This window comes from Paracerasibacillus soli (assembly GCF_042432965.1).
Lineage (GTDB): Bacteria > Bacillota > Bacilli > Bacillales > Amphibacillaceae > Paracerasibacillus > Paracerasibacillus soli.
On record NZ_JBHLWL010000001.1, the window covers coordinates 1 to 57,671 of the forward strand.

Below are 57,671 nucleotides of genomic sequence, written 5' to 3' on the forward strand. Positions count from 1 at the left end.
CTCATCCCCCTTTTTTTATTCAAACAATAAACCGAACTGTAAAATTATTACATGTCTTACATAAGGTTACATTCGTGCAAGGCCTATGGGTCAGACCCCTCCTCCAAAGTAATTACTATTTGCATTGATTGGGCGGCGGGGATTCAGTTCCATACTATCAGGTCAAGGTGAAGGAACTGATTCCCCAATGCCATTTAAATAAAACAGTGAATAATATGAATATGACCCTAAAAAATTAGCTCGTTATGTAGTAGCTAATTTATGGCATGAATGCAGGATCATCGTTTATGAAACAATTGAATTAGTATGAAGTACGAAAACCATCCCCATGTTCGAAGGATTGATGAAACACGAGAACCGTCCCCATGTTTCACCCATGTTTCATAGTTTTATTCGTTCGCTGTACATATCGATTAGTTTTTGGTTGTGTCCGTCGGCGCCTTCGATGTTTCCGCTTAAGAAAACTGGGGGTTCGAAGTCGTTCTCTGCCATTTGCTTGATAGATTCTGCCAATATAGCATTTAAAATTGTAGCGCCAATTACAGTCGAGCTAGGTGAAAAATTAACATTGACCTTTTCATGGGACAAGAGTGCATCCCCAACTGGAGCATGATTGTTTATAACAAGATCCACTGCATCAAATAAGTGCTCTCCACTTGTATGGCGAGATGGTTGGCTAGATGAATATGCAATTGAGGTAATACCTATCACATACGCACCTTTCTTTTTAGCAAAATGTGCGACATCAACTGGAACTGGGTTTCTTCCTGATGTTGAAATAACAATGAAGACATCATCTTTACGAATATCCTGTTCTTCCATAAAGTTTTTCGCATAATCATTTTTTCTTTCTAAAGTTGATGAACGAACGGCACCTTCATGAAGCATTAGTGGTTCATGTAAAATAGGATGAATAGGAACTAGTCCACCTGCACGATAATAGACTTCCTCTGTCAAAATATGCGAATGTCCACAACCAAACAAATGAATAACTCCACCAGCTTGAATAACATCGGCAACCTTTTTAGCAGCTTTACTCATTACTGCCTGTTCTTCTTTTTCAACTATAGATAGTAAGTCTGTAATTTTATTAAAGTATTGATGAATCATGATAAATCCTCCACTTCGGAAATAATTTCGCGTACTTTACTTGGAATTGTCTTTCCAGTTAATTTATCAATCGTTGAACCAAATATATGTGGCATAAAGAATGCAATATCAATGTCTTTCACGCCGTTTATTATTTCCTTAATATTACTTGCATCAATTCCACCAGCAGGTTCCACGCCACGAATGCCTTTAGCGGCTGCTATTTGAGTTAAGTAGATTAATTCTTCTAAATGCTGTGTCCCTTTTACCGGCATCATTTTAATACTTTCAATGCCAAGGCTTACCGCAACTTCAATGAAATCCTCAACAAGTAGAATTTTACTAGAATTGGCTAATTTAATTTTTCCTACTTCACCTGTTGGTTGCACAAGTGCATTAACCAATTGTTTGGGGATACCTTTTCCGTCTACATATCCTTTTGCATATGTTGCAGTTTCAAATGGTTGGTTGATATGACCCGGGTTAGATGCAACAGCTATATCTAGTACTTTCTTCCAATTAGCTGTATTTCCCCCACCACCAAGGCCAATGCTCACCATGTCCGTTACGGATTTTAATTCTGCTACTTTTTCCGCGGCTGTTTCAATGGAATCAAACTTATCGGATACAATTCCGGGAACGACATAACCAGAACCAGCTTCCATCACTGCCGCTGCATTGTCGCGATCACTTGCTAAAAAGTTAAATAAAAATTTATCATAAAGTTTTTCCCTCACAACGAGTCACACCCTTATATTTTTAGTGCCTGTTCAAAAAAGTAAAAAGGATCAAGAAAAAGTCCCTGGGGGGTCTGACCCCCTATTCTTCTATCATTTTCACCATATTTTCTAAGGCGATATCGATAATATATTTTCCTTTTTCTTCTGTTGCAAGACTGGCGTCACCTAACACGGCTGTTTTTGTAAACTCTTCCCACGGTGTTGGTGTTGAATCAGCATGCAACGGGATATCTGGAATATCCGTAAGCGCCCGATCCATCGCAACATGCTCCGGTGCCAAGTACAACATATAAGATGTTTCAATTTCACAAGCATGAAAATATGTGCTATGTGCTGAAGTTTTCTCCCGTACTTCAGCTGCAGCCTGATTCATACCTGGATAGAAGAAATAGAACACGCGCATTTCTGGACATGACTCATACAGTACACGTGCCGCTTCTTTTAAAGCCGTCTGATTTCCTAAATGTCCGTTTACCATTGCAAATACTCTAAAACCTTGCTTATAAAGACTTTCCCCAATATCAACAAGAAAGCTAATAAGCGCGTTATTACTAATATTTATACTGCCAGGAAAGTTACGTAGACTCCACACTTGCCCATAAGGTAAAGTCGGTAGCACAAAACCATTCACTCGCTCTGCCAATTTTTCCGATAAGCGCTCAGCTAGTAAATTATCCGTTCCAAGTGGTAAGTGAGGACCATGCGCCTCAACTGCACCGATTGGTAATATCGCAATTTTTGATTGGTTGATTTTTTCCTTTACGTCAAAGGAATTTTCATATTGGAATTCCATGCTGTCTTCACCGTCCGATTCAATATAATTATTTTTTAAATGCAAAGCATCTTGCTGGGTTTTGAATGAAAAACTTATTGATTAATTTCTCACCATCAAAGCCTTTTCTATTTGCTTCGTCAATAAAACGCGGTACCCATTTCCCAATAATGTTTTCTAAACCTAAACCATAGTCATAGTGTTTGTAATAGGATTTTCTTGCTGTATCTCCACTAACGAGTATTTGATCCTCATAACCTTTATTCACAAGGTCTAAAATACATTGAATACGTGTGCTTTCTGGAGCATATTTAATTTTTGAGATACCATCAAAAGAAAGTAAAGCACCAGTTTGTGCAATTTGCTCATGGTAATATGGATCTGGATTACGGTCCATATGGCCAAAACTAATATATTCTAAATTGACACCTTCACTTTTCAATAGTTCAATTTGTTCTAGGCCCATCGTACCCGCCTCAGTATGGGAATGCAGCGGTGCTTTTGTCTCATGATGAGCTCTTGCTACTGCACGCAATGTTTTTTCCTCTAACGGTGTTATTCTGTTATAACCAGTACCAAATTTTACTTGGCCACCACGAATATTCGTACCTTCTAGCCCTTCTTCAATTTCACGAATGACGAAATCCGCTAATTCATTAATTGATTTTGCATCAATCCATTCATAATAGGTGTCATAATTACCAACAACTTTTTTTACATGTTCGGGAATATGTGCATCCCATAGGAAACTTTTATTAAATCCTGCGGTACCAACTATCGTCACACCTGTTTCTTCGGCAATTTCCTTCACTGCTTGCACATCACGTCCATAGTCAACCGCAGTTGCATCAACAATTGCTTGGCCACCGAGATTTTTAAAATCTTGCACATCTTGCTTCGACTTTTCTTTATCGTCAAGAAGTAAATCATCTGCATGGTGCTCTACCCAATATGGGGGACGGCATACAATATGTTCATGAGAATATGTGAAACCTAATTGAGATGGATCGATATCGCCATGAAATGTTCTAATAAAACTCATTTCAATCACTCCTGATGTAAATTTTTAAATCGTCTCTGTGGAAATATCTTCTGTCCCGCAGATTAAAAGTTTAATAAAATCGAGCTTGGTTGAAAGGGTAATTCCCCTATATTTCTATCTGAAATTATCTCGACCTCGCTATTTTGGAAGAAACTTCCATTCATATTCAACCTTGCATTTCCATTCTTTTTGTTGCTCCCCTTTTATCATGCGTAAGACCCTTATTTAAAAAGGAAGCAACATATATCTAGTAAATAAATGGAAAAACGGGGAAGTACATCCCCATTTTAGTTGAAATTAGAAAAATAATTGTGATAAGAACCGAATGATTGGCCCTAAAACGAACATATCTGAATCCGCTGCCCACATTGCAGTATCCGGAACCGTACCAGGTAAAAGCATTTTTACCATAATAAATTGTCCCCATGCAACAACAGTCGCGGTAATGAAACCACCCATGATTGCACCTCTTACACCACCAGTAGCATTACCGAATACCCCAGCAGTTGCAGAGTGGAAGAATAATACAATCATCGTTGGAACAAATACATAACTAACTGTATTTCCTAAAACAACCAACCAGATTAGCGCACCGACAAAAGATCCCAAAAATCCTAAAATTACAGCGTTTGGAGCAAACGGGAACACAACTGGGCTATCTAGTGCTGGTTTCGCACCAGGTACGATTTTTGTAGCGATTCCTTTAAATGCTGGAACCATTTCACCGATAAACATACGCACCCCTAGTAAAACCACTGCAATACCTGCTGCAAAAGTGAACGACTGAATGATTGCGTATACGATAAAGTTCTGATCCCCAGCAGCTTCAACTAATGCTTGCGCTCCAGGGGTATCTTTAAAGGAAATAATAATCGCACCAACTAAAAATAGTAATCCCATTGTTAATGCGGTAATAACGTTAGAGTCTCTTAGAAATTCTAACCCTTTTGGTAGTTTAATTTTTTCAGAGTCATTCTCTTTATTACCTAAATATTTACCAGCTAAAGCACTTAATAATGAAACGGAAGCTGATGTATGACCAAGGGCGATATTGTCATTCCCCATAATCTTCCGCATAAATGGTTGTGTTAATGCAGGCTGAATTGTCCAATATAATCCCATAAATACAGCTAAAAAGATCACGAGTTTACCGAACGAAACATCACCAGCCGTTTGAACAACAATTCCTGCAAAAATAGTTGTCGTCCAGAACATCATGTGACCAGTTAAATAAATAAATTTAAATCTAGTAAACCTAGCTAATATTACGTTAATCACAAATCCTAATGTCATTGCTAGCGTAACTGCACTACCATATTTTGCGTTAAATGCCTCTTGCCCCATAAAGTTTCCAAGTGGCTCCGCAGATAAATTAAATACTTCTTTCCATAACGGTTCAAAAACTGTTAACGCATCTGTAATGACACCTGAACCAGCACTAATAATTAAAAATCCAATAACAGCTTTAAATGTTCCGCTAATTACTTGACTTGTACTTTTTTTCTGAAGTAGCAATCCTAAAAGAACAATAAATCCTAGTAAAATAGCTGCTTGTCCAAAGATATTTGTAGCAATCCAAAATATAGTATCCATTCGCATTTCCTCCTATGTCTACTTAACTCACAACGTTTTCATCAATTGCTTTGTTAATTTCGTCCATATCAAAGTAATTATTTACAATAAACACTTTTGCACTGTGACCTACAAGACTTTCTGCTAGTTCATTGCTCGTTATAATATAATCTGCTTGCATACTTGAAGCTGTAGAAACATCCGTATGCTCAACATCTGCACTAATCCCTTTATCCGCCAATGCTTGTTCCACATTCATTTTCAAAATCAAACTTGTTCCCTGACCTAATCCACAAACTGTCAAAACTTTCATCATATTTATCGCTCCATTTCTAAAATGTTTTTTATATCTTCATAACTTGTTGCCGCTATTAGCTTTTCTACGTTCTCCGAATCATTAAGAAGTGACGTTAATTTCCGAAGTAATGTTAAATGCTCATCACTTGATGATGCACCTAAACCAAAGACAAGACGTACCGGATCATTGGAAGCATGTCCAAATTCAACCGGCTCTTTTAACTGCACAAACGATACGGAAGCCTCGTTCACTCCATCTTCAGGTCTGGCATGCGGAATCGCAATGCTCGGTGCGAGTACAAAATAAGGACCGTTATTTCGATACGAATGTTTCATCGCTTCAATATAAGAACTTTCTACAAGCCCCGCTTGCGTGAGTAAGTTCCCTGCAGCCTCAATAGCCTCTTCCGCATTTGCTACTTCCACACCAACCTTCACAATACTTTTTTCTAAAAATTTCATAAGTCACACTCACCCTATCCTTTGCTGTTAATCTCTCGCTGCAGAATATGCTTGAATCAATTCAACAATCCGATTTTTATCTGTAATGTTAATTATTTTTTCTCTGTTCTCTTTGTCAGAAAATAGCTTCGTTAGTTGCGATAATGCTCTTAAATGCTGTTCATTATCCCGAGATGCTAAAACGACAATGACATTCACATCTTTTCCCAATATGTCCACCGGGTTTTTCAAATGTAACATGCTCATCCCTGTCTTCATGACACCATCATCTGGGTTAGCATGCGGAAGTGCAAAATGATCGGATATCACAATATATGGACCAATCTTGATAACATTTTCAATCATTTTCGAAACATAACTTTTACGGATATACCCTTGTTTCAACAATGGCTCAGCAGCAACTTTAATTGCACTTTCCCAACTTCCAACTTGTTTTTTCAACACAATTCGATCAGGTGATAAAAGCTCATATAGATTCGGCTTCATCACTTCACTTTCAACATTAATTGGTGCATGAAAGTATCGTCTTAGTTCCTGTGATAACACTTCATCATCTTCTACCACAGCATACCTTTTAATAATATCCATCACTGTTTCAACAGAATAAACTTGTTTTTTTGTAGAGTGTTCAAACAAACTGTTAACTTTTTTCAACAACTGCTCTTTGTCCTCATTATCTAAAACAGGATTGACGACAAAGACTGGAATCCCCCGGTCTGTTAATGGAATGGTGGAAACAATAAAATCAACATTTAAATCCATCTTTTCATATTCCCTTAATGACGTTACACCGATCGTTTGTACATCTGAGAATAATCCTTCAAGTTGACTTTCCAATAATCGCGAAGTACCTAGTCCATTCGTGCAAACGACGAGCATCTTTTTACGAGTTTGTTCGAGCATCACACCCTCTTTGCGAAGCCATCCACCAAAATGCATCGCAATAAATGCAACTTCATTTTCAGTAATGGACTGACCAATTAAATCTTCAAAATAATGGACGACCTTTTTCGTTAAATGAAATACTTCAGGATAATTTTGTATCACTGAATCTCGCAAAGCATTTTCTACTTCAATCCCGTATTTAATTCGATAGTAAGCAGGCTTTAAATGAAGCAATAAGTTTTGAATCATTTGCTCAGGTTCTCGAAATTCTATCGCTGCATACAATTGAAAATCAACAACCATTTTCTCCACTACATGCAGTAATGCTTTCATTTCTTCACTTTGTAATTGTGGACTGAAGTTATAATTCACTTTGGCACTTAGTAAATACTTAGCAAAATAATATATTTCGTCATTTGGAATCGTAATATCTAATGTTTCGGAAACGTGATGACATAACGTCTTTACTCCTACATATTCTTCCGTCGTTTTAATAACTTCCTTTTCAATTGCATCCACTTCAACAAACGCTTGTTTTTTTATACGTTTGATAAAAAAGTGCAACCAAACAACAATGTTATATAGAACGTCATCGGTAAACTCAATCTTAAAATCTTCTTCATAATCATGTAATAACCGAATGAATAAATTCATCAATGGAACGTCAAAAATCAAATAAGGTCGTATGGATTGATCATCACTGCTTATAGAAGGCTTTTGAAAATTAGATAAGAAAATGTACCAACCCTCTTTCGGAATGACGAACGATAAGTAATGAATCATCAACCTCCTAATGTCGTTTTCATTCCCTTGAATAAAATATCCAGATTTTCGTTCTGAATAAACATACATATTATAAGGCTTTAATTCTTCTTTTAGTTTTTTGATATCGTCAAGTATTGTATTTCTACTTACTTGAAAAAGCTCGCGAATATCTTCTAGAAAATAAGCTTTTTCCTGACCTACAATGTGAATATAAATCCACGCTTTTCTTTCTGTGGGGGAAAATTCATAGTACGTCATTCCAGACAAGGAATAATTAGTCAGCATTTCCTTTTTAGTTAGCTCATCAATATATAAGCCTTGTCCTCTTACTTGTTTAATTTCAGTAAAATGATGTTCCTTCAACCAATCATTTACTTTATCAAGATCACTGTAAATCGTGCGTCGCGACACGTTTAATAAAGCAGCAAGTTCTTGAACATTTATATATGAATCCTGTTTCAATAGTTGATTTAAAACTGCCATACTACGCTGATCCATCTTTTTCCCCCTAACTCTATAGTTCATAAGTAGTATGTCCTATATTTGTATTATATTGTGGTTTACCACGCCTGATAAGACCAAATGAACCACATGAATTTGTGCAAAATTGTACTGAAGGTATATTGGAGACTTCATACAATATCAAATCACTGAACATCCGATTACTTTTGTTAGTTTCACTTTCCTAATTACAGAATTGCATGATGTTTTAACTATTTTTGCCAAAAAATTTAGTCCTAATTGCGAAAGATGTAGCTGCAATTTGTCTAACTCATATTTTTTTATTAAAAATGGAATAAATAAAAACCCGGAGCTTGTCCGAGTTTTCCATCTTCATACCGTTATGAAACTATTGATATGTAATGAATAAGTAATATTACTTTTAAAATTTTTATCCCCTTAGCATAAATCCGTAAATCAATAAAGTGAAGTATTAGGTTTTACTTGACGGTATTCCTTTTTACAGCGTTCACGAACGATATTGCTTTATTGTAACCTACGATATTATAATCCTCTTGGTGCGGTGGCTCTGCAAAGGCAAATGAAACATTCCCAATTGTTGTTGGGTCCTTTCGCCAAGTTTTACAAGAACTGTGATACTGTTGAATGCCAGTTTTATTCTTAATATGAGCGCAGTTCGCAGCATCAATTCCACCACCTGCTAATATTTCAATGCGATCACCATATTTCCCCTGTAACTCGGCTAATAATGGAACCCCATCTACCGCACTTGGTTGTAGTCCACTTGTTAAAACCCTTTTCACCCCTAAATCAATCAACAGCTCTATGGATTGATATGGATCCTTTACGGCATCAAACGCCCGGTGAAAAATAGCATCTTTATTATGTTTATGAATAATATCTATTATTTCCTGATTCTTTTTTACATCTATATTCCCAGCTTCATCTAAACATCCAAAAGCAACGCCTTCAATGTCATACGCAAGCATCGATTCAACATCTTTACGTATCGTGTCAAATTCATATTCATTATAATGAAATCCACCTGGGCGTGGTCGAGCCATTGCGACAATAGGGATATGACAATATTCAACTACCAACTCGATTGTTCCTAAAGAAGGTGTTAATCCATATAAATACATGGCATTATTTAATTCGATACGGTCGGCACCCGCCTTTTGTGCGTTTAATGAATCTTCTAAACTACCACAACATATTTCAGCAACGCTATTCAATAATATTCCTCTCCTTTTTTATGCTATGCTTTTTAATATAACAAATACATTTACATCATAAAAAGGTGTTTCTTCTTCATCCTTTTTTATTTTATACGTTTCGCTATATTTTTCCATAAATTGAAACTTTAATCAACCGGAATCTTACAACCCGTTAAGCTCTCTCAGTAGATTCAAATTACACGTAAAAGCCCGTTGCAATAAAAACGCCCCCTGTTGTTAGCTATTTTCCCGCTAACGTCGGGGGCGCTCCCTTCTCAGCTCACACAATATTACTTAACTTAAATGAGATACTTCTAATCTTACTTTTTCATTCAACCACTTACTTTTCTCCGCTTCGTGAATATCCATATACCAAATAAGATAGCAATGAATCCACTTAATATTAACAATCTCCCAAATTGTCCTCATGATTACCGCTCTTCCCATCATTCTTAATGATGAAACACGAGAACCGTCCCCATGTTTCACCCTTGATAATCGTATGCATTTTGTGTACAATTAACTTAGTTAAATTAATTAATTAATATACAACAGCATGGGAGGTATACGATGTCACATCAACATTTGTATGAAGCATTTTATAATCAGTTTAACACAACGACGACACCTCGCCTTTTTTTCGCACCTGGTCGAATTAATTTAATTGGCGAGCACACAGACTATAATGGTGGTCATGTGTTTCCCGCTTCCATTTCTTTTGGAACGTATGCTTTAGCAACTAAACGCACAGATAACAAATTACGTTTTTATTCTATGAACTTTCCTGATATAGGTATTGTAGAATGTGAACTCACGCAACTAGACTATCAGCCAGAGCACAATTGGGCTAACTTTCCTAAAGGTATGATTAAATTCATAAAAGAAAGCGGATACAACATTTATTCGGGCATGGATATTCTTTTTTACGGAGATATTCCAAATAGCGCAGGCCTCTCCTCTTCCGCTTCTATTGAAATGGTGACAGGCGTAATTTTAGAAGGTTTATTTCAGTTGAAGATAGACCGTGTTGATATGATCAAGCTTGGGCAAATGGTAGAAAATGACTATATTGGTGTTAATAGTGGGATTATGGACCAATTTGCGATTGGTATGGGAAAAAGTGGTCATGCGATACATTTAAATACAAGTACGCTTGCATACACGTATGCACCCATTCAATTACCGAACCATGCCATCATGATTATTCATACAAATAAAAGTAGAGCACTTGCTGATTCAAAGTATAATGAGCGACGCACACAATGCGAAGAAGCACTTGCTGATTTACAATGTGAACTACAAATTGAAAGTCTTGGCGAGCTAAGTCCAGAACAATTTGAAAAACATAAACATCTCATCCGTAACAACACGAATCGAAAACGTGCAAAACACGCTGTTTATGAAAATGCTAGAACACGAGACGCATTAAAGAGATTAGCAGAAAATGATCTGCATGGTTTTGGGAAATTAATGAATGAATCTCATCTTTCCCTACAGCATGATTATGAAGTAACCGGGATAGAACTTGATACCATCGTGGAAACCGCATGGAAACAGCCAGGTGTTATCGGCGCCCGCATGACTGGAGCTGGATTTGGAGGATGTGCCATTGCCATTGTAGAAAATGATGATATAAAAGCGTTTAAACAAAACGTAAATCGTATCTACGAAGAAACTATCGGTTATCAAGCTACATTTTACACAGCCGCCATTGGGGACGGTGCGAGAGAAATAATTGGAGAGGTGATATAAATGAGTATTCTCGTTTTAGGTGGAGCAGGTTATATTGGATCCCATGCTGTTTATCAGCTCATAGAAAACAAGCAAGATGTCGTTGTCATTGATAGTTTAGAAACTGGTCATAAACAAGCAGTTCATCCGAAAGCGACCTTTTATGAAGGAGATATTAGAAATATAAACTTCCTTCGCGATGTTTTTAAGCGAGAAAAAATTGACGCAGTTATTCATTTCGCGGCTAACTCGCTTGTCGGAGAATCAATGGAAAAGCCACTGCAATACTTCGATAATAATGTGTATGGTACACAAGTTTTACTACAGGTCATGACTGAATTTCAAGTTAAATCAATCGTATTTTCATCTACCGCAGCAACATATGGAGAACCAGAATCAGTTCCGATTACAGAAAACATGCCTACAAACCCTACAAGTACGTACGGCGAAACAAAATTGACAATGGAAAAATTAATGAAATGGACAGAACAAGCTCATGGCATAAAATTTGTTTCCTTGCGATATTTTAATGTAGCAGGCGCTCATGAATCAGCAGTCATTGGAGAAGACCATCAACCAGAAACACATCTCATTCCGATTATTTTACAAGTCGCCTTAGGTCAACGGGAATTTATTTCTATTTTCGGTGATGACTATGATACACCAGATGGAACATGTATCCGCGATTATATTCATGTGCAAGATTTAATTAACGCCCATATCCTTGCTCTTCATTATTTGCAACAAGGTGGGCAAAGTAATATTTTCAACTTAGGTAGTAGTCAAGGATTTTCAGTTAAGGAAATGATTGATGCAACAAAAGAAGTAACGAAAAAAGATATTCCATCTCAATTAGGTGCGCGACGTCCTGGAGATCCAGCTATACTCATCGCAAGTTCGCAAAAGGCAAAAGATATTTTAGGATGGCAACCGACTCGTACATCCATTAAAAAAATTATTCAAGATGCATGGCAGTGGCACTCAAAACATCCAAATGGGTATGAGGGGGAATGAAGAGAGATGACAATATTTGAAGATGTGGCAGGTCTAATTCAACAAGCAAAAGAAGTACACTTAATAGAGACACAAGACGAAGTTTATGTAAGAAACCAAGTGTTACACCTGTTGCAAATTGCATCATTTCCAAAAGAAATAACGACTGTCACAAGTGATACCATTCCTAATTTACTCGAAAAAATAATAGATTACGCAATCCAAAATCATGTCATTGAAGATATCTTTGACGACAAGGAAATACTTTCTGCTAAAATCATGAATTGTTTTATTCCGCATCCATCTGTTTTACATGATAAATTTTATCATAAATATAAAGAATCGCCACAAGCTGCAACAGACTTTTTTTACGAACTGAGTAAGAACAGCAATTATATTCAAATGAACCGAATTGCCAAAAATGTTCATTTCAAAGCAGATACCGCTTATGGCGAGCTTGATATTACGATTAATTTATCTAAGCCCGAAAAGGACCCGGAACAGATCAAACGTGAACGAGAAATGAAGCAAACATTAGATTATCCACAGTGTGTTTTATGCCGTGAGAATGAAGGTTATGTTGGGCGCATTGGCTATCCGGCTCGAGCAAACCATCGCGTCATGCAAGTACCCTTATTAAATGAAAACTGGTATTTACAATATTCACCATATGTTTACTATAACGAGCATAGTATCGTCTTTTCTGAAGAACATCGCGACATGAAAATTAATAAAAATGCGTTTGAGCGACTACTTACATTCGTTGATAAATTTCCGCATTATTTCATCGGGTCAAATGCAGATTTGCCAATTGTCGGTGGCTCCATTTTAAGTCATGATCATTACCAAGCTGGTCGTTATGAGTTTGCGATGACAAATGCAAAAGATGCATTTAACTTCGAATTGAAGCAATTTCCGGACGTATCTGCTGCTGTTTTAAATTGGCCAATGTCCGTAATTCGACTACGCGGCAAACATAAGGAGCATATTGTTCACGCTGCCGACCACATCTTTCACACTTGGAAGCAGTACACCGATGAGCGTGTAGATATTATCCCATTTACAGATCAAACGCCACATAATACGGTAACACCGATTGCGCGTTTTCGAAATGGGGAATTTGAACTTGACCTCGTTCTGAGAAATAACCGGACGACAGCAGAATTTCCAATGGGAATTTTCCACCCTCATGCGGATGTGCATCATATCAAGAAAGAAAATATCGGATTAATTGAAGTAATGGGATTAGCAGTTTTACCTGCTAGATTAAAAGAAGAACTTCAAGAAATTAAAAACTATTTAGTTGGATCCACTCATTCTGTTGCTGACTATCACCTTGAGTGGGCCGAACAATTAAAGAGTCATTATGGCATACTTACAAATTTAGAACAAGCTGAATTCATTTTGCAAAAGGAATTAGGTTTGAAGTTTGCAAAGGTACTAGCTTATGCTGGTGTATTTAAACAAACAACTGCAGGAAGAGATGCTTTTAGACGATTTATTCGTACACTGAACTAGGAATGATAACATGAAGATTACCTCTGAAAAGGTCTTAAATAAATGGGTAGAAACTACCTTAACAAATAATAATGGCATGCAAGTTCGTTTTTTAAACTTTGGTGGGATTATTACAGAGATAATTGTCCCAAATCGTGATGGAGTATTAGAAAATGTCGTACTTGGCTATCGGCAGTACGAAGAGTATGAACAAAATCCCAACTACTTTGGAGCGATTATCGGTAGAGTAGCTGGACGTATCCAAGATGCTTCATTTCATCTCGACGGAAAAAGGTATGAACTAGAAAATAATGAGGAAACTCGCCATCTACACGGTGGCTCTGGCGGGTTTCATCAAGTTATGTGGGAAACATCACCTTTTCAAACAAATAATCAGATTGGGGTACAGCTTTCACATACTAGCCCTGATGGGGAAGGTGGTTATCCTGGTCGCGTAAACGTTACGGTCACTTACACTTTAACAAATAAAAATGAGTTTTTTATCGATTATCAAGCTATATCCGATAAAAAAACAATTCTCACGTTAACGAATCATACGTATTTTAATTTAACAGGGCAACAAAAAGAAACAGTTGGAAACCACTTCGTTAACATGAACAGCGACCAATTTATTGAATTAAATCAAAACCTTCTCCCGACAGGAAAGCTAATCGATGTGACACATACACCATTTGACTTTCGTAAAGGAAAAAGACTCATAGAAGGTTTAAAGGCAACACATCCACAAAATATAACGGTTGGGCATGGATATGATCACTATTTTCTCTTCAATAAAGATGCGGAGCCTTCTATAATTGTAAAGGAAGATACGAGTGGGAGAATATTAGAGATAAATACGGATCAGCCAGGTGTCGTTATGTATACAGGGAATGGATTGGATAATCAGTTACAATTACGTGAAGGCATGTCTAAAAAATACTTAGGTGTCTGTTTTGAAACGCAAGGTCCTCCCGCTTCCTTACATCAACAAGGATTACCATCCATCCTTTTAGAAGCAAATGAACCTTACAAAAAACAAACTAGATTTGCCTTTCATCGTTATTAATTTTTTCAAATCAAAAAGCTACTCTTTTAAAGGGTCTATCCCTGCAATAAAAGAGTAGCTTTTTTTATCTCATATTCTTTATCTAAGTGCAATCATTCTACATATTGCGTCAGCTAAAAAGACGGGAAGGTTACGTCGTTCGTCTAGAAAGAAAAAGAGACACCAACTTTTGTCTTCCATAAGTTGATATCCGCCGTTTGGCCAGGTTTTTCTAAAATTGGTTTAGTGTGCGCATGAGAACTATCCCCGCATTGCACGGCGGACGCTGAAACACGATAAACCTCTCCGCATTGCACAAGGTGGGTGCTGAAACACGAGAACCGTCCCTGCGTTGCACGGCGGGGGCACTGAAACACGAGAAACCTCTCCGCATTGCACGGCGGGGGCGCTGAAACATGAGAAACCCCTCCGCATTGCACGGGCGGACGCTGAAACATCAGAACCGTCCCCGCGTTGCACGGGCGGACGCTGAAACACGAGAACCGTCCCCATGTTTCACCGTTTTACAGATGCTGCCATTCTAACGTATGTGTGTCGTCTTCCTCTGATTGCGATGGAATATGTCATGATGTTTTCTGGTACTGCTATTCCGTAAAATCCTGTATCTCCAGTATGGAAAATATCAGCGCCTGCCATTTTGCTATTTAATGCAATTTGGCGGATGGTCGCTTCATCAGCTCCCTCTTGGCTTGTCCCAATGGTAAGCATCACTAATGCTCCTTTAGCGTGTACAAAACGAACATATTTTTCCACTGTATCTAATGTAATTCCTGGTACTGTTCCCGGAGCCGGCATTAAAATAATATCAGCACCTGCCTCAATAAAACTGGCTAGATCCGCTTCTGAAATAATGCCGCTACCCGTTTCATTTGCCACACCAGCACCATGCATTTTTCCAGCTATAATTAATCCTTCCTCCCCAAAAATCTCACGCGCCTTCCTAATCGCAACGATTGTTTCATCATTTGTCACACCAGTTTTCGGATTCCCTGTTAAACATACGAAGTCAAACCCTAAGTTTTTTGCTTCTTTTAAGGATTCTTCTGTAGCTAATCTTCCGCGTGATATTTCGTCCAACTGTTCAATTTGTTCAGCATGTAAATCCACTGGTTCTAAATTTAGACCAACTGGACGGCCGGTTAATTCCTTCATTTTTTGAACGACAGACTCATGCGCCTCACACGCACATCCTGTAACGGAAGGTTGAAACACATCAAATAAATTCAATAATAATAAATCAGCACCAAAAGCAGCTGCTAATTCCGCATTTGTCACACCTGGATATAATGGTGCTGCAGAAGCCATCGTTTCAGAAAGCATAACCCTTCCTTCACTAGCTCGAATGGATTGTTTTAAGTCTTGGCCATTCATCTTTTGAAAATCAGAAGCTGTACAATCTAATAATCTTTTCATGTAAAATTCTCCTTTTCTAGATGCTTATATTTGTATATTATCAATGCCTGTTCTTTTCTATAAATTGTAAAAACATATCAAACTTGTGTATAATATGTAAGATAAAGCATAAAACAAAAATTGACAAAATGCTACTAACACCTTATTTACATGCTCATAAATAACCGCTAGTTATTTGAAGTGGATGTTGTTTAGAGGAAGGTATTACGCTATATTTCCTTTAGAGCATAGACTGGCTATTTTTTCTAATAAGCATCGTTCGTTGTTATTATTTCTATCGCGGTAGTATAAAATGCCTCCGCTTTTATTTGAAATATTTTTGGAAAAATTTACACGCAGGAATAGGTGACATCTTGGATGACGCCAACATGCTAAAAATAAATGAATAAGTCCATTAGTTAGAAAAACTGAATGAAAAAGGGGCAAATAAGCAAATGCACAAACTTCATATTGCACATTTAGATACGCCTATTGAAAAGCTAGAAAAACTTAGTCAGGAACTAGGCAAAAATATTTATATAAAACGTGATGACTTTACTGGAACTGAAATATCTGGTAATAAGGTAAGAAAATTAGAGTACTCCATTCAATATGCACGAGAAAATGGGTATGATACCGTCATTACTACTGGCGCGATTCAATCAAACCACGCAAGGGCAACCGCTGCTGTTTGCGCCATGGTAGATTTAGATTGTCATCTTGTGCTAAGGGGTGACGTAAAAGAATTCGAAGGGAACTTTTTCCTAGACCATATGCTTGGTGCAAATGTACACATTATCTCCCCAGGTGCGTCCCGTGAAGATGCAATGGAGGAGCTAAAAAATACACTAGCTGCCCAAGGTAAAAGGGTATTTTTAATTCCTGTTGGTGCATCAGATGCACTCGGTTCCCACGGCTATATTAATTGTTATAACGAAATCGTAAAGCAAGAAAAACAGATGAACATTCATTTTGATTCTATTAACCTTGCTATTGGTTCTGGCGGCACATATGCAGGACTGTGGTATGGAAATGAACAAGCAAGATTTAACAAGAAAATTATCGGCTATTCTGTTGACAATACAGCGGAAGAATTCAAAGAAGAAGTAACAAAAATCGTGCTGGACATTGATGAAGCGGATGAGTCAAGTAAGTCAGCCCATAACTTCGACACCATCTTCATCAATGATAACTATGTTGGAGAAGGTTACGGTCTAGCAACAGATGAAGAACTTGCATTTTATATTGATTTCGCGAGAAGCTCCGGCATTATTCTTGATCCTGCATACACAGGAAAGGCCTTCCGTGGATTAATCACTGAAATAAAGCAAGGAAAGTACGATGATCAAGAAAACATTCTTTTTATCCATACAGGCGGACTGCAAGGTTATACAAAAGAAATGCGGGAGAGAATAAAAGATATGCTTGGTAAGTAGTATTGCATTAAGTAGTTTAAAACTAAAATAGTTGTTACCAGGTGCTCGTGGATGATAACTCACTTTGATTCATGAAGCACCTCTACTATTTGATGAAACATGAGAACCGTCCCCATGTTTCGCCCGCAATAAAGGACAAGGTCGATATAAAATGACCTTGTCCTTTTTTAACGGGTGTAAGCTCCTTTTCATGAAACAGGAGAACCGTCCCTATGTTTCACTATCATTCTACTCCGACTGAGTTGTATGCGTGTTTGACTGCTTCTACTTCTGCTGAGTTGCTTCCGTATAGGTCTGTTGCGGATTGGATGGCTGCTTGTTTCATCATAGAAAAGCTGGAATTTGCTGTTAAGTAGTAGCTCAGTGCGTGATAGTAAATTTGCTCTGTTGCCTCTCTGCCGACACCGTTTACAGTGACACCGTAATGTTCGCCACCTTCTGCAATTAAATAGGCGGCTTTGTTATTGATACTACTATTGATATGAACACCACCGTTATCCAGGTTACCTTCATAGCGTAAATCCCAATGATCTGGGTATGATCTTTCCGTTCTACTTTCAATCAAAGAAGTTGGATCTTGCATATCCCGTAATGCATGATTGCCATCCGCCATGATTGCTTCTCCGATGAGCCAATTATCCCGATCAACCATTGCTCCAAAAATATCTGCAAAAGACTCATTTAATGCACCTGATTCATTGCGATAAATTAAGCCTGCTGTATGTTGTACGACACCATGTGTCATTTCATGTGCAGCAACATCTAAACCAGCACTTAATGGATGAAATCGGATGCCGTCTCCATCACCGTACGACATTTGCCTTCCATTCCACGATGCATTATTCCAATTATCCCCAACATGCACAGCCGATATTAATTGCTGACCATTATTATCAACAGAGTCTCTTCCAAATGTATCCATATAATAGTCATAAGTTAATTGTGCATTTCTGTGGGCATCCACTGCGGCACCATCTTTAAACATTTTATTTACACTCGTCACGTCAACATTTGTATTTGTTGTTTGATCATACGTTACGACGCCTTTACCACGTGTTTCATCATATAACCTGAATAGACCATCAATTGCTTGCGCTTCAAATTTCCTCTTCTCACCAAAAACCCCTGTACCAAAAGCAGTGACTTCATGTGCAGCATTAAACTGATCCACTACATCCCCACTAACCGCATCAATGAAATAATGCCAATAACCAACCTTTGGATTAACGGTCGATGCCGTTACAAGATACGTATAGTAGAAGTTATCATCATACTCATAAATATACTCTTTGACCTCTACTCCTTCGTAATCTCCTACTTCACCTATTCTTTTTTCCAAGGCTTGCTTAAATATTGATACAGCCTGTCCTTTCGTAACTTTTGCTTCTGTCTTTAAATTTTTATTATCCAAATTGGGAATGACTTGGCCAAAGTACGCCTTCACTTGATTGTCATGATCCAAGGCCACTGTTTGATCCGCCCCAAAAACAGGTATACCATCAAAATATTGCTTGACCCTGAAATGAGAAGTGTCTGTTTCTTTGTCCGTTGTTTCCTCTAAAACTTTAAAACTCGTCAATGTATTATTCGATAGTTTAAATGACTTACTTTTACTATCTAAATAAGCCAAAACGATATCTACTTTGCTCAATCCTTTAGGAGCTTCCCATTGCTCAATCATATATGAAGGCGTTTGATATGCTTCGTGATACGCGATACGGACCTCTTCCGCTGACACCGGTTTTCCACCAATTAAAAATCCGCTAAGGGTTAAAGACAATGCTAAGGTGGAGGAAATAATTTTCTTATTCATTTTCATTGGCCTCATCCTTTTCATCATATTATAGGTCCTCACCACTTGTTTGCGTTGCATGAAACTTCCATTCTAGCAACAGACTATCTCCTTGAAACATATTCTGATCTTCTCCATTATCAATAAAACTGAACTCTACCCAAAACTCATGATTTTCCCCAACATCAAGTCCGCCTTTTTGCTCCCATAATGGATCCCATACATCGCGTTTTACAACATCTGGATCCATATTTTTCAGCTCATATAAGGTTGTTTCAAAAATAGGTTCACTTTCTTGATTCCAATTCCATAGGAAGTTTACTTGAATATGTTTACCAAAATCATCTACGTTGTTACCTTCTAAATCTATAATTCGATAATCTGTTTCCAATAAAACACTTTGGATTTTTAAAGTCCCTTCATTCGTTAAGTCAAATTCCCGTAACATATTATCTCCGGGCTTCATGTTACTAATATCAATTAAAACTTCTGGATTTAACGATAAATCTAAAGTTCCCGCCGTAAACGTATTTTGCGCCACCGCTGTATCACTAAAGTAAGCAAATGTTCCTCCACTTATTAAAGTAAGCCCTAATGCTGCACTTGCGATACTTAAACCAAACTTTTTGTTTGTACTCATCTCTCTTTTCCCCTTTCTATTTTTATAAAAAAAATCCTTTTCCACTACCCTCCTTATCATTTCGTTGCTGTAATAGATTGATATGATAATCTTGCAGTTAATCTATCATATTTTTGATGCCTAATCAACTGTATATTGCAAATTTTCAAATAAATAATCGTAATCACCTATTATTTCGAGTTAGCAACCAAAAATGGTAGGTGTTTAGTCCCTGCTTGATCAAGCGAACAAGAACCAATGGTAAATAATAAGTGATGACGTATAAATCTCATGAACACCTGTCCTTGTCACGATTTTCTATTAGCTAATTTTGTTCCCAATGTTCATGTAATCTTTTCGCCTCGAGCGTCAAAACAATGTACGCTTGTTTCGCAATCAATCCTTGCTCATACTTTTGTTCCAGAAGAATTTCAAATCCACTCAAATGTTTCAGCGCTTTATCATCCAGACCACGTTGCTCAAAATGCGCAAGAGATGTTAAATGAGTAGAGAAAGAACGTTTCGTATCTTCTGTTGCAAAAACATCAAGTTCACCAAATTGCGCTACATAGTTTATTAGCGTTGTAGCACTCAAGTCTGCATTTGCACAATCACCAACGTTAAATGCGGATACTCGATTAGGTGCGCCAAAATCTGCAATATCAGAACGATTCTCATAACAACCTTGTACACCATGAATCGTATTTCCAACTAAAACAGGTCCATATTCGTCATATTGCGCATTTGCTGATACTTGCTCATTGTCACGCAAAATTAGCCACCCATTAAATGTATTACCTACTAACGTCGTGTCATGGATCGTTTGTGAAATATAAGTTTGACCATTTACTTCTGCCCCAAACATTTGGATTGTATGTGCTTCCTCAGCTTCTATATCTCCATTAATCGTACTATTTGAAATCACCAATGACGCACCTTTTTGTACGAAAACATCACCCGTTACGGTTATATTTTCAAGACAAGTCACGCCTTCTGTCACATGTAAATCGCCTTGGTAATCTTCTGTAATCGCATGTGTACATGTCGCTTGTTCTCCCGGAATGACTGTAGCGTAATATTCCTCTGCATTTCCAATATTACCGGCGGCATCAATGGCGCGATGTTCAATAAAATGCGTGTCAAAACCTGGCACAAATTTTTCACCCGGGTCTTCTTCCGTGTAAGATTTTTCATACGTTACAATGGATAGTCCACCTGTTCCAAGGTTGCCATATGTGAGCTCTTTAATATCTGTTCCAGAGTATGAAAATGTAAATGGCTCCCCTTCCGGTTCTTCAGGAAATCCAAAATAGTTATACCAACCACTTTTATTTAATCGAATTTCCCCGACAACAAAACCTGTTTGATCATCTTGCGGTTCAAGTTTCATATCAAACTTATTAAAATACACATGATGCTCCACCTCACCTGGTAGTGTCGCGATTGGTTCTGTTAATTTTCTTGGAGCTGTTGGAAGTTGATTGTCAACTATCCATGAAATTGTTTCCGAATCTGAACGAGTTTGCTGAGGGTCCGTAACCGTTGCACTTAATGTTAACTCTCCCTGTGGTAAATCAATTTCATTTAAATCAAGGAAACGGCTATTTTGTGCATCCGCTAGAACCTCGCCATTTAATTTCCAAGTAACATTTAACAAGCGGTCTGTCGGATTAGGTGTTTCAACAAATACAATCTCATCTAATGCTAAAGCATGAGCAGTTGTGGAATGATTTGTAAATACCACATCTACTTCCGTAACATTTTGTGGACTACCTATCGTCCATTCTCGTGTCTGTGTCATTCGTGGTCCATCTAAATAATTAGGATCTCGGACAAATTGCGTCTTGTCCTGAATCGTAACTTTGACGATATCATCCTGCTTTACATCATATTTACTTAAATCAAGATGCCGCGCATTATTCGTATTTGCAACGATTTCCCCATTAATTGCCCATGTGACATCCAACAAATGAAATCTTGGGTACATCGTCTCAACCGAGAGAATCTCATCTTTGCCGATTTCTCCTTCAGGTGTAGAAGTTAATGGCATCTCCTCCGCGTTACGCATCCCCGTTATTCGCTGCGTCATTTGTTCTCTACTAACTTGATCAAAGTAAAATCCAGTATGTCGCATCATGGAATGTTTACTAGGACGCCAAATATTTGAGCTACTGTACTGACCACTTTCATACCCATCTGGATCAGCAGCTTTAATCAGGCCACCAGACTCACTTTCTTCACCTAGCCAACGCCACCACTTCGCTTGTTTTTCAATCATTTCTTCAGAAGTCATTCGCGTATGATGAATAGAATTTGGTTCTTGATCTGGATGTGGACCACCAGGCACACCGCGATCATAATAAGAATACTCATCTTGTAGGTTGCCTAATGAATGTCCTAATTCATGCAATGAAACGAGTGGACCTTGTGGACTACCACCAGTCGTTGTAGCATGAACGCCACCAATACCGCCATACGTAAATGTATTCCCAATTGTTAACGTTTGAATGTTTTGGTCATTTTCAGATATACCTAACGCTGGGGCAATATATTCCCTCATAATCTTATTTCTCGCTTCGGCCCCACCGGTACCAAATGTTACACCACGTGCAAGCTCATCAGCTGGACATCGATTTGCGTATTGTAAATGAAACACCGTGTCACGCCTTACGTTCCCATCATCCGGGTCACAGCTAATCCCTGAATCTACCGAGGGGGTTTCTACCATATACACATTAAAGTAATTACGGTAACTACGGAAAGGCTCCACACTCCACTGAACATTTTGGTTGCGATCTACATCTTCACGAAACTTATCCATTTCATCTGCTGTATATCCATCACCAAAAATAATCAGGTTTAATCGATCTTCGGCTGGACCTGTAACTTGTAGTGGCACAATATTGACATCCCCTAATTCTAATTTCTGGTTATCAGCAGAGACAGATTGTGCATGTGATACATCTATTTTTCCAAAAGACAATACAAGTAAAGGAATCATCAGAACGAAGATACACAGTTTCCGAAAAATACGATTTCCCAATTTAACCATCCCTTCCCATTTACACTAGTAAAAAATGACTTTTTTGCGCTTTGATCGTTTTCTTAATGGATAAAAGCTTCTACATGAAACATGAGAACCGTCCCTACGAGTCACGATTCAGTTCGGTCGTGCTGCGCCGTGCCGTGCCGTGAAACGCGAGAACCGTCCCCATGTTTCACTATTTGATTAATAAATCTGTATAGTCATGCAGTGCTTTTGATGCTTTATTCGTTAATAGTTCATTCTCTGTAAACTGGTTAATGAGTAGCTTGAATCCTTCCATATGTTTCGCTACTTTATCTTGTGCTCCTTGTTGTTCAAAACGTTCAACAGCTATTAAATGTGTCGTGAATGGTCGGATGGCGGCTTGGTCAATGTCTCCTAATTCAGCAAAAATTCCCACTAATGCTTGCATACTTTTTGCATTCACATCGCTTAATAGCACATCGACATCCGAAGAGACTTGTCCCAAATCTGTTTCTGATGTTGCTGTAAATGTAAGTTGCGCAGGCTGTTGTTCCCCTGCAGGTACTTTTACATACACCGGAACTTCGACTGTTTCACCAGCTTCCACCTCTATCACATTGTGATGAATCATCGTTTCCCAACCTGTATCGATTTCAGCTTGAATACGCACTAAATCAGTTGCTTCCCCTGTATTCGTCACGCTAAATGTATGTGTAGCTATTTTTCCTGAAACTGCTCGTTCAGCCGCGTGCGCAACTGCTTCAACACCGCGTTCAAAATCTCCAGCACCATCCAAATGGCGCACAGATACGCGATATGAAAGTGCCCCAACTTCATCATAAAATTTATCTAAAATATAAAAATGTAGACGGTTATGTTCATCGACATACTCACTCACAACACCTTCATCTGTACCCGCTTTGAAGAGCGCGTCTGCGAGTTGTCGATAATCCCCAAGTGAGTACATCGCTTCAGTTCCATCTGGTCGAATAAAATCTACCTGTGCAATATCTTCATCGTGCGCATCAATAACCCAAATATTAGGTGGTGCTTCAGCATTTTTTGTTTTTGCCATGAGCACACCAGTATCCGGAGTAAATGAGTCAAACCCTATCTGGTCAACTACCTCGATCGTATAATTATCGTACCATTTTGCCCCACGTTGCATATCTGCTCGCCAATCATCCTCTAATGAGTTTGGAGGCGTTAAATCTTCCATCTCAATATTAATACCGTATAGGCCTGTCTTACCAAATTCATCACCTGTCGGTACAGCTCTGGCAATAATATCAGCAAATATTGGACCAGATTCAGCTAACTCATCACGATTGACATTAATGTACTGTTCCTCAGATAAAAAACCTTGTTTAATTTTGTTACGTAACATATGGTGCGGTGGGGTTGATCCACCCATCGTAGGTAGAACCTTCCATTGTGTGTGAGGGCCCCCTGGACCATTAAATGTACCACGACTCATTAGCTCCCATGGTCCTGAATACGTACGTGAGACTGGGTTACCATACGGATTATTATAATTATCACCAAGCTCCATAATATGACCAAATTCATGCGCAAATGTTGCCATTCCATCATTTTCTCCTTGGATTGAGACCCCACGACTAGCACTTGACCATATAGATTTAGCAGCAAACCAAGATGTCCAAGGTACATAACGCGTAACCGCCCAATTAGGCAAATCAAACTCTGCTGGTGGACCAAACTCATCCGTTACCGACTCAGGATTTTGGAACATCATTTCACCAAATTGTTGCCAAATTCCCGATTCATCGTATCCCGCATGTAGTATAAAGATAAAATCATAATTTTCTCCAGATGCATCAATGTCTGGCTGAGCTGCATTTACAGCTTCATTTCTAAGATTCTTTGCTTGATAGCCTTGTGGCATATTAATCGTTTGACCAAATTCATTTAACCCATATTGAAATTCATTAAAATCCATACGATAAGGTCCAAATGCATCAACTTCCATCGACCATTTACCATATGAATTTTCTAGCCAGTATTCGTTCATTGTTCGAAAATTGTTCAAAGGCTGTGGTTTATTTAGAAAGTCCACCCAAAAATCCCCAAGTTCATCATATGGAATATCACCAGTGTTTACTGGATTTCCCGCTAAGTCGGATCCTTCAGGTTGACTTAAAATAAACTCCTGATCAGGAAAGTCTACCAGAACCAGCGCACCTTTTAGTACCCTTTCTGGTTCAATAGTTGCAGAATTCCAATCAACTCCTGGAATAGGATTATAATCTTCCCATGTCATTTCCTCAGGTAGTTTCCAAGACTCTGTATCTACATGATCAGGAAAAGAATCAAGCCCTGTTGGCGCTGCGAAAATCGTAGGTGAAAATGCAATGAGTAATACAACAACTAGCATGAAAGATCGTTTCATTGTTCGCATATTATTAACCTCCTAAGTGGCGGAGTCCCGCCCATACGCTGAGGTGTTTTATATTTATACAAAGACGAAAACTCCACCTAATTGCATCCCTTTTTGCAAATATACTAGTAAAAAATGACTTTGAATCTGTTTTGATAGCTTTCTTGGTGGGTAAATACTTCTACATGAAACATGAGAACCGTCCCTACGAGTCACGATTCAGTTCGGTCGTCTGCATTGTGCAGTGAAACATGAGAACCGTCCCTATGTTTCAAAATTGGGCTGTTCACCACCCCCTTAGCATCAAATCTCTTCTGCGTGAAACATGAGAACCGTCCCTACGTTTCACCTTAATAAGGCGTCGATATCTTGTTGTAAAATATCGTGTACTTCTTTTGTCATGTGCTTGGCGTGGAAGTCTAGTAATAATTTAAATCCGGATAAATGTTTTTTTGCTTTATCTTCTGCGCCTTGTTGTTCATAATGTTCCACTGTTGTTAAATGTGTTTGTAGCTGACGGACTGCAGTAGGGCTACTGAACGCTCCTTGTTGCTCATAATATTGAATGAGCTCTTTTATTTCCTTCACACTTGTTGGCTCTTGTGTGATATCTCCAACGAGTGGTAATGATACATAACTTTGTTCTGGAAAGATAGAAAGCGTTGTTCCTGGTTTTGGCCGAATCGTATACTCGTAATCACTTGATATCACAGCAATACCGATTCTATGACCTTCCTTTATCTCATAATCTGTTGGTTGCATATTCCACGTAAATGTATAAGGTTGATCTGGTGTAAGGGCTTCTGAATGTGAAATAGAATGTAAGTTTTGTGGGTCCATCCATCCGCGCGTGATGATACGACTACTTCCATTTGGACTGTAATCTACGAGTAAGGCAGTTAAATTAGCTGTCGGTCGATCTATACTAGCTTTAACTGAAATATTTGGGGTGCCACTGATGCGATAGGCATATGTTAATTCTGGGGTCACATATATTTGGCGATTCTCCATGTTCAACATAGGCTGTTGAACCAATTCTTGTGCTCTAATAGATGAATCATCAACAAATTTTTGTGAGACATGTGTATCTAAAACAGGTCGATGACTTAAGTTTCCATCTTCTGTATGCTTTGAGGTAAAATATAATGTTGTTTCTTGCATTTCTTCATGTGGCCACGCATGTTCCGTTTCCCAAGTACGGTTCTCCTTTTGAATATCAACCATTGGCTCATCCATGATTCCGTTATCAATATCATGCAGCCAATAGTCAAACCATTTATTTAACGTTGTCAGCCACTCCGTATTTCTAAAACTATACGGACTAGCATGCCCATGTTGGTGGAGCCATAGTTTTCTAGGTACATCATATTTTTCAAGCTCATCCCACCATTGTGCAAATTGCTCTGTCTTTACATTCCAATCATTTAATCCATGTACAACAAACACACTTGCCCTAATATTTTCTGTAGCATTTAAATAGTTACGCTCGTCCCAAAAATCGTTATAATCTCCCGTCACCCTATCTTGTTCTATTTCGATTTCTTCCATTAATTCAGAGCAAACCTCAGGGTTATCTCGCGTTAAAACGGCTTTGGCTAATGAATCTGCGTCCTCACCCTGATATCCTCCTGGCGCAATCACGGCTCCATTCGCACGGTAGTAATCATACCAATTACTAATCGCTCCAATAGGAACAATCGTTTCTAATCCTTCCACTCCCGTTGTTGCAACGCCATTTGGTAACGTGCCATTGTAAGAAACACCTGTCATTCCTACTTTTCCTGTTGACCAGTCCGCGAAAACTTCCTCACCAGATTCGTCATACGCCTTTGCACGGCCATTTAACCAGTCAATGACAGCTCTCGTTGCCAAAACTTCCTGACTATCACCAGTTGTTGGGCAACCATTGGACATGCCGCTTCCGATACTTTCAGCAAGAATAACAGCATAGCCTCTTGGCAGGAAATAATCGTCATAATATCCTGGTAAATCTGCAGCAAACGGTTTTCCTCCAGTGCTATCATTCGGATTGATTGGCGTCGGAGTCAATTCTACATCGACATCATGAAAATCAATCGGATTTAGGCCAGCCCGATAAGGACTTATTTCGTAAATAACAGGAACTTTTAATCCTTCTTCCGTTTCCTTTGGTCGAATAAGATCCGCCCTAATCCGGTCTTTCTTTCCATCACCATCACTATCTACCTCCGTCTCAATGAAGACCCTCTCAACAATCGCTTCCTCTTTAGAAAATATCGGTTGCGTCACCCCATCTTCTACTAGAATAGTAGGAAGTGTAGCGCCCAGCCCTTTTGGTACATCAGCCCCAAAAAGAATCGGAACAATAAAAATTACCCCCAACATAAAACCTAACTTCCTCACTTATTACTCGCCTCCTTTGAAACATGGGGACGGTTCTCATGTTTCACCCATGTTTCATTTCATACGTACGTTTGCATTTTTTAATATTTGATTTAATATTTCCTCTTCTTCTTCAGCGGAGATTTTTTCAGAAATCATCATCCGCTGAATACGTTTCTTCACATCAGCAAATGACCCTATTTCATCCTTTGTTTGACGGCGATCTGTTACTTTTATGAGATGGTAACCAAACTTTGTTTCAACCGGGTCGCTTATATCACCAACTTGCATCTCGTAAGCAACTTTTTCAAAATTAGGTTCCGTATCTCCTGCTGAAAAATAACCTAAATAACCGCCATCATCTGCATCGACATCAAGCGAATACTCATTCGCTAATTTATTAAAATCTACCCCTGCCTGTATTTGTTCTAATAGCTTCTCAGCAGTTTCTTTATCCTCAACTAAAATATGCTGCGCCTCAAGATCCTCAAGCAGTCTCTCATATTTTTCTTGTAGCGCTTCCTCACTAATTTTCAAATGTTCGGCAATTGCTTCTTCCTGTAATAATCGAAGTTGTATCACTTGCTGTAATGCATCTTCATCCTTCATTCCTTGTTGTGCTAACCATTCTTCAAACTGATCACCATACTGTTCTTTGATCATATTTATTTCAGCGGTGATTTCAGTCTCCCCGACAGTATACTTATCTTCTAACACTTTCAACAGCAACATTTCTTCCAAAACTTTATCCCCATATTGATGTTTTAACTGTTCATAAAATTCAGCTTCCGTAATGTCCCCAACATCCGTTTCCGCGATTACCTCTACTTGGTCTCCATTACAACCAGCAAGCAGCCAAATACATAATATGAAAATAATAGATTTTCTCATGAAGGCACACTCCTCATGCTAAACTTTCCTTTGTCCACCCTTAAGAACCACCCATCCTTTTGCTTCATGCTTCACTGTATGAAACACAAGAACCGTCCCCACGTCTCACTTTGCTTCATGCTTCACCCCATGAAACACGAGAACCGTCCCCATGTTTCACTAATTTTTCATTTTGGGGTCTAGGGCGTCTCTTAGGCCGTCGCCGATTAGGTTAAATCCTAGTACGACTAGCATGATGGATAGTCCTGGTGCGATTAAAGTCCAGGGTGCTAATTGGATAAAATTACGTGCTTCTGCAAGCATTTTTCCCCATTCAGGTAGTGGGGCTTGCGCACCTAGTCCTAAAAAGCCTAAAGCAGCCGCTTCTAATATAGCTGTACCAAATCCTAATGTAGCTTGTACTATAATTGGCGCAATACTATTTGGCAAAATATGATGGAATATAATTCGGCCATTTTTCATTCCTTGTGCTCGTGCTGCCATAATATACTCTTCTTCCCGTAAGCTAATTACTTTCGAGCGAACTAGTCTTCCAAAAATAGGAATATTAATCACAGCGATTGCGATTAATGCGTTTTGTAAAGAAGCTCCTAAAATAGCAACAATCGCGATTGCTAATAGAATACTAGGAAAGGCGAGTAGCATATCAAATATTCGTGATATGATCATATCTACCCATCTACCAAAATATCCTGCAACGATTCCTAATAATGTTCCAAATACTAGCGCACCACTAACAGCAAAAAAGCCTACTTGCAAAGATATTCTTGCACCATACGCAATACGAGAGAAAATATCCCGCCCTACATCGTCTGTACCTAACCAATGTTCGGCAGAAGGAGGTTGAAGCCGATCGACAAGTACTTGATCTTTGTACCCATAGCTAGTAAGCATTGGTGCAAATAGGCCGAGTAAAATAAAAAATACAATAATAACAAATCCTGCAACTGCAAAGCGATTTTTACGTAGTTGCATCAAGGAATCTTTTAAGGGAGATGTTTCTTCCATTTCCTCTTCATCTATTGGTCTATTTATTGCCAAGTTTTCTTCAACCTTGTGCTCTTGTGCCACCTTCTTCATATCTCATCCCCCCTAATATTTAATCCTTGGATCAATATACGTATATAAGATATCTACCAGTAAATTAATGATGACGAACATGAAAGCGATCACCAATATTCCTGATTGAATGACAGGGTAATCCCGATAACTAATTGCTTCAAATATATATCTACCAATCCCTGGCCAACTAAAAATAGTTTCGGTTAATATGGCCCCACCTAATAACACACCGGTTTGTAATCCAATGACAGTTAAAACCGGAATTAATGCATTTTTTAAGGCATGCTTATAGATAATCAAAAACTGATTAGAACCTTTCGCACGCACTGTACGGATGTAATCAGACTTCATTACTTCTAACATACTCGAACGTGTCATACGGGCAATAATTGCCATCGGTATCGTTGCTAAGGCAATACTTGGTAAAATAAGATGTTTCAACATCGTAATCGTCTGTGAAAAGTCACGCTGTATGATCGTATCAATGACATAAAAATAAGTAATTGGCTCAATTGGATCTCGATTACTTTGTCTTCCATGGGCAGGCAACCACCCTAGTTCCTGGGCAAACACCCACTGCTCCATTAAGGCAAGCCAAAAGACCGGCATCGAAACACCGACAAGTGCGACAATCATCGCTAAAAAGTCGAACCAAGAATTCTGTTTCCATGCGCTAATAATACCCGCATTCACACCGACAAATATGGCGATCAACATCGCAAAAAATGTAAGCTCAAACGTTGCCGCCAAGTATGGCCAAATCTCTTTTGAAATTTCAGCCTTCGTACGTAATGATGTTCCTAAGTCAGCCTGTAGCAAATCCTTAACATAGGCACCATATTGTACAGCAACCGGCTTGTCCAACCCGAGACTTTCCTCTAGATTTTCAATCGCCGTTTGAGTAGCTGCCTCACCTAATATGACTTGTGCAGGATTTCCCGGTATGAGATGAACAATTGAAAATGTAATGATCGTCATCCCTATTAAAACTGGAATTAACATTAATAATCGACGTAGTATATATGAACCCATTCTTTCACCTCAACAAAAAGTCTGACGTAACTGCCATTTTTGGGGTCTGACCCCATTAGTAATCAAGGAGGGGGTCAGACCCCTCCTTGTTTATTCTATATCTACTTCTTCTAATGATTCACTTGTTGATGGGTGTGGAACATAATGTTTTACTTTACTTGATGTTGCCATAACTGGAGTTGAATGAACTAATGGAACCATTGGCACGTCTTCAGCAATAAGCGCTTGCGCTTCTTTATACATCGCTTCACGTTCGTCCTGATCAACAGCTACTTTTGCTTCATCTAATAAACGATCCACTTCTTTGTTTTCATAAAACTCACGGTTACTATCTCCAATGTTATTACCATGTAAGAGGCTACTTAGGAAATAATCCGGGTCACCATTTGTTCCAGACCAACCAAGCATATACATTTGATGTTCACCATTCATTGTTTTTTCCAAATATGGCGCCCATTCTTCTCGCACAATATTAATCTCTACACCAATTTCAGCTAGATTATTTTGGATAATCTCCGAAACAGTTTCTGGATCTGGCATATACGGCCTAGCTACTGGCATTGTCCATAAATCAATTTTCACACCATCTTCATAACCAGCTTCGGCTAACAGTTCCTTTGCCTTCTCTAGGTCATACTGGAAACCTTCAATCTCGTCATTATATCCTAAATAATTTGGTGGTAATGGGTTCACAGCAGGCGTACCATAACCAGCATACAACGCATCCACAATTGCATCTCGGTCAATGGCGTGACTAATCGCCTGACGTAGTTTCTTATCACTTACTGGATCCTTTTGAACGTTAAATCCAACATAACCAAAGTTATTTTCTGCACGCGCATATAACGTTAGGTTTTCATCATCTTCAACACCCGCCGCATCATCAGGATTTAAACCATCCATGATATCTATGTCGCCGGAGCGTAGGGCAATAAGACGTGCAGCATTATCAGGAATAACTTCAAAAATTACTTTATCTACTTTCGGTAAACCTTCTTTACGATAGTCCTCGAATTTTTCTAAGACAATCGAATCATCTTTAGTCCAACTAACAAACTTAAACGGCCCTGTTCCAACTGGGTTTTCATTGATTGTCGCACCATATTCCTCCAAAGCTGCTGGTGATGTAATTGGGAAATACGTCATCGCCATATTTTGTAGGAAGAATCCTAAAGGCTTATTTAATACAAACTCCACTTCGTAATCATTCACGACGTTTATTTCATCCACGACATGACCTTTATCACCCTTTTGTCCGCCAAACATCGTTTCATACATGAAATAAACATAACCATCATCAGCAAAAGCATATTCATGCTCCGGATCAGCAAAGCGCTCAAAGTTGATTTTGACAGCTTCTGCATTAAAATCAGTACCATCATGGAAAGTAACACCTTCCTCTAAATAAAAGGTATACTTCAATCCATCATCGGAAACTTCCCAATCATGCGCAAGACCAGGTTTTAGTTCAAATGTTTCAGCTTCAAAGTCTAATAAACTTTCCAATACTTGACGTGTTACACGTGAAGACTCCCCGTCTGAAGTACTACCTGGATCCAAACTTTCCGAATCCCCTCCTCGGGCAAAAATAAGCACTTTGTCTTCACCATCTGTATTTCCAGATACTTCCTCAGACTTCTTCCCATCATCCGATTTCTTTCCTTCATTTGAATCATCGTCACTACATGCAGCGAGAATAAAAAATAACGTCGCCATCAAGGACAATAACAGCAATTTTTTAAATCTCATTTACGCTTCCCCCTTATATTATTTAATAATTTATATAACATTTGTTGCTACTTCCTTCTCGTAAAGATGGCAAGCAACAAAATGGTTATCACTCGCTTCCTTAAAAGCTGGTTTCAACGTTTTACATATTTCCATTGCTTGTGGACACCTCGTATGAAAAGGACATCCTGTCGGTGGATTAGACGGACTTGGTACATCACCCTGTAAAATAATGCGCTCCCTATTCACATCTGGGTCTGGCATCGGAATCGCTGATAAAAGAGCTTGTGTATACGGATGTTTTGGATCATCATACAATTTATCCTTATCAGTTAGCTCCACCATTTGTCCTAAATACATGACCCCAACCCGATCACTAATATGTTTTACGACACTTAAATCATGTGCAATAAAAACATATGTTAAATGAAACTCATCCCGAAGTTTTTCCATTAAATTCAAGATTTGTGATTGTACGGAAACATCTAATGCCGAGACAGGCTCGTCACATATAATCAACTTCGGATTATTCGCTAATGCACGTGCAATCCCAATTCTTTGTCTCTGCCCACCACTAAACTGATGTGCATAGCGTGACGCATGATAAGCTTGTAAACCTACAACTTCTAACAATTCCCTTACACGCTCTTTACGTTGTTTCGCATTTTTCATACCGTGAATGAGTAAGGGCTCGCCGATAATCTTTTCTACAGTATGACGAGGATTAAGTGATGCGTACGGGTCCTGAAATATTATTTGCATATCACGTCGTAATTGCCGCATTTTTTTAGCGTCTAAATTCGTGATATCTTGACCTTCAAATTTAATTTGACCTGAGGTAGGCTCAATCAGTCGCAAAATTGCTTTACCCGTTGTTGATTTTCCACAACCGGACTCTCCTACAATCCCTAATATTTCTCCCCTTTTTACAGCAAAAGAAATATCATCAACGGCTTTCACTTCCCCGACTTTCCGACCAAAGACACCACCTTTTATATCAAAGTATTTCTTTAGCTGCTCAACTTCCAATATCGGTTTTTCCACTATGAATCACATCCTTTCCATGTTCGCCATCATATAAGAAACAGCGACTTCTACGATGGCTTCCATTTTCAATTGCATACAATTCAGGATTCTCCTGCCAACAATGATCAAATGCAAATTCACATCTTGGAGCAAAACGACACCCTACCCTACCTAGCTTCGGTCTTGGTACTGTTCCTGGAATAGAGTATAATTTCTGATCCTTTTCATGAATTTTCGGCAAGGATTGAATGAGCCCTTTTGTATAAGGATGCTGTGGATCTTTTAATATTTCCCTTACTGTTCCTTCCTCCACAACTTGTCCAGCATACATGACAATGACCCGACTACACATTTCGGCTACAACACCTAAGTCATGTGTAATTAATAGAACAGCCGTTTGATTCACTTCATTTAATTGTCGAATTAAATCTAGTATTTGAGCTTGGATCGTGACGTCTAACGCTGTCGTTGGTTCATCAGCAATAATGAGTTCCGGATTACATGACATCGCCATCGCAATCATAATCCGTTGCCTCATTCCACCTGATAATTGATGTGGGTATTCATCCACCACCTCTTCTGCACGTGGCAACCCGACTTGTTGCAGTAATTGGATTGCTTTAGAACGCGCTTGTTTTTTGCTCATCTTCTGATGGTTACGAATCCCTTCTATTAACTGGTTTCCAATCGTAAACAGCGGATTAAGTGATGTCATCGGTTCCTGAAAAATCATCGCAATTTCATTTCCACGAATCTTTTTCATTCTTTTATCAGAAGCTTTCACAAGATTTTCACCGTGAAAGTTAATTTCACCATCAACAATTTTACCTGGTGGATTAGGAATTAATTGCATGATGGATAATGACGTGACACTTTTTCCACAACCAGACTCCCCAACAATGCCAACAATTTCTCCCTTTTTTACGTGTAGACTCACACCGTCAACTGCAGGTATTTCTCCACTATCTGTAAAAAAGTGGGTGCGTAAATTGTTTATTTCTAAAACTGCATCTGTCATCATTTATCCCCCTTGGGTGCTTGGTAATTGTTGCATGGATTATTTATGTTACAAACATTCTGAATTAAATACTGATAACTTCATATTATAATAAATATATTATTCCTAAACCTTTTCTATTCATCTATTTTCTAGCCTCAGTCTTATTTGCTTTTAAATCGTTAAATAATTCCTTATATGTTTCATCTTTCACATCAACGATAGCGTCACGAATCATCTTTTCAATTTTCCCTTGCGTTTCTACCATATTGATTTTGTTATAACGGATTTCTTCACGTAACGCTTCTTTCATTTCCTCAAATGAAGCGATTTCGCGATCCTTTTTACGAATATCGTTCAGCTTTATAATGTGATAGCCATAATTTGTCTGAACTGGCTCACTGACTTCTCCCTTTTTCATGGAAAATGCGACATGTTCAAAAGCTGGTATCATCGTTCCCACTGAAAAATATCCCAAGTCTCCACCATCTTTTGCGGATACCTTATCCTCTGAGTATTCCTTTGCTAGCTCTGAAAAATCAATACCATCTTCAAGGCTTTCTATCATTTCCAGTGCGGTTTCCTCATCTTTTACAAGAATATGTTGCGCACTAATTTCCTTCGTTTTCTGATCATACGCTTCCTTTAATTCACTATCTGATACGTCCACTCCGTCTAATGCAGCTGCCTCTTGAAGTAATCCGAGATAGATTTTACTTTTGAATGCATCTTCATCATTCAAACCTTGCTGTTGCAAATACATATCAAATTGCATACCAAGTTCTTCTTTTACTTTATTTAATTCCTCATCTATCTTTTTTTCGTCTATATCATATCCACTACTTAAAACATCTATCGTGACAAGCTCCTGTAAAACACTTTCACCATATCGTTTTTGTAATTCCTCATTTAAATCATCTTCTGTAATCGTACCAACGCGCGTTTCGATAATGACATTTGCTTCATCTTTATTCCCGCTACATGCACCCAAACTAAATAAAATAAGTATTGTGGTCATAGCAATTAATCGTTTCTTCATCTATAGGCCACCCCTTGTATTCATGGTAAGAGAATTTCCTTATCGATTTACATAATGTGGGAGAGATTCCCCCTCCCACACAATTTGTACGACCTACTCGAATAAGTCTATTAAATATTGCGTATCTACTTTTAGAACATGATACGCCTCACTAGAAATGAGTTGCTGATCTTTTTGATAGGCAAGTAGCACTTTAAAGTTTTCAAGATGTTTCAAAACTTTATTCATTTCATTTTCTCTTTCATAATGGCCAATAGCAGCAAGATGCATATCTAGTGCTCTAGCAGCATCTTCATTTTCAAAAGCCCCTTCATCTAAAAAGTACTTTACAACCGCAAGTAAATCCGCTGTACTTTTTGGTGAAGTGCCACCGTCATACCCAATTGCTTCGTTAAATGCTTCCTTACCACCAACAATTGGTAGTTTTATATAACTTTCACCTAGTGATACGTCAATTTTGGCCCGATTACTATCCGTCATAATCCAATTTGGATCACTTCCGACGATAATCACCCCGAGACGATGCCCTTTTTTGAAAACATAATCTTCCGGCAACATGTCCCATTGGAAACCATATTGCTTACCTGGTTCTAGTGGATTAGAATAGTGCAGGGATTCCCAATTCTGTGCATCCAACCAGCCATGTGTCACAATTTCATATGGTGCCTCATGCGTTACTTTTTCCGTTTCTTTATAACATGCATTGTCCGCGGGCGTACTTTCACCCCAACATGTGATGTCTTCCAACGTACGAATTCCTTCTTCTCTTGAGCGATGATTGACTCTCACATCTGTACCATAATCTACTATTAAAGCTGTTAGATTTGTGTTATCCTTATCTACCAGCGCAGATAGATTCATTTCCGGTACACCACTTAAACGAATATCTTCCTCTAGTTCCGGCGTTAAAAATATTAATCTATTATCCTTTGTTGTAAACTCATCCTCCACCATTTCCCGCTCAGTTTGTCTTGGGTTATCAATGAAAGATTGTATTTCTTTATGAATGACCGGCCCAGTATGCAAAGTTCCAGGCAACGTTTCATTTGCGGGAGCTAATTTCACTGCTACTTCATCCGCTTCGGCATCAGGCCAACTAGTATATGTTTCCCACTCATCTGCAGCCCGTTCTATATCGACTGTAGGCTCATCCATAATGCCGTTTTCAATTCCTAACAACCAATAGTCAAACCAGCGATGGAGTGTATCAACCCACTCTGCCCTTCTAAAATCAAATGGATCAACATGACCAGTTTGTGTGAGCCAAAGTTTTCGTGGTACATCATTTTCAGCTAATGCTTCCCACCAATTGGAAAAATGATTTGCCTTTACGTTATAATCGTTAAGACCGTGAATGACGAATACACTAGTTGAAACTTTATCTGAATCCTTCACGTAATTTCGCTCATCCCAGAAATCATTATAATTACCTGTTTCGTCATCTGATTGTATTCTCATTTCTTCACGAACAGGTGCACAATCCGCGACTCTTTCACTACTCGTCACTCTTCCAGCTAAACCACCAGGACCATTACGATAAAACGGAATGCCACCATAGCGATAATAATCATACCAGCTACTAATCGCACCAATTGGTACAATCGTTTCTAACCCATCTATCCCACGAGCAGCAGCACCATTTGCGAGCGTACCATCATATGATTTTCCAATCATGCCTACTTTTCCAGTAGCCCAGTCCGCCGCAACTTCTTCTCCATCTTTATCCCATGCCTTCGCTCTACCATTTAACCAGTCAATGACAACTTCAACACTTTCAATTTCCTCAAAGCCACCCGTTGTCGGACACCCTTGTGAATTATTTGTTCCAACCATGTCCACTAATACAACCGCATAGCCTCTTGGTACGAAATAGTTATCATAGTACAGAGGGAACATCGTATTTTCGCCAATCCCGTCCGGATCTTTAATTTCCGCCTCATTTCCACGCCCCATGCTTTCATAATATGGGCTCGCATCCATAATGACAGGTACTTTCAAATCCCCCTCTGTTTCCTTTGGACGCATAATATCTATTGCAATACGATCTGTTTCTCCATCTCGGTCACTGTCTAAAGATGATGCAACATAAATCGTTTCCTTAATCGCGTCCTCGTATGAATAAATCGGTTGTGTTACACCATTTTCTAATATAAAACTAGAACTAGCTTCAACCGGTTCTTCCATCATGGTAGTAGGTAACATTGGTGATGCGAGCAATAATAAAGTGATGACCGGTAAGAAGAAACCTCTAAAAACGCGCTGCTTCATTTTTTGCACATGCATACCTCCCATTTCATCCATTTAACCTTGTTTCGTTTCTGACCGCTGTTGTCATTCCAAAAGTCGCTGTCCAAATTACTAGATAATCATGAGTAGCGTATGGTATTTTTGTTGTTAAACCATTTCGATGTCTTTAAAAACATGAAGTGCCGAGTGCAAGAAGCAAGAACCTTCCCTCGTGTTTCGGTGAAATCCCATGAAACGCGAGAACCGTCCCCATGTTTCACCCATGTTTCAGCGCAATTCATGAAACACGAGAACCGTCCCTATGTTTCGTTTGGTCGAGTTCGCGTGCTGCTCGCCATATGGTGATGAATGCGTAGAGGACTAATAGTGCGCCTGGTATGATAAGGAGGAGAACAGCGCCTTCTTTTGAGTTGGCAAAGTTCATGACATAGCCTACTTTTGGAATTGTTGTTCCTGTATATTCACCGACAACATTATCTGCAAGTACAGGTTCAAAGTCTGCTCTGTCATTTGCATCACCTTTTGTTACATACAGTTGTCCGTTACTTTCCACCTTTTCAACTCGGTGTGTGACAAGAACATTTTCTTCCATAAGATAAGTAATGACATCGCCCTCCTTAAAACGCGTCATATCTCCTCCTGTTTTAACAAATATAATCGAACCCGTTTGAATGTCCGGCTCCATTGAACCAGATAAAACTGTTTTTATTTGATAACCAAAAATACTTGCATGTCCTCCAGCTATTTTTGAGTTCACTACTAGATACATCGTGAAAAGCAATACAGTAAACAGCAAAATCGTTACGAATCGATTCACAAACTTTAACAACCTTTCCCGCTTCAACCCCATCACCTCATGTTTGCAATCTCTTAACCATACTTCATTTCGTTATCTATGACTCTATTGTTCAACATCTGGCGCTTCGTCTATTTCACGTTCTTCTTTTTCCACCGTAACATCACTATTTTCTTCTCCAACTTCATCATCCGTAACTGTTTCATCATCTATTTCCTCAGCACGAACTTCATTTGATTCATCAGCAATTTCTTCTTGCTTGTCAACCGGTTCATCCTCTTCACTTTTTTCCTCCGTGTCGAAATCTTCTTTAGTTTCAACGTCACGTGTTGCAGGATGTTCGTCTGAATCTACCTGTTCAAACGTATCGACTATATCGATTGTTGTTTCAACTACCGTTTGACTATCAAAATAAGCATAAGTTGGTAATGTAACTTGGTGCACACATAAACCTACTAAATAAGTAACGATGAGCAATTTAAACACGATGTTCGTATTTTGCTTGGTCTTTTTGAAAAACAATTAAATTCACTCACCCTTCTTCCCAAACATAAATGAAGCTACTTCTATCATTTAGGAACCCCTTCCTGCAATACCTTTTATTACAGGAAGGAGAAATCTATGAAGCTATTATTTAATTAAATGATCCGCATAATCCTCAAGCGCTTGTGATGCCTTTGCAGTGATTAATCCATTATCTGCAAAATGGTTGATAAGCACCTTTAACCCGTCAACATGTTTCGCTACTTTATCATGTGCTGCTTTATTTTCATATTGCTCCAAAGCAGTTAAATGCGTTTGTAATGGACGGACCGCACCAGCTTCAATTTCTTCCATATCGGCAAAAATATCGACCAATGTCTGCAAGCTCGCAGCACTAATCTCGCTTAATAGTGCGTCTTGCGCTGTTGCGACTTGCTCTGTATCCGTCTCAGAAGTTGCCGTAAATGTAAGGATTGTAGGTGCACTTTCGCCTTCAGGAACTTTAACATATACTGGAACCTCTACTGTTTCCCCCGCCTCAACTTCAATTACATGATGCTGAATCATCGTTTCCCAACCAGCATCTGTATTGACATTAATTCGGAATAAGTCAGTGGCCTCCCCGGTATTCGTAACTTGGAAATAATGTGTCGCAACTTTTCCAGGTACAGCTCTTTCAGCTTGACTACTTGCAGCAACGACCCCACGCTCATAATCTCCTGCTCCATCTAAATGACGGACAGATACACGATAGGATAGTACACCTTCATCGTCATACTGCTTATCTAAAATATAGAAGTGTAGACGGTTATGCTCATCCACATATTCACTTACTACATTTTCATCTGTCCCAGCCTTAAATAGCGCATCCGACAGTTGACGGTAATCTCCAAGTGAATACATTGCTTCTGATCCATCAGGTCGAATGAAGTCTACTTGCGAAATATCTTCATCCTTTGCATCAACAACCCAAATGTTTGGAGCAGATTCAGCATTTTTTGTTTTCGCCATTAACACACCAGAATCAGGCGTGAAAGAATCAAATCCAACACGGTCTACAACTTCAATCGTATAATTGTCATACCACTTTGCACCGCGCTGCATATCCGCTCTCCAGTCATCTTCCAATGAGTTTGGTGGTGTTAAATCCTCCATTTCAATATTGATGCCATGAATGCCTGTCCGACCAAATTTCTCTCCAACCGGTACAGCCCGCGCAACAATATCAGCAAAAATTGGACCTGTATCAGCTAGCGCATCCCGTTCCACATTCAAATATTGATCCTCATCTAAAAATCCTTGTTTAATTTTATTTCGTAACATATGGTGTGAAGGTGCAGAACCACCAAGCGTTGGTGTAATCATCCAGCGCGTATGCGGGCCACCTGGTCCATTAAAGCTTCCACGACTCATCAGCTCCCAAGGTCCGGAATAAGTACGTGATACTGGCTCCCCATATGGATTGTTGTAGTTATCTAGCAATTCCATAATGTGACCAAACTCATGTGCAAACACACCCATACCATCACTTTCACCTTGAACTGAAATACCGTTTCTTATGTTTGCATGTGACCAGATAGATTTCGCAGCAAACCATGACGTCCATGGCACATAACGTGTATACGCCCAATTAGGTAAATCTCCTAAATCCGCTGGCGGCCCGAACTCATCTGTAACCGCATCCCGATCCTGGAACATCATTTCGCCAAATTCCTGCCAAACACCTGACTGATCATAGCCCGCATGAAGAATAAATACAAAATCAAATTCTTCACCAGAAGCATCCAAATCTCCCTGGGCTAAATTTAATGATTCTGTCTGGATATTTCTCGATTGGTATCCAGGTGGCATTTGGTTACCATACGATAAACCGTACTGGAACTCCCTACCATCTAAACGATAAGGACCAAACGCATCAATCTCAACGCCCCATTTTCCATAAGAGTTTTCTCGCCAATATTCATTAATCGTCCGATAATGATTAAGTTCTTGCGGTTTATTTAAGAAGTCCTCCCAAAATTGGCCAAGTTCTTCTCGTGGAATATCCCCAGATCCGATTGGATTACCCGCTTCATCCGATCCTTCTGGTAAACTTGAAATGAATTCTTGGTCAGCAAAATCTACTAACACAAGAGCTCCTTTTAATAGACGTTCAGGCTCAGCCGTCACTTCATTCCAATTAACCCCCGGGACAGCTTGATAGTCATCCCATTCCATATCTTCTGGCAATACCCATGTTTCTGAATCAACTGCATCAGGAAACGAGTCTAGTCCGGATGGAGCTGCAAAAACAGTTGGTGAAAACAATAAGAGAGAACTAATTGCTAAAATAAAAGAGCGCTTTATTAATTTCAATTTGTTGCCTCCTTATTTTCAAATATACAATCCGCGTTTTTTAGTACGAATAGATAACTGGTTTTTCGGCTCCATACTTTCTTTTCATCTAGTAACCCACTATGCTTAAAAGGTATGAATCCAAATATAAAGTTGTGAAGTTGTGATTACTTATCACTACCAGGAACTTGATGCGCGATGAATGTCCACTCCAGTTGTAGCGAGTCGCCTTGGAATTGATTCTGATCCGCGCTGTTATCAACAAAGTTAAATTTAACGACTAAGTCATTTGAAGAACCAACCGGAAGACCTTTTTCCCCAAATGCCGGATAAAAAATATGTTCGTTAACAGCATCTAGCGTCATATCTTTTAATTCAGCTAAAGTCGTCTCATAAATGACCTCATCTAAATTATCAGCGTTATATAAGAATTCAACTTGGATATGCTCTCCAAAATCCTCTGTATTGTCTCCGTTTACATCAATCACTCGATAATCCGTATCCAACGTTACTCTCTCGATATCTAACGTTCCATTATTTTGCAATTCAAAATCGCGAATGATTGAATCACCCGGTTGCAAGTTTTCTACATTCACAATGGCTGTCGGCTCCACCGATAAATCCAACGTACCCGCAGCAAACGTATTATTCGTAACTACAGTAGAGCTAAAATATGCGTACGTTCCACCACCAATTAGCGTTAAACCTAATGCCGCTGACATAACACCCATACTGAACTTCTTTTTAATACTCATTTATATTCCTCCCCAAGACTTTTTTATTTTCGTTCCGTCGTAGTACTATTTTGTTAAGTAATACCTCTTTGCCTTTTATGGAGTTGACTCATGTTGTAACCATCATTCAATTTAAGTATTTTTTTACCTTTCTCTATTTCTAGGAAGTGTCCTACTAAATAAAAGTAGACCTGGACTGCTATTTTGAATAAGTAGAGGCTATCATAGATGAATAGAGATCTAAGGAAATAAACATGAAGTATTTAATGATGATGGTTATTTATTACAATCTTGCATAAAAAAATGTATTCACCCCCCGCTTTTTATTTCGTTACACACGGGTGTTTTTTATATTCTGTTAATTATGATTATATCATTGGCGTTTTGAAAGTATATAAAATTATACTATATTTTGAAAATTGATTCTAATATACTATATTTACTACTATCACTTGGTTCTAAAGTATCATAGAAAAGACATACAGAATTTTCACAAGGAGAAAAGACATCCATCTAAAGATACAGACAATACTTCAGTATATTTAAAAAAGGCGATCGTGCTTTGAAGAAATTGATATAAGCACTAGTATGATTGTTATCTATTGGATTCCGTAGATAGTAAAGAAGTATATTGATAGATTTTTGAACGGGGATAATGGAGAAATTTTTTACTATGTGTAAAATGGCAGTTGTCTGGTACTAAAGCAGAGGGATAGGAGAAATAAAAAGACACCCTATTATAAATGCGTATTTACCACAGCAAATATGCATTAATGATAGAGTGTTGTTTTGGGAAGTGTAGCCTTTTTCTTTAAGCATAAATATCCCCCAAATTGTTAATGATTTTAGGTAACTCCATCATAACAACCTTGGGGGATTTTCTATTAATCACTTTAGGCACGATTTAAAGATTGCCCTATTAGTGGGATCGGACGGTTCCGGTGTTTCAACACGCGTTACATTATGCTAAAGCATGCCGGTGTGAAACAGGAGAACCGTCCCCATGTTTCATGGGCTAATCCTATTCCACATCATCCGTAATATCATACATCTTCAATTTAATCTGAAACCCCTCAAAAGCCGTAACCATTTTCCCGACTTCTTCCCATGTATATGGCTTCCCATCAATTATCACAAGTGGCTCATCATCAGAGGCTTCATTATATTCGATGACTCCCACAATTTGATCATTCTTCATATTTTGATATGCTTGGCCTCCTGAAAAGACATCTGTTTCAATATACTGCTCGGCTATTCCCTTTCGAGTCTTCTCAATTAATCTTGAAATCATTTCCTGCTGACTTCCCTCTAATTCCCCATGCACAGCAAATTTATACCCGAATTCTATATTTTCAACCGCCTCAAAATAGAATCCAATCGGGTATACCCGTCTTTCTACATAAAAAGTACGACTAATACCTCGGCCGTCCACTAACGTAAAAGACTCTATAACTTGTTCTAAATTTACATTCAATTCATCCGACATCATTTTATTGTAACAATCGTTACATAAATGAAGCAGTTCTCCTTTAATCTGCAAATTAACTTTTACTTTCTTCATACCGCAGTGACTACACTTATCCAATCCCATCACCCTTATCATTTTCTTCTTTTAAGACTAATTATACTGTGAGTGACTTGAAAGTGACTATCTTTTTTACGCATTTTCACATTTCTTGGACGTAATTGTTTTTGAAAGTTTAAATATGGAAATTAACCTATCACGAAAATAATAATGCGATAGAAACAGGGTTTGTGCAAGTCCTCGTGAACTTTTTTAAAAAAAGACTTATTCTTTCTTAGAAATTTTTTGGCCTTTATATTTCTTATTCACATTACCACCATAATAAAAACAAATAAAAGGCATCTGTAACCACTGTTTTTCACAGTAATCAGATGCCTTTGTTTCACATTATGCTAACGCTCACCTTCATGAAACAGGAGAACCGTCCCCATGTTTCACCAACGCTTCATGCGTTTCTTAATCATTTCTCGAACAACATTAGGGTTTGGGCCACCAGTAACTTTTCTGCGTTCGACAAAGTAATATGGATCGACGATTTCTTTCCAATCCTGTTCAGAGATTTTAACGTCTTCAATCCATTCATTGACTTTATCCACTGATAGCTCATATAATTCCTTACCAAGTTTATCTGCCTTTTTCGAAATAACACTTGCTTTATGGTGCGCCTTTCTAAATGAAACATCATAATCACGAGCCAAAACGTCTGCTAACTCTGTAATTGTAATCATATTTTCCCTAGCTTGTTGATAAGCACGTTCTTTATCAAATTCCATTGTCGTGATAACGGCTTCCATCAACTGTAAGACGCGGATCCCTTTATTAAATCCTGCATAAAGATGCGGTTGCAAGTCATCCTCGGTGTCATTAATATCACCAAATGGTGTGTTATGCACCATATGGACAACAGCTATGCCTTCTGCAGCAGCGCTACTTGCAATGGAGCGCGAATGTTCGATAGAAACAGGATTTCTTTTCTGTGGCATAATGCTGCTGATTTGAACATAAGCATCAGACACTTTGATTAAGCCGACTTCTTTTGAAGACATTCTTAATAATTCCTGTAGCCAGCGGCCCATATTTGTCATAAGACTTATTAATGCCTGGGCTGCTTCAGTTAAATAATCACCACTACCAATGGCGTCATATGAATTTTCAATTAAGCTGTCAAATTCAAGTAACTCAACCATACGCTCACGATTGATTGGAAAACCTGAAGTTGTAATGGCCGCAGCACCCATTGGTGACTGATTCACCGTTCGATATGCCTGCTTCAACCGCTCAATATCGCGTGTGAGATTGTCATAAAGGGCAACTAAATAATGACCAAGAGTTGTCGGCTGGGCTGGTTGAGTATGCGTATGTGCCGGCATGATTGTCTCAACGTGTTGCTCAGCCTGATATAGTAAGGCTTTGGCGAGATCCTCAGCATGTTCAATTGTCTTAGTGAGGTAATCTCGCAAAACAATGCGGTACATCGCTTCCCCCATATCATTTCTACTTTTAGCGATATGCATTTTTCCAGCCAACTCATCACCAATAATATCCCCGATACGCGATTCCACCAAAAAGAATAAATCTTCATATTCGGAATGATACTCGATGGTTTCAGGATCCATATTCTCTACTTGCTCCACACCAGACAAAATTTTTCTTGCTTCGTCTTCTGTTAATATTTTTTGTTCTGCCAACATCTTCGTGTGTGCTTTATGAATCATAAACATTGCATCAAATAGATGTTCTTTTTGATCATAGAAAATAGGTTTTAATAACGTTTCACTAAATACTTTCCCGGGAAATTGGGAGCCATCTTTCTGCTCAAATTCCTCTTTTGATGTAAACATTGTAAGTAGCACCTCTTCTATTCTTAATTATTTCCTCATACTTCATTTATTGCTAACACACTCGTTCGGAAAGCTTTGATTTATAACGTATTTTCCGACTTCACACCAAAGAACCTATAAGAAATAAACATCACTATCGAAATCAATCCGACTTGAATCATCCCATAAGCGGCTGCCTGCCCCATATTGAACATGCGCAACTGGTTCATAATTTCAATTGAAATCGGACGGTTTCCTAATGTATAAAGCAAGACTGATGTCGGGAATTCACCGACGGCCTGAACAAAGGCTAAAAGCGTTCCACTTAAAACACCTGGCATAATAATCGGGATGATAACTTTTCTGAAAGTATAAAACCATTTCGCCCCTAAGTTCTGTGCCGCTTCTTCAATCGAGTCGTCAAGCTGCTCGAGGACAGCATTTGTTGAACGTACAACTAACGGCAAGAAACGAATGAAATAAGCTAGCGGTAAAATCCAAAACGTTCCGACAAGAATATTACCAAATGAAAAGACAGATGGTTTGTTGAACGCTAAGATTAAATTCATCCCTACAACCGTTGCAGGTAGTGCCCACGGAACCATTACTAAAATATCGAGTAAATTCTTACCGATGAACTTGCGCTTGACAAGCGTATACGACGTAATAATTCCGAAAACAAACACACCAGCACATGCCATTACTGTCATAATTAAACTATTTTTGACCGGCTCCCAAATTCGTGGTGTATCAAATAAAAGTCTAAAGTTTTCCAAACTAAAAGCCGTCGGATATGTTTGCCATGTCCATGCCCCATCAGGAACAAGAGATAGTAAGAGTAATGTTGCGTGAGGTAATAACAACACAATCATCGCAATGATTCCAATCGTAACCATCACCCATTTTAATAATGGATTGTTCACTTCACTACGGTGAACACCAATCCCCTTACTTGCCATGCGATAATCCTTACGATTTTGATACCAACGCATAAAGATTAGGAATCCAATTGATACTGTTGATAAAATAATCGACTGTGTCGCAGCCATTTCTAAATCACCATTAATTTTGGAGAAATAGATCTGTAAACTAAGCACTCGGTAACCACCAGCTAATAAAAACGGGGCACTAAACGAGGCCATTGATACCATAAAAACGAGTAACGAAGCTGCAACAATACCTGGTGTTAAGAGCGGAAACGTCACTTTCCAGAACACCTTGAAACGACTTGACCCCAAATTTGCTGCTGCTTCTTCCAACGATGGATCAATATTGTTTAAAGCTGAAGATGTCGTCATGTAGAAGTAGGGATACATTGTATACGCGTGAACGATTAATATCCCAGACACTCCACCGATGCTAAATGGCACCTTAGACAAATTAAATAAATCCTTAATCGCATTGGGTACAAGGCCAGCTTCACCATATAAAAACATGAATGCCATAACCCCAACAAGGGAAGGCAGTACAATTGGCATAATCGCGATATTGGAAAAAAATTGGCGACCTGGGAAGTTATAGCGTGTAAAAATAAACGCTAAAGGAATCCCTATCAAAGCACTAAACAAAACAGAAAGTAATGATATGTATACAGAGTTCCATAATGCTTCAAAGTTTGCCGCGGATTTCGCACCGAAAAAATCTTGATAATTTTGCAATGAAAAGACACCATTTTTTCGGATACTTTCCAAAAAGGTTTCAAACGTTGGATAAAGGACGTAACCTAGTAAAATAATGAGAACTGGAATTAATAAATAAAGTGTCCGTCTTCGTTCTGCATTTAACATTTATTGATCACTCCCCGATTGTGGTACAATGCGGACTTGATCTTCAGGGATATAAACATTGACTTGACTGCCTTCCTTTAAATACGTCTTTGGCCCACGATTCAAATCGGTCGCTTTAATTGTCACAGTTTCATTGATTTTTACGTAAGTATGAACAGCTTCACCAGTAAACTGAACAAGTGATACTTTCCCTTGATAAACATTTTTCCCCTCTATTATTCCTTCACTAATATGAATAACCTCTGGTCGAATTGATATAGATAGTTGATCTACTTCTTGATGCCGAGCAATATTTAAATCCGTTTTATTTACATAGAAAGAATCGCCCATTGTTTCAGAATAATAAACAGATTGATCATCCACATCTTTTTCAAATGTCACTGGAAGCAAATTCGTTTCCCCGATAAATTTTGCCACAAAATCATTGACTGGCTCATTGTAAATTTCAGTCGGAGTCCCTACTTGCTGACATTCACCCGTATTAAAAACGGCGATTCGATCACTCATCGAAAGAGCCTCTACCTGATCATGCGTAACGTAAACCATTGTAATGCCGTATTCACGTTGCAATCTTAATATCTCTGTCCGCATCTCATCACGTAATCTTGCATCAAGATTACTAAGCGGTTCATCGAGTAATAAAATATCCGGTTCAATGACAAGCGCTCTTGCTAAAGCAACGCGCTGTTGTTGCCCACCACTAAGCTGACTCACTTGACGATCAATAAACTGATCAAGTCGAACTTTTTTTAATACATCCGTTACCTTTTCTTTAATGACCGATTTCTTTAGCTTTCTTACCTTTAAACCGAATGCAACGTTCTCAAACACAGTCATATGAGGAAAGAGGGCATAGTTTTGGAAGACCATACCCGTATTTCTTTTCTCTGGAGCTACCTTTGTCATATCTCGTTCATTAAATTTCACTTTCCCGGTTGTTGGGTAGTAAAAGCCAGCAATCATACGAAGAGTTGTTGTCTTACCACATCCACTCGGACCTAAAAACGTGAAGAATTCTCCCTCTTGGATTGTTAAATCTAAATTTTTGACTGCTGTCACACTACCAAATTGCTTTGTAATTTCGGTTAAATATACTGTTGACATGAAACAACAACCCCTCCTACAAAATGTCTATCTATAGCTTGGGCGAATACTTAGTTGAAACACAGTCACTTAATTATCATCACTTTTGTCTTTATCTGTGTTCTTAATATTGTTATCCCAGTATTCCATCCACTCATCCTGTTTTTCTTCAACTAATCCCCAATCCATATCCATCGGTATAATTTCTGTTTCTTTAATCCAATCTGGAAGTTCATCAATATCATCACGAGTAGGGATACGGTAATATTCCTCAGCCAATAATTTTGCAGCTTCAGGAGTATTCACAAATTCATAAAATGCTTCAGCAGCTTTTGGATGTGGCGCGTCTTTAATCATCGCAATTCCTTCCGTGATAACAGGTGTACCACTTTCAGGAATATGATAACCAAACGGATATCCCTTTTCTTCAGCTAACTGAACTGTATCAGGCATATTCCACACCGAAATATTTCCTACTCCTTTAGCTACTTGGTTGTACATAATCTCAGGGTTTGCTGAGTATTCCTTCGTATTAGCATCTAATTTCTTTAGCCAATCATAACCCGCTTGTGGATCTTCTGTATCTTTGTAAGTATCATAAATAATTGCCGAGAAAATCGTACGCATACCACCAGAAGCCAATGGATACCTGATAATAATCTCGTCCTCCCACTTAGGATCGAGTAGATCTTCCCAATCTTTTGGTGCTTCTTCATCAGAAATTTCTTTTGTGTTATACATAATGACCTGTGGTGTAATCGATGTACCTGACCACAACCAATTTTCATCATGATAAAGCTCATCTAATGTGTCCGCGTAAGATGGTTTATACTCCGCAAGAAGTCCTTCATCAGCCGCTTGGTTAAAGTTAACTTGTGGTGCACCCCACCAAATATCTGCTTGAACATTATTTTTTTCTGAACGTACCCGATCAAGAATTTCCTGGGAACCCATATCTAAGAATTCCATCTTAATACCATACTTTTCTTCAAATTGTTGTTGGAACTCTGTTAAAATATCTGTTCCATGCGGTGAATAAACAACAACCTTTTCCTCCAAATCACTATCTTCTGCCCCATTTGCTGATGAATCGGATTTTTTCCCCTCATCATCTGACCCTCCTGCCATACATCCAGCTAGAAGCGTCGCCAATACAATACCTAACAGTAATAACCAGCTTTTTTTCATAGATTTCACTAAAATTACCCCTTTCCCCCTAAATATTTAGTAGTAAATCATGTTCTTTCAAAAACAGAGCTGCAGCTCCAATAACTCCTGCTTCTTTCCCCAAGGTCGTCTGCACCACGTCACAATGCTGTGGCGTATGCTGCCTTATGATGTCAATCACTTTCTCACTAATCAAATGAAATGACTTGCTGACACCACCTCCTAAAATAATGATTTCTGGATCAAAAAGAGAAACATAATTCGCAATACCAATCGCTAAATTATCAATTGCCAAATCAATAACACTCATCGCATCTGCATCGTGTTGTGCGTAAAGCTCAAATGCCTCTTTTGCCGTGACATCTCTATTCAACCTGGTTGATAATAGTTGGCTAATTGAAGAACCACTCGCCACACTTTCCAAATAACCATACCCTTTAAATACTGGTTGAATTTCCTTTGCATTTTTACGATCTGTTACTAAATATCCCATTTCACCAGCACTGTAATTACTGCCGCGATATAATTCACCATTTAATATAATCCCACTACCAATCCCAGTTCCAATTGCAATATAAATCAAATTTGATTTATCATTAGCTGCACCCTTCCAATGCTCCCCTAGCACCACACTGTTCACATCATTGTCTACATATATGGGGAAGTCGAAAATATTCTCTAGCTTTTCTCGAACTGGATAGTGCTTCCAACCCAAAGCCGGTGCTTCAACAACGAACCCCTCTTCTACGTTCGTTATACCTGGTAATCCGACACCCAAACCAAGGATGTCATTGTCCTGAAGCCCTAGCTGACTTCTCATTGAATCTACGCATCTCTCAATCTCTTCAAATAAACCACTATGTAAATGTTGTTGCGTCGGAAATTCTCTGTACGCACAAACATCTCCATTCAAATCTGTTAATCCTAAAGTAACATTTGTTCCACCAATATCAATCCCGATTAAGTAAGATCTCTTTGCATTGAATTTTAGCTGAACAGGCTTTCTTCCACCGCCAGCCGAAGCACTTCCACTTCCTACTTCAAGTATCCACCTGTCATCCGTTAATTGTTTTACAATCGAAGATACCGTTGGTTTGCTAAGATTAAGCCTCTTTGATATATCTGCTCGCGTAAGTGCATGTTCCTCTACAATACAGTTCAGCACATTTCTCATATTAATCGTTTTAATGTTGGCCACACCTTCTCTTTGCATAAAATAAACCCCTTAGACGTTGTTTTTCATTTGCTTAACCTTTTACTAATAAGATTTTGCTACAATCCCGAACATTTTGAACCTTCTCCTCATTCGAGCACCCGTAATACTATATGACAATTAGTGCTTTCGATACTTTTACAGTCACTCATATACTTCCCTAGTGAATGGAATACCTTATCTCACCTTTGGATGGCTAATACTGATTAGATTATTGTGATTTAATCAGCAAATTTTTTTAGACGATAAAGTGATACCCCATATAAAGTTAAAAGCAAAAGCAATTAAACGGACATATCAGATGTACCTTATATATTTTCAGGAATAAATAGCACGTTTTCATGTAAATTTGCTTACCAATCAGTTAGTTAGTAACCCTTACTAACCAATTACCTAACATTATAATGAAAGCCCTTCCATTTGTAAAGAGGAAAATTTAAAATATTTTAATAAGTGTGTGTACCCTTGTATCTCCCGTAATAATTACGATTTTACTACTATCAAATAGTTCTTTTTGACTATTTACATTGTTCCGACGCATCGCTACACTGTATTACGAGACTTGTTTAAAGTTTCGTATATTTCTAGATAGTTGGTTAGTTTCCTTTACTAACTATGAAGCTAATGAATGGTATATAAACACATGTAATACAAGTGACTTTCTGGTATTTTTAATTATCCATTTTCTTAGCAACTTCCATCTATGTACAATACTTCAAGCTAGTGTGAAGGTAAACTCAAACTAAAAGAACCCACTTCATCCACTTATACAACAACACAACTTTGACCAATCTATTCTAAATATACGAGATTTAATAACGAGTACTACAAAATGAAAGGGGTTACAAAGTGAGGAAACTCTTGAATACTTTATTGTCAATCATGCTCGTCCTATTCCTATTACCGATGCATGGGACAGCAAAAGCGCCGCTCCATCAACATGACGTTGACCTATGGAATGTTGTAAACCCATTAAATACAACGGTTACTTTCCTAAATACAGGTGCACATCCAGACGATGAGCGTAGTGATTTATTAGCCTATCTTTCGCGTGGATTAGGTATTAAAACAGCTAGCCTGATTGCTAATCGTGGGGAAGGAGGACAAAATGAAATTGGGAGTGAACTTGGTGATGGGCTTGGGATTATCCGTTCCAATGAAATGATTGAAGCAGCAGGTGTGACAGGTGTGAAAGCCTATCATTTAAGTCAAACAACATCTGATCCAATTTATGATTTTGGTTTCTCCAAATCACCTGAAGAGACACTCGAAAAATGGGGTGAAGATTTAACATACGAACGTTTTATCCGTTTCATTCGTGAATACCAACCAGATATTGTGATGCCTTCATTCCGAAACGTGGCAAATCAGCATGGGCATCACCGAGCAGCTACAATTTTAAGTGAACGTGCTTTTGAAGATGCTGCAAATCCAAATATTTACCCCGAGCATTTGGAGGAAGGCCTTTCTACTTGGCAAATGAAAAAGTTTTACTTGCCTGCGGCGTCCGCAGAAACTGCAACAACTTCAATTGAAATTGGAGATTATGATCCAATTTACGATATGTCTTACCCACAGATTGGTGAGGCTTCCCGATATTTGCATAAGAGTCAAGGCATGGGACGCGACGTTCCAGTCGAACCAAGACAATTTCATTTAGAATTAGTAGGAAATGTAACAGACGGTGAAGATGAGGATTTATTCTCAGGCATACCTTATAACTTCTATGACTGGGCAGAGATTGTGCCAAATCAAGGCCTGCATAATCAATTAACGAAATTACAACAAAAATTAGATACTATTGTAGACAGTTATCCAAACCGGGAAGTCATTTTTTCAGATGCACATCAAGCTCTAAAAGATGTCAAAAAGGTTACAAAGAAAGTCGGAAAATCAGAGCTTGATCCGGATTTAAAACACGATTTACTCCATAAATTGGAGATTAAAGAAGAACAATTAAACGAAGTCAGTTTAGTTGCCTCTGGATTAGACGTTGAAACAACATTAAATTCGCCTGTCTTAACCCAAGGTGAGCAAACAACTGCAACAGTAAAAGTTGAAAACAAAGGTGCATTCACTGTAAAGCATATCGACTTAGCAATAGCCGCGCCTAGCACTTGGGAAGTAGACAAAGACAAACATATCAAGAAAATCCTACCTGGTGAAACAATAACATTTGAATTCAATGTTATCGTGCCTGAAGAGGAGAAATTTTATCATCCATATGAAGAACCAATATTACAAACAAATCTTTCTATAAAAGAAAAAGGCGAGGTTTCCGAAAATGCCTTAAACTTTACAGACACAGTTGCCGTTTTACCTGACGTTAGCTTAACAACAAAGCCTGCAAACGTCGTTATCAATACAGCTGATATGCAAGATTTCTATACGCTTTCAGTTGAGGCTAAAAATTACGTTAACGGTACAAAAGAAGTGGATGTTTCACTCGATTTGCCTGAAGGATGGCAAAGTGAACCAGTAGAACATACGATTAAATTAGACAATCGCTTTGATACAAAGGAAATTGAATTTTCAATTATCCCCCCTGAAGATGTGAAAGAGGGCGAACTAGATATTCACGTAAAAGCATTATCTGATGGAAAAAAGTACGATTCAACCATACAGGAAATCACCTACGACCATATTAACCATGAGTATTTTCAGTATCCTACATTAGTTCACGTAGCTAGCTTTGAACTTTTAAAGCCTGGCAATTTAAAAGTTGGTTATATCGAGAGTGGCTTTGACGAAGTAGCCGATTATTTAATAAACGTTGGTTTTGACGTAACAAAATTAAAAGAAACCGATTTGAGTTCGGCTGATTTAAGTGAGTATGATACGATTGTCACTGGGATTCGTGCCAATTTAGCACGTGCAGACCTGATTGCTAATAACGAACGATTAAAAGAATATGCAAGAAACGGTGGACATGTTGTCTTCCAATATCATAAACCCGGGGATAATTGGGATATTAACGAGACACTCCCATATTCACTTGAACTCGGTATGCCATCTATTGAATGGCGTGTAACTGATGAGACAGCACCAGTCACCATGACAAAGCCGGATCACCCACTATTCAACTACCCAAATAAAATCACCGATGCTGACTGGGATGGTTGGGTACAGGAGAGAGGCCTCTATTTCCCAATGAATTGGGATGATAGGTATGAAACTTTTGTCAGTATGGCTGATCCAAACGAAGATCCTTTCGATGGTGGCATTTTAATGGCAGAATATGGTGAAGGGACATACCTCTACACAAACCTTGTGTTTTATCGCCAAATTGCCAATCAAGTTTCAGGTGGATATCGCATATTTACGAATTTAATAAGTTATGGGCATGAAACAACTACAACCGCAAGTACTGTCAACGATATTCAGGCGTTAGTGGAGAAATTTGCGAGACAAGATACTTTTGAAAACAAAGAAATTGTTCAAGCATTACAACTCCATCTTACTGCAGTAAGCCATTACGAGAAAGAAGAAAACACAGCTAAACTAGTGAAACATATGAATGGATTTAAAGAGCTTCTAGACTACCAAAAGGAACATGGACTTATTTCAGTGGATGCATATGAATCATTGCATCTCGCTTCAGATTCATTGATTGCAAACTGGGAACAATAAGTTGAAAACTAGTGATATGAAAGAATCAGATTCTAGTAAGTTGTTTGGTATCTGATTCCATAAAAAATCCCCCAAATTGTTAATGATTTTAGGTAACTCCATCATAACAACCTTGGGGGATTGTCTATTAATCACTTTAGGCACGATTTAAAGATTGCCCTATTAGTGGAATCGGACGGTTCCAGTGTTTCAACACGCGTTACATTATGCTAAAGCATGCCAGTGTGAAACACGAGAACCGTCCCCATGTTTCACAATTCTTTGCCGTTTGTTTCGATGACTTTTTTGTACCAGTTGAAGCTTTTCTTTTTGGTGCGTTTTAGTGTTCCGTTTCCTTTGTTGTCTCGGTCGACATAGATGTAGCCGTAGCGTTTTTTCATTTCTCCTGTGGAGGCGCTGACGATGTCTACTGGTCCCCAGCTTGTGTAACCAATGATGTCCACGCCATCCTTGATTGCTTCGCCCATTTCGGCAATATGCTGTCTCAAGTAATCAATGCGGTAGTCGTCATCAATTGTGCCATCCGCATTCACTTCATCCACTGCGCCGAGTCCATTTTCTACAACAAACAATGGCTTTTGATAGCGATCATAAAGTTGATTTGCGGTAATACGGAATCCTTTTGGATCAATCGTCCAGCCCCATTCGGATGTTTTTAAATATGGATTTTTTACAGAGCCAAACACATTACCACTTGTTTGATTACGTAACACTTCTGGATCCGTACTTGCAGTTCTACTAGAGTAATAACTAAATCCGATATAATCAACCGTGTTGTTTTTCAACAATGCTTCGTCTTCCGCTTCCAATTCAATTGTTAAATTATGCTCTTTAAAGAAACGTTTCGCATAGCCTGGATATGCACCGCGAGATTGAACATCGATGAAAAAGAATGATTCACGATCACGTTCCATCGCTCTATACACATCATCCGGATTACACGTGTATGGATACATCGAGCCGCCTGCAAGCATACAGCCAATCTGAGCATCTGGGATGATCTCATGACATGCCTTCACAGCACGTGCACTTGCAACAAGTTGATGGTGTGCAGCTTGATATTTAATTTGTGTTTCATTCTCCCCTTCTTTAAACACAAGTCCAGCACCAACAAATGGCATGTGCAAGAGCATATTAATCTCATTAAATGTCATCCAATATTTCACTTTATCTTTATACCGTGTGAAGATTGTTTTCGCATAGTTTTCGAAGAAGTCCACAAGCTTCCGATTTCTCCAGCTTCCGTATTTTTCAACTAAATGAACTGGTACATCAAAATGCGCCATCGTCACAACAGGTTCCATATTGTATTTATGCAACTCATCAAATAGATCATCATAAAACTGTAATCCCGCTTCATTTGGTGTCTTGTCATCACCATTGGGGAAAATCCTTGCCCAAGAAATAGATACACGTAACGCTTTAAAACCCATTTCGGAAAACAAAGCGATATCTTCTTTATAACGATGATAAAAATCAATTGCTTCATGTGAAGGGTAATATTCACCTTCCATTGGTGTTAACGATGCAATATTTCCCGTTGCAATTTGCCAACGTTTTTCACCTGTTGGCATCAAATCTACTGTCGTTAATCCTTTTCCATCTTCCAAATATGCGCCTTCCACTTGGTTAGCGGCTAATGCACCGCCCCATAGAAATCCTTCTGGAAAATTACTTTTGTTTGTCATAAGATTACCTCCTCGTTAATGTCGCTTCCGCTATCTTACAATTCAACCCGATTACTGTTAAGTTCATTTTTTAGTAATGATCAATACGTCACCTTGGTTTGCATTTTTATTTGTCTTTGTTTCAATTTCAGCATACTCACTACTATTTGTCACAATGATAGGTGTCACTATCGCGTAACCCGCTTTTTCAATACTTTCGATATCGAATTCCACCAATAAATCTCCAACACTTACTTTATCTCCCGGATTAACATGAGTAGTAAAATATTTCCCATTCAATTGCACCGTATCCATGCCAATGTGGATCAATATTTCCGCACCTTTATCTGATTTGATTCCGATTGCATGTTTTGTATTAAACACGGTCGATATTGTACCGTTTACTGGAGAAGTCATACGCCCCTCCGCTGGTTTAATTCCAATCCCTTTTCCCATCGCTTCAGTTGCGAAAACTTCGTCAGGAATATTTGCTAACGGCAAAACCTCTCCGTTTACTGGGCTTAAAATTTCCTCGTTTTCTAATTCCTTCATTCCTTCAGTTTCAGTTTCTTCCTGTTTCGTTTCTTCACTTACAGTTGCTTCTTCGTCTTTCTTTCTGTTTACACCACCGAAGAATAAAGTTAAAACAAATGCTAGTACAAAAGCGACTACGATGGCAATCATCATACCCCAGAATCCACCATTAATTCCTTCTTCAGGATGGATAAAAGTAGGAATCTTAAATATTCCAAGAGGCCCTGCGCTATAAAGTGCTGCACCTGTTACTGCAATAATTGCACCACCTACACCTGATGCAATACAACTCATAATGAACGGACGTTTTAATGGTAACGTAATCCCGTAAATTGCTGGCTCTGTAACACCAAAGAATCCTGAAATAAATGCCGGTAAACTTAATGATTTTAATTTTTTGTTTTTAGTTGCAATCCAAACACCTAAAACCGCACCAATTTGCGCAAAAGATGCTGCAAATGTCATCGCGATTAACATATCATAACCTTGTACAGCTAAGTTATTATAATAGATTGGAATGATGCCCCAATGTACACCAAATATAACAAACACTTGCCAGAAACCACCTATCACAATTCCCGCAACAAGTGGAGCAAATTCATAAACTGCTGACACTCCAGCACCAATCCCTTGTGCAATCCATGTTGCAATTGGACCTATGATTATAAATGTTAGAGGAACAATGATTAATAAAGTTAAAAACGGAACAATGAAAGATCGAACAACAGCTGGAATAACTTTTTTAAACCAATTTTCTACTTTAGATGCAAAATACGTTGCAAATATAATCGGAACAACTGACGATGTATAACTCATTAATACAACTGGTATTCCTAAAAATGAAATTTGAATTGATGACTCTAAAAATGTACCACTAAATAATGTTCTGATTGTCTCACCATCTGCAATACCAACAAGGGATGGGTGAACTAATGCTGCACCAATTGCCATACCTAGGAACGGTGTACCACCAAATTTCTTCATTGCAGTGTAACCAAGGAATATTGGTAAGAACATGAAGAATCCATCACCAATCACATTTAGCAGTTGGTAGGTTCCGCTTGTATTTTCTAGCCAACCTAATGCTACAAAAAGTGAATTAAAACCTTTTATAATACCTGTTGCCATGAGTAGTGGCAAAATTGGTATGAAAATATTCGAGACAATATCAACGAATTTATTAAATATCCCCTTTTTCTCTTCATCCTCATTTTCTGAGGATTGTTTTTGAGATTCAAATCCGCCTTCAGCAACAACCGCTTGATAAACATCCGGCAC

The 57,671-nt window shown here is 38.6% G+C and carries 42 protein-coding genes (1 of these 42 running past the window's edge); 6 read left to right on the plus strand and 36 right to left on the minus strand.

Translation table 11 applies throughout. The features are described from left to right. Window positions 1–381: 381 nt before the first annotated feature. From ACFFIS_RS00005 to ACFFIS_RS00050, 10 genes are all read right to left on the minus strand, one after another. Window positions 382–1,110, minus strand: a complete 729-nt coding sequence (locus tag ACFFIS_RS00005) for an SIS domain-containing protein (RefSeq protein ID WP_320380075.1) — start codon at window positions 1,108–1,110, stop codon at window positions 382–384. Next, window positions 1,107–1,826 carry a KDGP aldolase gene (locus ACFFIS_RS00010; protein ID WP_390185643.1) on the minus strand — a complete coding sequence of 240 codons (720 nt, stop codon included), beginning with the start codon at window positions 1,824–1,826 and terminating at the stop codon, window positions 1,107–1,109. Before ACFFIS_RS00010 ends, ACFFIS_RS00005 begins: the two co-directional genes overlap by 4 nt. An 82-nt stretch (window positions 1,827–1,908) precedes the next feature. Next, entirely contained in the window at window positions 1,909–2,622 is a 714-nt protein-coding gene (locus ACFFIS_RS00015; protein WP_320380077.1) for a creatininase family protein, read from the minus strand. 28 nt (window positions 2,623–2,650) lie between these two features. Continuing rightward, window positions 2,651–3,643, minus strand: a complete 993-nt coding sequence (locus ACFFIS_RS00020) for a phosphotriesterase family protein (protein WP_390185646.1) — start codon at window positions 3,641–3,643, stop codon at window positions 2,651–2,653. A 297-nt stretch (window positions 3,644–3,940) separates the two neighbouring features. Then, a complete protein-coding gene (ulaA, locus tag ACFFIS_RS00025; RefSeq protein ID WP_390185647.1) occupies window positions 3,941–5,236 on the minus strand; it encodes a PTS ascorbate transporter subunit IIC in 1,296 nt (431 codons plus the stop codon). A gap of 22 nt (window positions 5,237–5,258) precedes the next feature. Continuing rightward, a complete protein-coding gene (locus ACFFIS_RS00030) occupies window positions 5,259–5,528 on the minus strand; it encodes a PTS sugar transporter subunit IIB (protein WP_320380621.1) in 270 nt (89 codons plus the stop codon). Window positions 5,529–5,533: 5 nt separating this feature from the next. Next, the gene (locus tag ACFFIS_RS00035; protein ID WP_390185648.1) at window positions 5,534–5,974 is read right to left on the minus strand and encodes a PTS sugar transporter subunit IIA; all 441 of its coding nucleotides are present in this window, start codon (window positions 5,972–5,974) and stop codon (window positions 5,534–5,536) included. A gap of 27 nt (window positions 5,975–6,001) precedes the next feature. Continuing rightward, window positions 6,002–8,122, minus strand: a complete 2,121-nt coding sequence (locus tag ACFFIS_RS00040) for a BglG family transcription antiterminator (protein WP_390185650.1) — start codon at window positions 8,120–8,122, stop codon at window positions 6,002–6,004. A 443-nt stretch (window positions 8,123–8,565) separates the two neighbouring features. Beyond that, window positions 8,566–9,321 (minus strand): copper homeostasis protein CutC, encoded by a 756-nt coding sequence (locus tag ACFFIS_RS00045; RefSeq protein WP_320380082.1) that lies wholly within the window; start codon window positions 9,319–9,321, stop codon window positions 8,566–8,568. A 276-nt stretch (window positions 9,322–9,597) separates the two neighbouring features. Further along, entirely contained in the window at window positions 9,598–9,732 is a 135-nt protein-coding gene (locus ACFFIS_RS00050; protein ID WP_320380083.1) for a hypothetical protein, read from the minus strand. Window positions 9,733–9,873: 141 nt separating this feature from the next. Between ACFFIS_RS00050 and ACFFIS_RS00055 the strand changes: the two genes are divergently transcribed. The 4 genes from ACFFIS_RS00055 to ACFFIS_RS00070 are packed head-to-tail and all read left to right on the plus strand — an operon-like array spanning window position 9,874 to window position 14,590. Further along, a complete protein-coding gene (locus tag ACFFIS_RS00055; protein WP_390185651.1) occupies window positions 9,874–11,055 on the plus strand; it encodes a galactokinase in 1,182 nt (393 codons plus the stop codon). Then, the gene (gene galE, locus ACFFIS_RS00060) at window positions 11,056–12,048 is read left to right on the plus strand and encodes a UDP-glucose 4-epimerase GalE (protein WP_320380084.1); all 993 of its coding nucleotides are present in this window, start codon (window positions 11,056–11,058) and stop codon (window positions 12,046–12,048) included. Between the two features lie 6 nt (window positions 12,049–12,054). After that, window positions 12,055–13,545, plus strand: a complete 1,491-nt coding sequence (galT, locus tag ACFFIS_RS00065; protein ID WP_390185652.1) for a UDP-glucose--hexose-1-phosphate uridylyltransferase — start codon at window positions 12,055–12,057, stop codon at window positions 13,543–13,545. Window positions 13,546–13,555: 10 nt separating this feature from the next. Next, window positions 13,556–14,590 carry an aldose epimerase family protein gene (locus tag ACFFIS_RS00070; protein ID WP_390185653.1) on the plus strand — a complete coding sequence of 345 codons (1,035 nt, stop codon included), beginning with the start codon at window positions 13,556–13,558 and terminating at the stop codon, window positions 14,588–14,590. Between the two features lie 495 nt (window positions 14,591–15,085). Here ACFFIS_RS00070 and ACFFIS_RS00075 read toward each other — a convergent pair whose 3' ends face one another. Beyond that, the gene (locus tag ACFFIS_RS00075; RefSeq protein ID WP_320380086.1) at window positions 15,086–16,003 is read right to left on the minus strand and encodes a DUF7916 family protein; all 918 of its coding nucleotides are present in this window, start codon (window positions 16,001–16,003) and stop codon (window positions 15,086–15,088) included. 434 nt (window positions 16,004–16,437) lie between these two features. Between ACFFIS_RS00075 and ACFFIS_RS00080 the strand changes: the two genes are divergently transcribed. Continuing rightward, entirely contained in the window at window positions 16,438–17,418 is a 981-nt protein-coding gene (locus ACFFIS_RS00080) for a D-cysteine desulfhydrase family protein (RefSeq protein ID WP_390185654.1), read from the plus strand. A 223-nt stretch (window positions 17,419–17,641) separates the two neighbouring features. Here the strand turns inward: ACFFIS_RS00080 and ACFFIS_RS00085 are convergent, their stop codons facing one another. The 23 genes from ACFFIS_RS00085 to ACFFIS_RS00195 all read right to left on the minus strand — a co-directional run bounded on the left by ACFFIS_RS00085 (window position 17,642) and on the right by ACFFIS_RS00195 (window position 50,562). Beyond that, window positions 17,642–19,231 carry a M4 family metallopeptidase gene (locus ACFFIS_RS00085; protein WP_320380622.1) on the minus strand — a complete coding sequence of 530 codons (1,590 nt, stop codon included), beginning with the start codon at window positions 19,229–19,231 and terminating at the stop codon, window positions 17,642–17,644. Window positions 19,232–19,259: 28 nt separating this feature from the next. Next, a complete protein-coding gene (locus tag ACFFIS_RS00090) occupies window positions 19,260–19,850 on the minus strand; it encodes a CalY family protein (RefSeq protein WP_390185655.1) in 591 nt (196 codons plus the stop codon). 304 nt (window positions 19,851–20,154) lie between these two features. Beyond that, window positions 20,155–22,872: a M64 family metallopeptidase gene (locus ACFFIS_RS00095; RefSeq protein ID WP_390185656.1), complete on the minus strand. Its 2,718-nt coding sequence runs from the start codon at window positions 22,870–22,872 to the stop codon at window positions 20,155–20,157. A 178-nt stretch (window positions 22,873–23,050) separates the two neighbouring features. After that, window positions 23,051–25,258, minus strand: a complete 2,208-nt coding sequence (locus ACFFIS_RS00100; RefSeq protein WP_390185657.1) for a M6 family metalloprotease domain-containing protein — start codon at window positions 25,256–25,258, stop codon at window positions 23,051–23,053. A gap of 324 nt (window positions 25,259–25,582) precedes the next feature. Next, on the minus strand, window positions 25,583–27,601 hold the full coding sequence (locus ACFFIS_RS00105; protein ID WP_390185702.1) for a Xaa-Pro dipeptidyl-peptidase: 2,019 nt from the start codon (window positions 27,599–27,601) through the stop codon (window positions 25,583–25,585). 72 nt (window positions 27,602–27,673) lie between these two features. Next, window positions 27,674–28,489 carry a peptidylprolyl isomerase gene (locus ACFFIS_RS00110; protein WP_320380092.1) on the minus strand — a complete coding sequence of 272 codons (816 nt, stop codon included), beginning with the start codon at window positions 28,487–28,489 and terminating at the stop codon, window positions 27,674–27,676. Window positions 28,490–28,648: 159 nt separating this feature from the next. Continuing rightward, window positions 28,649–29,497, minus strand: coding sequence for an ABC transporter permease (locus ACFFIS_RS00115; RefSeq protein ID WP_320380625.1), 849 nt, complete (start codon window positions 29,495–29,497; stop codon window positions 28,649–28,651). Window positions 29,498–29,581: 84 nt separating this feature from the next. Then, on the minus strand, window positions 29,582–30,583 hold the full coding sequence (locus ACFFIS_RS00120) for an ABC transporter permease (protein ID WP_390185658.1): 1,002 nt from the start codon (window positions 30,581–30,583) through the stop codon (window positions 29,582–29,584). A 90-nt stretch (window positions 30,584–30,673) separates the two neighbouring features. Beyond that, window positions 30,674–32,332 (minus strand): ABC transporter substrate-binding protein, encoded by a 1,659-nt coding sequence (locus tag ACFFIS_RS00125; RefSeq protein ID WP_390185659.1) that lies wholly within the window; start codon window positions 32,330–32,332, stop codon window positions 30,674–30,676. 30 nt (window positions 32,333–32,362) lie between these two features. Next, on the minus strand, window positions 32,363–33,355 hold the full coding sequence (locus ACFFIS_RS00130) for an ABC transporter ATP-binding protein (protein ID WP_390185660.1): 993 nt from the start codon (window positions 33,353–33,355) through the stop codon (window positions 32,363–32,365). Further along, entirely contained in the window at window positions 33,330–34,355 is a 1,026-nt protein-coding gene (locus tag ACFFIS_RS00135; RefSeq protein ID WP_390185661.1) for an ABC transporter ATP-binding protein, read from the minus strand. The genes ACFFIS_RS00130 and ACFFIS_RS00135 overlap by 26 nt, the downstream gene beginning before the upstream one ends. A 124-nt stretch (window positions 34,356–34,479) precedes the next feature. Then, a complete protein-coding gene (locus tag ACFFIS_RS00140) occupies window positions 34,480–35,373 on the minus strand; it encodes a peptidylprolyl isomerase (RefSeq protein WP_320380095.1) in 894 nt (297 codons plus the stop codon). Window positions 35,374–35,466: 93 nt separating this feature from the next. Beyond that, window positions 35,467–37,641: a Xaa-Pro dipeptidyl-peptidase gene (locus tag ACFFIS_RS00145; RefSeq protein ID WP_320380626.1), complete on the minus strand. Its 2,175-nt coding sequence runs from the start codon at window positions 37,639–37,641 to the stop codon at window positions 35,467–35,469. Window positions 37,642–37,897: 256 nt separating this feature from the next. Further along, on the minus strand, window positions 37,898–38,437 hold the full coding sequence (sipW, locus tag ACFFIS_RS00150; RefSeq protein WP_390185662.1) for a signal peptidase I SipW: 540 nt from the start codon (window positions 38,435–38,437) through the stop codon (window positions 37,898–37,900). Between the two features lie 84 nt (window positions 38,438–38,521). Next, window positions 38,522–38,860: a hypothetical protein gene (locus tag ACFFIS_RS00155; protein ID WP_390185663.1), complete on the minus strand. Its 339-nt coding sequence runs from the start codon at window positions 38,858–38,860 to the stop codon at window positions 38,522–38,524. Window positions 38,861–39,046: 186 nt separating this feature from the next. Then, entirely contained in the window at window positions 39,047–41,254 is a 2,208-nt protein-coding gene (locus ACFFIS_RS00160) for a M6 family metalloprotease domain-containing protein (protein ID WP_320380099.1), read from the minus strand. A 146-nt stretch (window positions 41,255–41,400) separates the two neighbouring features. Next, window positions 41,401–41,988, minus strand: a complete 588-nt coding sequence (locus ACFFIS_RS00165; RefSeq protein WP_320380100.1) for a TasA family protein — start codon at window positions 41,986–41,988, stop codon at window positions 41,401–41,403. Between the two features lie 1,000 nt (window positions 41,989–42,988). Continuing rightward, the gene (locus tag ACFFIS_RS00170; protein WP_390185664.1) at window positions 42,989–43,552 is read right to left on the minus strand and encodes a DUF7713 domain-containing protein; all 564 of its coding nucleotides are present in this window, start codon (window positions 43,550–43,552) and stop codon (window positions 42,989–42,991) included. 374 nt (window positions 43,553–43,926) lie between these two features. Further along, entirely contained in the window at window positions 43,927–45,333 is a 1,407-nt protein-coding gene (gene argH / locus ACFFIS_RS00175; protein ID WP_390185665.1) for an argininosuccinate lyase, read from the minus strand. Between the two features lie 80 nt (window positions 45,334–45,413). After that, entirely contained in the window at window positions 45,414–47,099 is a 1,686-nt protein-coding gene (locus tag ACFFIS_RS00180) for an ABC transporter permease (RefSeq protein WP_390185666.1), read from the minus strand. Continuing rightward, window positions 47,100–48,203, minus strand: coding sequence for an ABC transporter ATP-binding protein (locus ACFFIS_RS00185; protein ID WP_390185668.1), 1,104 nt, complete (start codon window positions 48,201–48,203; stop codon window positions 47,100–47,102). It lies immediately after the preceding gene. A 69-nt stretch (window positions 48,204–48,272) separates the two neighbouring features. Then, window positions 48,273–49,370 (minus strand): extracellular solute-binding protein, encoded by a 1,098-nt coding sequence (locus ACFFIS_RS00190; protein WP_390185704.1) that lies wholly within the window; start codon window positions 49,368–49,370, stop codon window positions 48,273–48,275. A gap of 28 nt (window positions 49,371–49,398) precedes the next feature. After that, a complete protein-coding gene (locus tag ACFFIS_RS00195; protein ID WP_320380111.1) occupies window positions 49,399–50,562 on the minus strand; it encodes an ROK family transcriptional regulator in 1,164 nt (387 codons plus the stop codon). A gap of 861 nt (window positions 50,563–51,423) precedes the next feature. Between ACFFIS_RS00195 and ACFFIS_RS00200 the strand changes: the two genes are divergently transcribed. Next, complete coding sequence (locus ACFFIS_RS00200; RefSeq protein ID WP_390185671.1) at window positions 51,424–54,192, plus strand: FIMAH domain-containing protein; 2,769 nt, start codon at window positions 51,424–51,426, stop codon at window positions 54,190–54,192. A 251-nt stretch (window positions 54,193–54,443) separates the two neighbouring features. Here ACFFIS_RS00200 and ACFFIS_RS00205 read toward each other — a convergent pair whose 3' ends face one another. Together ACFFIS_RS00205 and ACFFIS_RS00210 are read right to left on the minus strand one after the other, a co-directional pair. After that, window positions 54,444–55,880, minus strand: a complete 1,437-nt coding sequence (locus tag ACFFIS_RS00205) for a 6-phospho-beta-glucosidase (protein WP_390185672.1) — start codon at window positions 55,878–55,880, stop codon at window positions 54,444–54,446. Between the two features lie 63 nt (window positions 55,881–55,943). Further along, on the minus strand, window positions 55,944–57,671 hold the 3' portion of the coding sequence (locus tag ACFFIS_RS00210; RefSeq protein ID WP_320380117.1) for a beta-glucoside-specific PTS transporter subunit IIABC. It continues 204 nt past the right edge of the window; only the last 1,728 of its 1,932 coding nucleotides appear in the window; the start codon falls outside the window, past its right edge — the gene reads right to left on this strand; it ends in the stop codon at window positions 55,944–55,946.

Excerpts from the sequence above, each read along its gene's own strand:
- ACFFIS_RS00165 (WP_320380100.1), bottom strand. The coding sequence starts at position 41,988 with ATGAGTATTAAAAAGAAGTTCAGTATGGGTGTTATGTCAGCGGCATTA.
- ACFFIS_RS00185 (WP_390185668.1), bottom strand. The coding sequence starts at position 48,203 with ATGTCAACAGTATATTTAACCGAAATTACAAAGCAATTTGGTAGTGTG.
- ACFFIS_RS00015 (WP_320380077.1), bottom strand. The coding sequence starts at position 2,622 with ATGGAATTCCAATATGAAAATTCCTTTGACGTAAAGGAAAAAATCAAC.
- ACFFIS_RS00190 (WP_390185704.1), bottom strand. The coding sequence starts at position 49,370 with ATGAAAAAAAGCTGGTTATTACTGTTAGGTATTGTATTGGCGACGCTT.
- galE (WP_320380084.1), top strand. The coding sequence starts at position 11,056 with ATGAGTATTCTCGTTTTAGGTGGAGCAGGTTATATTGGATCCCATGCT.
- ACFFIS_RS00030 (WP_320380621.1), bottom strand. The coding sequence starts at position 5,528 with ATGAAAGTTTTGACAGTTTGTGGATTAGGTCAGGGAACAAGTTTGATT.
- ACFFIS_RS00125 (WP_390185659.1), bottom strand. The coding sequence starts at position 32,332 with ATGAGATTTAAAAAATTGCTGTTATTGTCCTTGATGGCGACGTTATTT.
- ACFFIS_RS00110 (WP_320380092.1), bottom strand. The coding sequence starts at position 28,489 with ATGAGAAAATCTATTATTTTCATATTATGTATTTGGCTGCTTGCTGGT.
- ACFFIS_RS00105 (WP_390185702.1), bottom strand. The coding sequence starts at position 27,601 with ATGTTGGGGGTAATTTTTATTGTTCCGATTCTTTTTGGGGCTGATGTA.
- ACFFIS_RS00005 (WP_320380075.1), bottom strand. The coding sequence starts at position 1,110 with ATGATTCATCAATACTTTAATAAAATTACAGACTTACTATCTATAGTT.
- ACFFIS_RS00195 (WP_320380111.1), bottom strand. The coding sequence starts at position 50,562 with ATGCAAAGAGAAGGTGTGGCCAACATTAAAACGATTAATATGAGAAAT.
- ACFFIS_RS00085 (WP_320380622.1), bottom strand. The coding sequence starts at position 19,231 with ATGAATAAGAAAATTATTTCCTCCACCTTAGCATTGTCTTTAACCCTT.
- ACFFIS_RS00100 (WP_390185657.1), bottom strand. The coding sequence starts at position 25,258 with ATGCGAACAATGAAACGATCTTTCATGCTAGTTGTTGTATTACTCATT.
- ACFFIS_RS00070 (WP_390185653.1), top strand. The coding sequence starts at position 13,556 with ATGAAGATTACCTCTGAAAAGGTCTTAAATAAATGGGTAGAAACTACC.
- galT (WP_390185652.1), top strand. The coding sequence starts at position 12,055 with ATGACAATATTTGAAGATGTGGCAGGTCTAATTCAACAAGCAAAAGAA.
- ACFFIS_RS00205 (WP_390185672.1), bottom strand. The coding sequence starts at position 55,880 with ATGACAAACAAAAGTAATTTTCCAGAAGGATTTCTATGGGGCGGTGCA.
- ACFFIS_RS00075 (WP_320380086.1), bottom strand. The coding sequence starts at position 16,003 with ATGAAAAGATTATTAGATTGTACAGCTTCTGATTTTCAAAAGATGAAT.
- ulaA (WP_390185647.1), bottom strand. The coding sequence starts at position 5,236 with ATGGATACTATATTTTGGATTGCTACAAATATCTTTGGACAAGCAGCT.
- ACFFIS_RS00020 (WP_390185646.1), bottom strand. The coding sequence starts at position 3,643 with ATGAGTTTTATTAGAACATTTCATGGCGATATCGATCCATCTCAATTA.
- ACFFIS_RS00115 (WP_320380625.1), bottom strand. The coding sequence starts at position 29,497 with ATGGAAGAAACATCTCCCTTAAAAGATTCCTTGATGCAACTACGTAAA.
- ACFFIS_RS00090 (WP_390185655.1), bottom strand. The coding sequence starts at position 19,850 with ATGAGTACAAACAAAAAGTTTGGTTTAAGTATCGCAAGTGCAGCATTA.
- argH (WP_390185665.1), bottom strand. The coding sequence starts at position 45,333 with ATGTTTACATCAAAAGAGGAATTTGAGCAGAAAGATGGCTCCCAATTT.
- ACFFIS_RS00145 (WP_320380626.1), bottom strand. The coding sequence starts at position 37,641 with ATGAAGCAGCGCGTTTTTAGAGGTTTCTTCTTACCGGTCATCACTTTA.
- ACFFIS_RS00055 (WP_390185651.1), top strand. The coding sequence starts at position 9,874 with ATGTCACATCAACATTTGTATGAAGCATTTTATAATCAGTTTAACACA.
- ACFFIS_RS00140 (WP_320380095.1), bottom strand. The coding sequence starts at position 35,373 with ATGAAGAAACGATTAATTGCTATGACCACAATACTTATTTTATTTAGT.
- ACFFIS_RS00180 (WP_390185666.1), bottom strand. The coding sequence starts at position 47,099 with ATGTTAAATGCAGAACGAAGACGGACACTTTATTTATTAATTCCAGTT.
- ACFFIS_RS00040 (WP_390185650.1), bottom strand. The coding sequence starts at position 8,122 with ATGGATCAGCGTAGTATGGCAGTTTTAAATCAACTATTGAAACAGGAT.
- ACFFIS_RS00080 (WP_390185654.1), top strand. The coding sequence starts at position 16,438 with ATGCACAAACTTCATATTGCACATTTAGATACGCCTATTGAAAAGCTA.
- ACFFIS_RS00035 (WP_390185648.1), bottom strand. The coding sequence starts at position 5,974 with ATGAAATTTTTAGAAAAAAGTATTGTGAAGGTTGGTGTGGAAGTAGCA.
- ACFFIS_RS00120 (WP_390185658.1), bottom strand. The coding sequence starts at position 30,583 with ATGGGTTCATATATACTACGTCGATTATTAATGTTAATTCCAGTTTTA.
- ACFFIS_RS00050 (WP_320380083.1), bottom strand. The coding sequence starts at position 9,732 with ATGAGGACAATTTGGGAGATTGTTAATATTAAGTGGATTCATTGCTAT.
- ACFFIS_RS00135 (WP_390185661.1), bottom strand. The coding sequence starts at position 34,355 with ATGACAGATGCAGTTTTAGAAATAAACAATTTACGCACCCACTTTTTT.